Source organism: Pedobacter sp. D749 (assembly GCF_019317285.1).
GTDB lineage: Bacteria > Bacteroidota > Bacteroidia > Sphingobacteriales > Sphingobacteriaceae > Pedobacter.
Genome location: NZ_CP079218.1, coordinates 2,479,867 through 2,537,537 on the forward strand (window position 1 = coordinate 2,479,867; position 57,671 = coordinate 2,537,537).

General features: G+C 38.0%; 46 protein-coding genes and 1 riboswitch (1 of these 47 running past the window's edge). Of the genes, 22 read left to right on the forward strand and 24 right to left on the reverse strand.

Going from position 1 to position 57,671, the window contains the following annotated elements:
* Positions 1 to 173: 173 nt before the first annotated feature.
* Complete coding sequence (locus KYH19_RS09960; protein WP_219078579.1) at positions 174 to 3,347, forward strand: basic secretory protein-like protein; 3,174 nt, start codon at positions 174 to 176, stop codon at positions 3,345 to 3,347.
* A 30-nt stretch (positions 3,348 to 3,377) separates the two neighbouring features.
* Positions 3,378 to 4,235: a PEDO-2 family subclass B3 metallo-beta-lactamase gene (gene blaB3PEDO / locus KYH19_RS09965; protein ID WP_219078580.1), complete on the forward strand. Its 858-nt coding sequence runs from the start codon at positions 3,378 to 3,380 to the stop codon at positions 4,233 to 4,235.
* Positions 4,236 to 4,521: 286 nt separating this feature from the next.
* Here blaB3PEDO and KYH19_RS09970 read toward each other — a convergent pair whose 3' ends face one another.
* Positions 4,522 to 4,872: a GIY-YIG nuclease family protein gene (locus tag KYH19_RS09970; RefSeq protein WP_029275228.1), complete on the reverse strand. Its 351-nt coding sequence runs from the start codon at positions 4,870 to 4,872 to the stop codon at positions 4,522 to 4,524.
* Between the two features lie 133 nt (positions 4,873 to 5,005).
* Between KYH19_RS09970 and KYH19_RS09975 the strand changes: the two genes are divergently transcribed.
* From KYH19_RS09975 to bioD, 4 genes are all read left to right on the forward strand, one after another.
* Positions 5,006 to 5,782 carry a LexA family transcriptional regulator gene (locus KYH19_RS09975; protein WP_086546492.1) on the forward strand — a complete coding sequence of 259 codons (777 nt, stop codon included), beginning with the start codon at positions 5,006 to 5,008 and terminating at the stop codon, positions 5,780 to 5,782.
* Positions 5,783 to 5,862: 80 nt separating this feature from the next.
* Positions 5,863 to 6,315 carry a DUF4890 domain-containing protein gene (locus tag KYH19_RS09980; protein ID WP_219078581.1) on the forward strand — a complete coding sequence of 151 codons (453 nt, stop codon included), beginning with the start codon at positions 5,863 to 5,865 and terminating at the stop codon, positions 6,313 to 6,315.
* A gap of 73 nt (positions 6,316 to 6,388) precedes the next feature.
* Positions 6,389 to 7,510, forward strand: coding sequence for a pyridoxal phosphate-dependent aminotransferase family protein (locus tag KYH19_RS09985; RefSeq protein WP_219078582.1), 1,122 nt, complete (start codon positions 6,389 to 6,391; stop codon positions 7,508 to 7,510).
* Positions 7,511 to 8,119 (forward strand): dethiobiotin synthase, encoded by a 609-nt coding sequence (gene bioD, locus KYH19_RS09990; protein WP_219078583.1) that lies wholly within the window; start codon positions 7,511 to 7,513, stop codon positions 8,117 to 8,119.
* A gap of 227 nt (positions 8,120 to 8,346) precedes the next feature.
* Here bioD and KYH19_RS09995 read toward each other — a convergent pair whose 3' ends face one another.
* The 9 genes from KYH19_RS09995 to KYH19_RS10035 form a co-directional block, all read right to left on the reverse strand.
* Entirely contained in the window at positions 8,347 to 9,042 is a 696-nt protein-coding gene (locus KYH19_RS09995; RefSeq protein WP_219078584.1) for a GDSL-type esterase/lipase family protein, read from the reverse strand.
* 26 nt (positions 9,043 to 9,068) lie between these two features.
* Positions 9,069 to 9,968 (reverse strand): glycerophosphodiester phosphodiesterase family protein, encoded by a 900-nt coding sequence (locus tag KYH19_RS10000; RefSeq protein ID WP_219078585.1) that lies wholly within the window; start codon positions 9,966 to 9,968, stop codon positions 9,069 to 9,071.
* Positions 9,969 to 10,184: 216 nt separating this feature from the next.
* Positions 10,185 to 11,594 carry a calcineurin-like phosphoesterase family protein gene (locus KYH19_RS10005; protein WP_219078586.1) on the reverse strand — a complete coding sequence of 470 codons (1,410 nt, stop codon included), beginning with the start codon at positions 11,592 to 11,594 and terminating at the stop codon, positions 10,185 to 10,187.
* Positions 11,595 to 11,666: 72 nt separating this feature from the next.
* Positions 11,667 to 13,202, reverse strand: coding sequence for a DUF5689 domain-containing protein (locus tag KYH19_RS10010; protein ID WP_219078587.1), 1,536 nt, complete (start codon positions 13,200 to 13,202; stop codon positions 11,667 to 11,669).
* A 12-nt stretch (positions 13,203 to 13,214) separates the two neighbouring features.
* The gene (locus KYH19_RS10015; protein ID WP_219078588.1) at positions 13,215 to 14,795 is read right to left on the reverse strand and encodes a SusD/RagB family nutrient-binding outer membrane lipoprotein; all 1,581 of its coding nucleotides are present in this window, start codon (positions 14,793 to 14,795) and stop codon (positions 13,215 to 13,217) included.
* A 7-nt stretch (positions 14,796 to 14,802) separates the two neighbouring features.
* Positions 14,803 to 18,306 carry a SusC/RagA family TonB-linked outer membrane protein gene (locus KYH19_RS10020; protein WP_255562607.1) on the reverse strand — a complete coding sequence of 1,168 codons (3,504 nt, stop codon included), beginning with the start codon at positions 18,304 to 18,306 and terminating at the stop codon, positions 14,803 to 14,805.
* 121 nt (positions 18,307 to 18,427) lie between these two features.
* On the reverse strand, positions 18,428 to 19,429 hold the full coding sequence (locus KYH19_RS10025) for a FecR family protein (protein ID WP_219078589.1): 1,002 nt from the start codon (positions 19,427 to 19,429) through the stop codon (positions 18,428 to 18,430).
* 528 nt (positions 19,430 to 19,957) lie between these two features.
* The gene (locus KYH19_RS10030; protein WP_121284912.1) at positions 19,958 to 20,524 is read right to left on the reverse strand and encodes an RNA polymerase sigma factor; all 567 of its coding nucleotides are present in this window, start codon (positions 20,522 to 20,524) and stop codon (positions 19,958 to 19,960) included.
* Positions 20,525 to 20,588: 64 nt separating this feature from the next.
* Complete coding sequence (locus KYH19_RS10035; protein ID WP_219078590.1) at positions 20,589 to 21,824, reverse strand: sterol desaturase family protein; 1,236 nt, start codon at positions 21,822 to 21,824, stop codon at positions 20,589 to 20,591.
* A gap of 164 nt (positions 21,825 to 21,988) precedes the next feature.
* On the opposite strand from KYH19_RS10035, the gene KYH19_RS10040 reads away from it, so the two are divergent.
* The 4 genes from KYH19_RS10040 (at position 21,989) to pgl (ending at position 26,630) form a co-directional block, all read left to right on the forward strand.
* Positions 21,989 to 22,747 carry an ROK family protein gene (locus KYH19_RS10040; protein WP_121284914.1) on the forward strand — a complete coding sequence of 253 codons (759 nt, stop codon included), beginning with the start codon at positions 21,989 to 21,991 and terminating at the stop codon, positions 22,745 to 22,747.
* A gap of 87 nt (positions 22,748 to 22,834) precedes the next feature.
* A complete protein-coding gene (gene gndA, locus KYH19_RS10045; protein ID WP_219078591.1) occupies positions 22,835 to 24,250 on the forward strand; it encodes an NADP-dependent phosphogluconate dehydrogenase in 1,416 nt (471 codons plus the stop codon).
* 30 nt (positions 24,251 to 24,280) lie between these two features.
* On the forward strand, positions 24,281 to 25,795 hold the full coding sequence (zwf, locus tag KYH19_RS10050; protein WP_219078592.1) for a glucose-6-phosphate dehydrogenase: 1,515 nt from the start codon (positions 24,281 to 24,283) through the stop codon (positions 25,793 to 25,795).
* Between the two features lie 109 nt (positions 25,796 to 25,904).
* Positions 25,905 to 26,630, forward strand: a complete 726-nt coding sequence (gene pgl / locus KYH19_RS10055) for a 6-phosphogluconolactonase (protein WP_219078593.1) — start codon at positions 25,905 to 25,907, stop codon at positions 26,628 to 26,630.
* A 360-nt stretch (positions 26,631 to 26,990) separates the two neighbouring features.
* Here the strand turns inward: pgl and KYH19_RS10060 are convergent, their stop codons facing one another.
* The 4 genes from KYH19_RS10060 to KYH19_RS10075 form a co-directional block, all read right to left on the reverse strand.
* Positions 26,991 to 28,607 carry a Na+/H+ antiporter gene (locus tag KYH19_RS10060; RefSeq protein WP_219078594.1) on the reverse strand — a complete coding sequence of 539 codons (1,617 nt, stop codon included), beginning with the start codon at positions 28,605 to 28,607 and terminating at the stop codon, positions 26,991 to 26,993.
* 104 nt (positions 28,608 to 28,711) lie between these two features.
* Positions 28,712 to 29,584, reverse strand: coding sequence for a cysteine synthase CysM (gene cysM, locus KYH19_RS10065; protein ID WP_219078595.1), 873 nt, complete (start codon positions 29,582 to 29,584; stop codon positions 28,712 to 28,714).
* A gap of 11 nt (positions 29,585 to 29,595) precedes the next feature.
* Positions 29,596 to 30,408 (reverse strand): serine O-acetyltransferase EpsC, encoded by an 813-nt coding sequence (gene epsC / locus KYH19_RS10070; RefSeq protein WP_219078596.1) that lies wholly within the window; start codon positions 30,406 to 30,408, stop codon positions 29,596 to 29,598.
* Positions 30,409 to 31,198: 790 nt separating this feature from the next.
* Positions 31,199 to 33,805, reverse strand: coding sequence for a PQQ-dependent sugar dehydrogenase (locus tag KYH19_RS10075; RefSeq protein WP_219078597.1), 2,607 nt, complete (start codon positions 33,803 to 33,805; stop codon positions 31,199 to 31,201).
* Between the two features lie 350 nt (positions 33,806 to 34,155).
* On the opposite strand from KYH19_RS10075, the gene KYH19_RS10080 reads away from it, so the two are divergent.
* The 4 genes from KYH19_RS10080 to KYH19_RS10095 all read left to right on the forward strand — a co-directional run bounded on the left by KYH19_RS10080 (position 34,156) and on the right by KYH19_RS10095 (position 37,502).
* Positions 34,156 to 34,326, forward strand: coding sequence for a hypothetical protein (locus KYH19_RS10080; RefSeq protein ID WP_165902621.1), 171 nt, complete (start codon positions 34,156 to 34,158; stop codon positions 34,324 to 34,326).
* Between the two features lie 260 nt (positions 34,327 to 34,586).
* On the forward strand, positions 34,587 to 35,672 hold the full coding sequence (locus tag KYH19_RS10085; protein ID WP_219078598.1) for an acyl-CoA desaturase: 1,086 nt from the start codon (positions 34,587 to 34,589) through the stop codon (positions 35,670 to 35,672).
* A 448-nt stretch (positions 35,673 to 36,120) separates the two neighbouring features.
* A complete protein-coding gene (locus KYH19_RS10090; RefSeq protein WP_219078599.1) occupies positions 36,121 to 36,708 on the forward strand; it encodes a GDSL-type esterase/lipase family protein in 588 nt (195 codons plus the stop codon).
* A gap of 113 nt (positions 36,709 to 36,821) precedes the next feature.
* A complete protein-coding gene (locus KYH19_RS10095) occupies positions 36,822 to 37,502 on the forward strand; it encodes an esterase family protein (RefSeq protein ID WP_219078600.1) in 681 nt (226 codons plus the stop codon).
* Positions 37,503 to 37,523: 21 nt separating this feature from the next.
* Here KYH19_RS10095 and KYH19_RS10100 read toward each other — a convergent pair whose 3' ends face one another.
* Positions 37,524 to 38,063, reverse strand: coding sequence for a hypothetical protein (locus KYH19_RS10100; RefSeq protein WP_219078601.1), 540 nt, complete (start codon positions 38,061 to 38,063; stop codon positions 37,524 to 37,526).
* Here KYH19_RS10100 and KYH19_RS10105 point away from each other — a divergent pair.
* Positions 38,062 to 39,042 carry an HAD-IIA family hydrolase gene (locus tag KYH19_RS10105; RefSeq protein WP_255562608.1) on the forward strand — a complete coding sequence of 327 codons (981 nt, stop codon included), beginning with the start codon at positions 38,062 to 38,064 and terminating at the stop codon, positions 39,040 to 39,042. The two genes, KYH19_RS10100 and KYH19_RS10105, sit on opposite strands and share 2 nt — an antisense overlap.
* 192 nt (positions 39,043 to 39,234) lie before the next feature.
* Here the strand turns inward: KYH19_RS10105 and KYH19_RS10110 are convergent, their stop codons facing one another.
* Entirely contained in the window at positions 39,235 to 39,630 is a 396-nt protein-coding gene (locus KYH19_RS10110; protein WP_219078602.1) for a hypothetical protein, read from the reverse strand.
* Between the two features lie 476 nt (positions 39,631 to 40,106).
* On the opposite strand from KYH19_RS10110, the gene KYH19_RS10115 reads away from it, so the two are divergent.
* Complete coding sequence (locus tag KYH19_RS10115) at positions 40,107 to 40,307, forward strand: YtxH domain-containing protein (protein WP_219078603.1); 201 nt, start codon at positions 40,107 to 40,109, stop codon at positions 40,305 to 40,307.
* Between the two features lie 178 nt (positions 40,308 to 40,485).
* On the opposite strand, the gene KYH19_RS10120 is transcribed toward KYH19_RS10115, so the two are convergent.
* Both KYH19_RS10120 and KYH19_RS10125 read right to left on the reverse strand, forming a co-directional pair.
* Positions 40,486 to 41,922 carry a SusD/RagB family nutrient-binding outer membrane lipoprotein gene (locus tag KYH19_RS10120; protein ID WP_219078604.1) on the reverse strand — a complete coding sequence of 479 codons (1,437 nt, stop codon included), beginning with the start codon at positions 41,920 to 41,922 and terminating at the stop codon, positions 40,486 to 40,488.
* Between the two features lie 11 nt (positions 41,923 to 41,933).
* Entirely contained in the window at positions 41,934 to 45,080 is a 3,147-nt protein-coding gene (locus KYH19_RS10125) for a SusC/RagA family TonB-linked outer membrane protein (protein WP_255562609.1), read from the reverse strand.
* Between the two features lie 344 nt (positions 45,081 to 45,424).
* A riboswitch (SAM riboswitch) is annotated at positions 45,425 to 45,531 on the reverse strand.
* A 137-nt stretch (positions 45,532 to 45,668) separates the two neighbouring features.
* On the opposite strand from KYH19_RS10125, the gene KYH19_RS10130 reads away from it, so the two are divergent.
* On the forward strand, positions 45,669 to 46,937 hold the full coding sequence (locus tag KYH19_RS10130; RefSeq protein WP_219078606.1) for a TlpA disulfide reductase family protein: 1,269 nt from the start codon (positions 45,669 to 45,671) through the stop codon (positions 46,935 to 46,937).
* A gap of 218 nt (positions 46,938 to 47,155) precedes the next feature.
* Complete coding sequence (locus tag KYH19_RS10135; RefSeq protein WP_219078607.1) at positions 47,156 to 47,737, forward strand: DUF4142 domain-containing protein; 582 nt, start codon at positions 47,156 to 47,158, stop codon at positions 47,735 to 47,737.
* A gap of 117 nt (positions 47,738 to 47,854) precedes the next feature.
* On the opposite strand, the gene KYH19_RS10140 is transcribed toward KYH19_RS10135, so the two are convergent.
* The gene (locus tag KYH19_RS10140) at positions 47,855 to 48,517 is read right to left on the reverse strand and encodes a competence protein (protein WP_255562610.1); all 663 of its coding nucleotides are present in this window, start codon (positions 48,515 to 48,517) and stop codon (positions 47,855 to 47,857) included.
* A gap of 206 nt (positions 48,518 to 48,723) precedes the next feature.
* On the opposite strand from KYH19_RS10140, the gene KYH19_RS10145 reads away from it, so the two are divergent.
* The 3 genes from KYH19_RS10145 to KYH19_RS10155 all read left to right on the forward strand — a co-directional run bounded on the left by KYH19_RS10145 (position 48,724) and on the right by KYH19_RS10155 (position 52,427).
* Positions 48,724 to 48,942, forward strand: a complete 219-nt coding sequence (locus KYH19_RS10145; RefSeq protein WP_193420868.1) for a hypothetical protein — start codon at positions 48,724 to 48,726, stop codon at positions 48,940 to 48,942.
* Positions 48,943 to 49,141: 199 nt separating this feature from the next.
* Positions 49,142 to 51,229, forward strand: coding sequence for a phosphate acetyltransferase (pta, locus tag KYH19_RS10150; RefSeq protein WP_219078608.1), 2,088 nt, complete (start codon positions 49,142 to 49,144; stop codon positions 51,227 to 51,229).
* A 1-nt stretch (position 51,230) separates the two neighbouring features.
* Complete coding sequence (locus KYH19_RS10155; RefSeq protein ID WP_219078609.1) at positions 51,231 to 52,427, forward strand: acetate/propionate family kinase; 1,197 nt, start codon at positions 51,231 to 51,233, stop codon at positions 52,425 to 52,427.
* A gap of 91 nt (positions 52,428 to 52,518) precedes the next feature.
* On the opposite strand, the gene KYH19_RS10160 is transcribed toward KYH19_RS10155, so the two are convergent.
* The gene (locus KYH19_RS10160) at positions 52,519 to 52,902 is read right to left on the reverse strand and encodes a VOC family protein (protein WP_219078610.1); all 384 of its coding nucleotides are present in this window, start codon (positions 52,900 to 52,902) and stop codon (positions 52,519 to 52,521) included.
* 114 nt (positions 52,903 to 53,016) lie between these two features.
* Positions 53,017 to 53,493 carry a DinB family protein gene (locus KYH19_RS10165; protein ID WP_219078611.1) on the reverse strand — a complete coding sequence of 159 codons (477 nt, stop codon included), beginning with the start codon at positions 53,491 to 53,493 and terminating at the stop codon, positions 53,017 to 53,019.
* 114 nt (positions 53,494 to 53,607) lie between these two features.
* Here KYH19_RS10165 and KYH19_RS10170 point away from each other — a divergent pair, with 114 nt between their 5' ends.
* Positions 53,608 to 54,681 carry an aminotransferase class V-fold PLP-dependent enzyme gene (locus KYH19_RS10170; protein ID WP_219078612.1) on the forward strand — a complete coding sequence of 358 codons (1,074 nt, stop codon included), beginning with the start codon at positions 53,608 to 53,610 and terminating at the stop codon, positions 54,679 to 54,681.
* Here KYH19_RS10170 and KYH19_RS10175 read toward each other — a convergent pair.
* The 3 genes in view from KYH19_RS10175 to KYH19_RS10185 are tightly spaced (at most 7 nt apart) and all read right to left on the reverse strand, a layout consistent with a single transcriptional unit that may run on beyond the window.
* Complete coding sequence (locus tag KYH19_RS10175) at positions 54,678 to 55,652, reverse strand: L-histidine N(alpha)-methyltransferase (protein WP_219078613.1); 975 nt, start codon at positions 55,650 to 55,652, stop codon at positions 54,678 to 54,680. The genes KYH19_RS10170 and KYH19_RS10175 overlap by 4 nt on opposite strands.
* 7 nt (positions 55,653 to 55,659) lie before the next feature.
* The gene (gene egtB, locus KYH19_RS10180; RefSeq protein WP_219078614.1) at positions 55,660 to 56,811 is read right to left on the reverse strand and encodes an ergothioneine biosynthesis protein EgtB; all 1,152 of its coding nucleotides are present in this window, start codon (positions 56,809 to 56,811) and stop codon (positions 55,660 to 55,662) included.
* Positions 56,811 to 57,671 carry the 3' portion of an ABC transporter permease/substrate-binding protein gene (locus tag KYH19_RS10185; protein WP_219078615.1) on the reverse strand. 711 nt of this gene lie beyond the right edge of the window, so 861 of the gene's 1,572 nt are visible here — the last part of the coding sequence; its start codon lies beyond the right edge, outside the window; the stop codon is at positions 56,811 to 56,813. The genes egtB and KYH19_RS10185 overlap by 1 nt, the downstream gene beginning before the upstream one ends.

Consider the following 57,671-nt stretch of genomic DNA (forward strand, 5'->3'; position numbering starts at 1 on the left):
TTTTTTGGACCGAAATAAACCAAAATAGCTCACTGACTGTGTAAAATAGGCAGTGGAATTTTAAAAAGTGTTAAATTTTTAATACTCTTTTAAACAATTGCTACTTTTATTTCAAGATTTTTTACCATTTCATTTTCGTAAATTATTGAACAATCATTACTAAAACCAAACATATGAAAATAGGCTCTACTTTATTAAGGCGATATTCTTCTTTATTGCTCCTGCTTATTCTTTCTTTTTCTGTTAAGGCACAATATTTCGGACAAAACAAGGTAAGGTATAAAAAACTCGACTTTAAAGTTTTGCAGACGCCCCATTTTGAGATCTATTATTATATTAAAAATGAGAAACTTTTAAAACGTTTTTCGCAAGATGCTGAAACCTGGTACAAAATGCATCAGGAAGTTTTTAGAGATACCTTTTTAAAGAAAAATCCAATTATTCTATACAATAACCATCCTGATTTTCAGCAAACTACAGTGCTTAACGGAGAAATTGGAATTGGTACCGGCGGGGTTACAGAGGCACTAAAAAACAGGGTAATTATGCCTGTTATGGAACTCAATAGCCAAACAAGGCACGTTTTAGGTCACGAGCTTGTTCATGCTTTTCAGTATCACCTTCTACTGGAAAAAGATTCCATTAGTTTAGAAAATGTTGGACAGACACCACTATGGATGGTTGAAGGGATGGCCGAGTATTTATCAATTGGAAAAAAAGACGCATTTACTTCAATGTGGATGCGCGATGCTATGTTAAATCGTGATATTCCTTCGTTAAAAGATTTAACCAACTCTAACAAATATTTCCCCTACCGTTACGGGCAGGCTTTCTGGACTTATATCGGTTCGCAATATGGTGATACCACCATTGTTCCTTTATTTAAGAATACAGCAAAATATGGTTACGAAAATGCCATCCGATATACATTTGGTTACGACGATAAAACATTATCTGGTCTTTGGAAAAACTCCATCGATGCGCATTACAAGCCGATGTTAAAAGCGGATAGCTCTCAGATTAAAATTACGGGTACAAAAATCATCGACAATAAAAACGCAGGTAATATGAACGTCGCCCCTGCCCTTAGTCCTGATGGAAAATATTTAGCATTTATGTCTGAAAAAGATCTTTTTGGTATAGATTTATTTCTCGCAGATGCCAAAACCGGGAGAATTATCAGGAAGTTGAGCAGTCAGATCTCTAATGGCCATATTGATGATTTCAACTTTATAGAGTCAGCCGGAGCATGGTCGCCGGATAGTAAGCAATTTGCCTTTAGTATCTTCAGTCATGGTAAAAACCAGATGATGATTATTAATGTTTCAAACGGAACTACTGTATCTCAAACACCAATGGCACAGGTGCAGCAATTTGGTAATTTAACCTGGTCGCCAAATGGAAAAGATATCGCATTTTCAGGAATGGTTGAAGGACAAAGTGATATTTTCTCTTACAACCTCGATACCAAAGCAGTTACGCAGATTACCGATGATGTATATTCTGATTATGCACCAAGTTATTCGCCTGATGGTAAAAAACTGGTGTTTTCATCAGATAGAGCCGCAATTCAGGCCAATGTAATTAACGCAGTGCTGCCTATAAACCTTGCTGTTTACGATATTGCGGCTAAAACCGTAAATAATTTGGATGTTTTTCCTGGAGCGAATAACTTAAACGCACAATTTTCGGCTAACAGTCAGAACATCTATTTCCTGTCTAACAGAGATGGTTTTAGGAATTTATACAAATACAATTTCGCAGATAATACGGTTGATCAGTTGACCGATTATTTTACCGGGATTAGTGGAATTACCGAATTTTCGCCAGCCATTTCGGTGTCAACAACAGATGATATTGTATATAGCTATTACCGTTACCAGCGTTATACCCTATATAATGCTAAGTTAAGCAGCTTTAAAGCGAAAAGAATTGGTAACCAGGAAGAAAATTTCGATGCAGCCATACTCCCTCCAATGGAAAACATTGGTGTAAACATCATCAACTCTAATTTAAATAATTTTGACCGTTTCGAGAAAATAGTGGCCGATTCGATGAAAACGGTACCTTACAAACCAAAATTCAGATTAGATTATTTAGCAAATAGTGGCGTAGGTGTTTCAACCAGCCGTTTCGGAACCGGCGTTTCTGGTGGTATAGTAGGAATGTTTAGCGATATATTAGGCACCAACCAGATCATAGCAAACCTATCCGTAAATGGAGAAATTTATGACTTTGGTGGTTTAGTGGGTTATATCAATCAGAAAAGCAGAATAAACTGGGGTGCAGCCGTTTCGCATATTCCTTATGTATCTGGTTTTAGGTCTTACGGCTATGAAAATCTCCCTACAGGAGATAATACAACTCTTAAAGCCTTGGCAGACAGAACAGACATTATCAGAACCTTTGAAGATCAGTTTCAGGTTTTTGGTGCTTATCCATTTAGTAAAATACACCGTTTTGAGTTGGGCGGTTCATTTTCGCATTATAGTTACAGAGTTGATAGATATAGCAATTATTATAATTCGGTTGGCAACTACATAGGTTCAAATAAAAGCAGGATTTCCAACGATGTTGCTTCTCAGGATTATGGCATTCCTTTTAATTCTTTTACATTATATCAATTAAACGCTGGTTTTGTAGGCGATAACTCAATCTTTGGCCTTACTGGTCCACTTGACGGTTTCAGATATCGTGTAAGTGGCGAGAAATATCTTGGTACTTATAATTTTGCTGGCGTAACGGCAGACCTTCGTAAATATTGGAGAGCTAAGCCAGTAACATTTGCTGTAAGAAGTTATAACACTTTAAGGATCGGTAAAGATGCAGACAGGCTTTATCCAATGTATCTTGGTTATCCATACCTGATTAGGGGTTATGAATCAAACTCAATTTACAAAAGTACTTCCGCACAATCATCAGAATCTTTCGATATTAACCAATTAACTGGAAGTAAAATTGCTGTATTTAATTTCGAAGTCCGCTTGCCATTTACAGGGCCTAAAAAATTAGCTGCTATACCTTCTAAGTTTTTATTCTCTGACCTGAATTTATTCTTCGATGCAGGATTGGCATGGACGAACGATACCAAAGTGAAATTTAAAAGTGAACCAACTTATACTACTGAACCTGTTTTAGATGATAATAAACAACCCGTTTTTGATGAAAAGGGTAAACCGGTTACCTTTCAGTCTACAACAGAACGTGTACCAGCAATTAGTGTTGGTATATCGGTAAGGGTAAACGTTTTTGGCTATTTTGTTTTAGAACCTTACTATGCTATTCCTTTTCAAAGAAAGGATGTTAAAACCGGAGTATTCGGTTTAACGTTTGCACCGGGATGGTAAAAAGAAAATAATTAAATTTCGAAATTGTATATGAAAAAAATATTTTTACTGCTTTTATTTTCTTGCAGCATGCTGTGTTATGCTCAAACAGTAACAGAGCCAGCTAATAATCCAAAAGAATGGTCTCAGGCTACAGAGCCATTTAGAATTGCAGGTAATCTATATTATGTTGGCACGTATGATTTAGCTTCTTATTTAATTGTAACAGAAAAAGGAAATATATTAATAAATACGGGTTTAGCTAATTCGCTTTCGATAATAAAAGAAAATATAAAAGCTTTGGGATTCGATTATAAATCAATCAAAATTTTGCTCTTAACCCAGGCCCATTTTGATCATTTGGGCGCTATGGCTGAAATTAAAAAAGAAACAGGCGCAAAACTATATGTAGATGAGAAAGACGCGGATGTTCTTGAAACCGGAGGAAAATCGGATTATGAGCTTGGGAAATATGGTGTAAGTTTCAAACCCGTAAAACCTGATTTCCTATTGAAGAATGACGATAAAATTAAATTAGGCAGTACTATTTTAACAATGCTTCATCATCCCGGGCATACTAAAGGATCGTGTAGTTTTATATTTGATACTAAAGATAAAAATTCTAGCTACAAAATTTTGATTGCCAATATGCCATCCATAATTGTTGACAGAAAATTCTCAGAAATAGCATCATATAAAGATATTCAAAAAGATTATACTGAAACTTTTAAAGCAATGAAAAAGCTTGATTTTGATCTTTGGGTTGCCTCTCACGCAAGTCAATTTGATCTCCATGAAAAACGTAAATCAGGAGATGCTTATAATCCGAAAGTTTTTATGGATAAAAGTGTTTTTTTTGAAAATCTTCGGGATTTGGAAAATGATTTCCTCGAAAAAATAAAAAATTAGACTTTTCCTAACTTGTTAAAGCGATTAAAATATCAATAATCGCTTTTTTATAGGCTGTGAGGAATCGTCATTCCCAACTTGATTGGGAACCACGGAGTGCTCATGAATACCTTTAAAACAAGGGAAACTTATGAATAATCGTAATGCAAGCGCTTTAAGATTCCCGCCTGCGCGAGAATAACGGCCGTAATAATAGATTCTGTCATGGTTTGCTTTTATTAATGTGCTGAAATGGTCTTGACTACGCTCAGACTGACATAACAAATAATTCTATTTTTAAACAGGCCTAAGATAAACTCGTAAATGATAGTTTAACCTGATTGCTTATATTCCGATGTAAAAGAATATTTTCGAAATCGAGGCCTATAGTTAAATCAATCCAATCTGGATTACAAGATCTTACCAAACGCTCTTTTTGCATGCGTGTAAACCGGCTAATTGATTTAAAACGCAGCAGAGCTTGTGCTTCTGTTTTAAACTCTTCAAAATAAACAAGGCGGGTTAATTGTTGTCCATTATCAAAAAACAAGTTTGGCATCTGTTTGTAGAAATCCAGTGTCTTCATTAAATCAGAGCTCATGCCCACGTGCATACTTGTACGATTTCTGTCGGTAACGATATAAACAAACTTTTTCATCATCTTATGTTTAAAACTTAAAACTAAACTATTTAGTATACCCTCTTGCAAATCAAAATAATATTACTAACTTTATGAGCATAAAATTACTAACTATTTTAGTAATTCCAAATTTATTTTAAAATTTATTTTTATGTCAAATATTTCAAATAATTTAAAGTACCTCAGGAAGAAAAAAGGCCATACACAGCAGAATTTCGCTGATATTATGGAAATCAAGAGGTCGCTCATCGGAGCTTACGAGGAAGACCGGGCGGAACCTAAATATGATTTGCTAAAAAAAATAGCCGAATACTTTGATCTTACCATCGATGAATTCATCAATGAAAAAATATCTGACAGCTGGAAACCGAAGCCAAAAAGCCAGGGATCTAACCTTAGGGTGCTAAGTATTTCTGTCGATCAGAACGATCGCGAAAATATCGAACTGGTTCCCGTTAAAGCGAGTGCTGGTTATTTGAATGGTTTTTCAGATCCTCAATATATCAGCGACCTGCCTAAATTTCAACTTCCATTGGCTGCATTAAGACAAGGTACCTTCAGGGCTTTTGAAATTATGGGCGATAGTATGTTGCCTGTTCAACCAGGAAGTGTAATTATTGGTGAGTATCTCGATAATTGGAATGAAGTAAAAACTGGCGAAACCTATATCGTAATTAGCAAAAATGAAGGCGTAGTATATAAAAGAGCGGGTAACCGTTTCAGAGAGAATAAAGATTTGAAATTGATATCAGATAATAAGGTGTACGATGCTTATACAATTGCTGCTGATGATATTCTGGAAATATGGAAAGCTAAAGCATATATCTCTACCTCCTTACCTGAACCTGCACCCGACCCAACAATGGAAACGCTTACCCAAATGATGGCACAAATGCAGAAATCAATCTCTCAGTTAAATAAAAATTAACATTTTTTTAACAAATGCCGATTAAACTGTTTGTGTTTTTATGTATCTATTGATTTAACAAACACATAAATAAACATAACATGAAAAAGGCAATTTTAACAATAGCAATTGCAGTAATGGGATTAACCACTGCATTTGCTCAAGACACAACGAAACGAGCAAGAAGGGCAATGCCTAAGATGACTGCCGAGCAAAGAGCAGAAAAGGTAACTTCCAGATTAGAGAAACAGCTCAGCCTAACCGCTGATCAAAAAACTAAAATCTACGCTATTGAGTTAGAAAACGCAAAGAAAATGGAAGCCTGGAGATCTGCCGATCACAGCGACATGAAAGGCAAAATGAAAGAACGCAAAGCTGCAATAGATGAACAAAAAGCTAAAGTTGATGCGGTTTTAACTTCAGATCAGAAAACTAAAATGGATGCTTTCCGTGCTGAGGCCAGAGAAAAAGGTGAGAAAATGAGAAAAGGAATGGGTGGTAGAGGTAAAAAAGACAAAGCACCTGTAGTTTCTAATCCTCCCGCACAAGGATAAATAGTACAATAGTAATTAATTATATTTTTGAAAGCGTTTCGATTATTCGGGACGCTTTTTTTACTTTTGACCAATGAGCAAAATTGAACAGTTTCTTAACGGTAAACTTCAGGAACGAAAAGACAATCTTTCGATCAGGAACTTATCGACCAACATCCCTCCTGTTGACTTTTGTTCTAACGACTACCTGGGTTTTGCCAGGTCTAAAGAATTAAAAAAAATAATCGACAATACCCTGGCAATACTGCCCAATTACCTGAATGGTGCTGGTGGTTCGAGACTGTTAAGTGGAAATACTAAATTTACTGAAGAAACCGAACAGTTTATTGCCGATTTTCATCTGGCTGAAAGTGGGTTAATCTTTAACTCTGGTTACGATGCCAATGTAGGATTATTATCAAGTATCCCGCAACGCGGCGACACCATTATTACTGACGAATTGATTCATGCGAGTATTATAGACGGCTGTAGATTAAGCCACGCTACACGTTATAAATTTATTCATAACGATACAAATGACCTTGAAAATAAACTGAAACTGGCGAAAGGAAATATATTTGTGGTGATAGAAAGCGTATATTCTATGGATGGGGATATTGCCCCCTTAATAGAAGTAGCAGATCTTTGCGAGCGTTATCAGGCCAATCTGATTGTAGACGAAGCTCATGCTACAGGCGTTTTTGGCGCAAACGGTCGGGGATTAATCAACCAGTTTAACTTAACAAATAAAGTATTTGCACGCATTGTAACTTTTGGAAAAGCCTTAGGCGTACACGGAGCCATTGTTTTAGGAAGTAAAAACTTACGCCACTACCTGATTAATTTTGCGAGATCGTTCATTTACACCACAGCTGCTCCCATTCATAATGTGGTTGCAGTTAAATCGGCATACCAACACCTAAATAAAACTGATCCTCAGTTGATTCATCAAAAAATTGCACTGTTCAGAAACACCTTAAAAGAACAAAACATCAATGCCCTTGATAGCGAAAGTACTATTCAGGGTATTTTATTTTCATCAAATGAAGCTACTAAACTAGCTGCTACAACGCTGCAGAGCAAAGGTTTCGATGTCCGGGCAATATTAAGCCCAACAGTGGCCTTAGGCAAAGAAAGGCTTAGAATCTGCCTGCATGCCTTTAATACCGATGAAGAAATTATTTCATTGGTTAATCATCTTAAAGAATTAAATTAAATGAATAAATATTTTGTCACAGGCATCGGAACAGGCATCGGAAAAACATTAGTAAGCGCTATTTTAACTGAAAAACTGAAAGCCGATTATTGGAAACCGATCCAATCGGGTGATTTAGATACGAGCGATAGCATAACAATAGATGGTTTAATTAGTAACCCACAAACCATCATCCACCCCGAAAGCTACAGATTAACACAACCATTATCACCGCATTTATCAGCGAGATTAGATGATGTTGACATCGATCTCGATAAAATCAATACTCCTTTAACTGATAATGACTTAATTATTGAAGGCGCTGGTGGTTTGATGGTACCCTTAAATGAAGGTGAGCTGATTATCGACCTGATTAAAAAACTGGAAGTAGAAGTGATATTGGTTTCGCAAAATTATTTAGGCAGCATTAATCATACACTTTTATCGGTCAATCTGCTTAAACAATATGAAATTACAATTAAAGGCATCATTTTTAATGGTGAGGAGAATACGGAAACCGAAAGATACATCCTCCAATATGCCAAAATAAAAAAGCTAGGTAGTATACCCAGCTTTAGTAATATTGATAAAGAAAAAGTGAAAGCAGCTGGCCAAAACCTTTTTATTTAACAAAGCCCATAAGCCAGTTATAGTTTGTTATTTTGGAAAGCAGTTGTCGTACTTCTTTTAAAGTTTCGTCCTGTTTTTTGCTTGTAGTCCCGATTTGAAGAAAATCGGAAGCTACCGCGTCAACCAGGTTTAGGACTGTAAGGTTTCTGCAAATATTAATGGTTAAATACAGAGCAATAAGTCCTAAGAAGTCAAGTTTTTGAAACTTGACTTCTTTCCAAATCATATTATCTCTCAGTTAAATAACCAGACCTTTTAAGAAAATCGGCCCAAACCTGGTATCCGGCAGGAATAAGATGTAAACCGTCTTTGGTAAGTTCTGCCCTTAAATGTTTGTCCTGATCGGTGAAATTTGGATACAAGTCAATAACTGTTACATTTTTAGCAGCAAATTTTCTGATCTCATCATTCAGCCACAAAATATGTTCCTCCTTACCATAGTGGTTTTTAAACTTTTCGAAAGCAGCATTCACAGGCAAAAGTGTATTGAAATAAATTTTTGTTTTCTTCGACCCCTTTCTGATTCTGGCGATCATTGTTTTATAATTCCTTAAGATCACACTATCTGGAATATTCCTGGAAATATCATTTATACCAATCAGGATAAACACTTTTGCAGGCTTGCCATCAATCACATCTTGCAAACGCTCCAAAACGCCAAAAGTAATATCACCAGAAATCCCTCTGTTTTTTGCTTGTGGAAGACCTAAAAGTTTAGCCCAATCTGTTCCTGCAGTTATGCTGTTACCTAAAAAAATAATATCCTTTTTTGATTTTGGATCGGCTTTAAACTTAGCCACCAGCTCAACATATTTCCCCGGACGGTAGGTACTGTCCCATTTAACCACCTGGGCAAAAGCTGCTGTGAAACTGAAGGTAAACACAACAGCAGTGATTAATAACTTATTTAAAAGTGCTTTCATGTCCTGTTTTTATAAAGTCGAAAATACTATTTTGCCTGAACTAAAATATCAGGATAATCAGAAATAATTCCATCTACATTTAGAGCTTTTAGTTTTTGAATATCGGCTAAGGTATTGGCTGTCCATGGAATGATTTTTACACCATCGGCATGTGCCTTTTTTATCAGTTCTTCGTTTACCATTTGCCAAACCGGACTTAAAATAAATGGTTTAAAACCCAAATCGGCAATATTCTCTTCGTATGTTTTTTTATTGGCAACCAAAAAAGAGGTTTTCATTTTTGGGTACTTTTCATGGATGATCTGAATTGTCCTTTTATCGAAAGACTGGATTACGACAAAGTCAGCGATTTTCTTCTTTAAAATTACATCCATCAAAAGTTTAACAAATTCATCTGGTTTAGGATTGGTAATCCCATCACCACTCTCGGTGCATTTAGTTTCAATGTTATAGAAAAACTGCTTGCGTTTGTTGACCTTAATATCATGCTGAACAGCATCAATCAGATCGGAAAGTAAAGGAAGATGTGTTTTTTCTTTCTTCTGTTGAGGAAACAGCTCATAATATTTGGTACCTAAATCGAACTGTTTAATGTCAGCGTAATTCATTCCAAAAATTGGATATTTCTTGGCATCTGTTACCGGAATATCTTTTCCATCTGGCGTAAGCATAAAAGCCGGACTCAGGTAATCATCATGCGTTACCACTACTTTACCGTCTTTAGAAATGTGGGTATCCATTTCTAAAGTGGTAATTCCTTCTATTTTCATGGCGTTTAACATAGCTGGAATGGTGTTTTCAGGCATAAGGCCTCTCCCACCACGATGTGCCTCTGCGCTGAATGCAGGAAACTTAACTTCTTGACCTTGAGATTTTACTGCTAATGATGCCAAAAGAATAATTACTGCTGTTTTTTTTAGTTTCATGTTTGGAATGGTTTTGCAATGATGTTAGATGATAACATCTGGTGTGATCAATTAGTGTAATAGTTTATCGATTTAACGATTGCGCAATTATAGCGTTATCAGTTGTGATCATCTTACGCTGTTAATTAAATCTATATTAATTTTTTACCAAGTGGATGTATGAAATATTGAATGGTCATCCTGAATCTGTCGAACAACCATCCTATAACACTTGGTTTACGCATTAATTTCTGCCTCAAATTTTTCTCCGAAGCGGTCGGTAGCAACAACCCTTACCTTTTTAACTGATGGTTCAAAATGCGCCATAAACAAATGATCAGTTGAGCAAGGCTCTACAAACGGCCTTGGATTTGGCAGCTTATCGCCTTTATATATCTTAACAGCTAAAGGATCATATCCATCCTGCTGCACCAATGCACCCATTGCTTTTCCATCCAGAAAATATTCTACTTTCCATTCAGGATCATAATTCCAAACATTGGCGATTAATCTTTTTTGATTGGTTAAGGTATCTACATAAATATCAAGCTGCTCTTTCCTATCCCTTCCGGTAGATTTGTAGTACCATTTTAAATTGGTTCCATCTACTTCGTAAACACCGTAGCCACGTGGTGTGCCATCCTCGCAGATCGGGCCTGTCCACCAGCCACCACAAACGGTACCATGGTTATGCTCGTAAATGCCGTTCTTGATTACATTTTTATTAAAATGCGTGTGACCGGACATGATATGCACGTTTTTAAAATCTTTTAGTACAGCATAAAAATCATCATTATTTTTAACTGAATTATGTACCGGAATATGGAGGCAAACGATCAATAACGCATCTTTAGGCACCAGTTGAAGATCCTTAGCCAACCATTCTAATTGCGTTGGGGTGATATAACCATCATAAGTTCTTTCTACCCCCAGGTAACGTACATCATCTAAAATCACATAGTGTGCCTTTCCCCTATTGAAAGAATAGTAAGTTGGCCCATAATGTGCCTGAAAGGTGCGATCGGAAGTATCATCGCCGCCCTGTCTGTAATCCTGATCATGATTTCCTAAAGCCTGAAAAAATGGGATTCCTATTTTAGCTATGGCTTCATCGTATGCAGGGAAAAGATCGAAATTATCCCAAACTAAATCACCTACGCCGATGCCATGAACTGGTGTTTTTCCCATACTCTTCACCACGTCTCTTGTATCTGGCACGGAAGTTTCCATCATCTGCGCCACATCTTTTTTATTCTTCACCTGAGGGTCTGCCCAAATGATAAAGTTGTGTTTATTATCGTTCTGTTTTAGCGGCTTAAGATCGAAGTTTAATTTACCAGCGGTATCTGGTTTGTAATAATGACGTGCGATGCTGCTTTCAGTTTTAAACTCATAACCCGAAGGTGTACTGATCCAAACAAAACGGGCCAGCTCATGAAGTTTAATTTCATAATTGCCATTTTTATCGGTTTGTATCACACTGTAACCATCAGAAATGACTACACCGGCCACGGCTTTGCCTTTACTGGTCACCATTCCGCTTACCAATCCATCAACCGAAAATAAAGATGATGGAAAGGATTTTAAGCTGATGAAAACTGTTGAAGTTAATAAGGTTGATTTTTGTATAAAAGATCTTCTGTTCATGATTTTGAATAATACGGCTTAAGTTTTGATAATATATAAGAAGGCCAATTTTACTGGCCTTCTTTTTGTTTCTTACTTATCAATTAAGGTTGTTACACCTCCTGTCTCAATTTCACTGAGCACTGAGGTATTGGTTAAGGTAACACTTATCATTGTTCTGACCGATTCCCACCCGCCTTTGGTAGCCTTGTAAACGCCTCCTAACCTGGCAAAACTTGTAGCTGCTGGAAAACCTGCGAAACGTTTTGAAACATCATTGGTACCTTTTCCATAATATTCCTGTGGAACTTTTCCTGCATAGGTAGCAAATTTGTCTGTGATCGTAATTCTTAATCCATATTCAGGCGGACCTGCAGTATAAAAACTACCGTTTGCGCCACCATAGAAAATTACATCCAATGGAGTAGAATTTGGTGTAACATTAATACCCTCAAATATTGCAATACCAGCAACGTTTCCGCTATTTGCTAACAGGTTACCTGTTACATTTCCTACACCATCTGCGCCTGGTACTGTAGTGTAATTCACGCTAGAAATCCATTTTGAAGCTGGTATAACTGTTGAGGCAGACCCATTGATGCGCTGACCAGCACCACCAACATAGAAAAATTCACCTTTTTTAACTGACCCTGAAGTAAGATTAAACTTGTAAGTTCTAAGTGCGCCTGTGTTCCATCCAAGCGTAGGAAAAGTAGTTGCCCCAGCATTGTTACTGGTATAAACTGAAAATGGTGTAAGCGCAAAATCAATATCTTTCGTTGCTAAAAACTGAACATATTCATAATTTCCATCGGTTGAATTCGGATCTACAAGAAATCCCGAAATAATTGCAGGAGAAAGCTTAGGCATCGGAACATAAAAAAAGTCTTCGGCAGTTCGCATCCGGTATTCGATCTTTTTTGAAGTTCCCGTGCCGGTTACGTATACTACTCCAGTAAAATTACCTGAAGGTTGAACAGCCGCATTCGCAAAAGTAGCATTGGCACTTGTACGTAATGTTGCAAGACCAAAACCATCATTTAGTATTTTATCTCCTGAATAGATTACATCACTCGCTGGCTCCGGGTCGTAAACTGCATTGTTAATCGCAACTAAAGTGCTTTCATAACGATCTGGATTGGCTAGAATAGCGCTCGTATTTGCCGCCTGTAATTTAATTTTTCTTCCTGATGCTATTTTGGTTATTGCAGAATTTGTTATACCAGTAATCTGTAAAATTCCATCAACCCTTTTTAATATTCCTCCATCCAGTTTGATATGCAACGAATCTCCTGGAATGTAATCAGAAGCTGCTGTTCCAATATTGAATGAAATTCCTCTTAGCGAATCTGCTGTGCCATTAATACGACTATTTTGTAAAGCAATTAATCCTGCTACAGAATTCCCGGATCTAAAATCAGAAACGACTACACCTCTTATACTTGTAGCACCTCCTATAACGTCAGGATTGAGCGAAAGATCTGATCCTTTATAGTATCTTCTTAAATCAAAGTTAGAAATGAAACCACTTTCTGAAAATTTATAGCGATAGTCGTTTTCCTTTTTGCAGCTTGTGTAAGTAATAACCACAGCTGCCAGCAAAAGAAAATATTTTAATTTATTTTTCATCATCAATAGTATTTAAGGTTTTTGCCACCACATCAATGTATTCACATCATCAGGTCCCTGTGCGGTTAATACATTTTTATAATTAGTTGGATTGGTTGATTGGGCAAGTATCGGATAGAATAAACGAACTGGCATTTTCCCTCCATTTAATAAGCTTGATCCTTTTGGAAGCAATGGGTGACCGACTCTTCTGTACTCGAACCATTGCTGAAAGTCTACTAAAAACAAGGCATAATATTTTTGCAAGTGAATTTGTTCCAACTTGCTATCTGAGCCTACTGTTTTATTGTCTAATGGCAAGGTATTATTCCAATTGAAGTCACCTCTTAAAGCATAAGCTCTCACTGATGCATCATTACCGTTAGCGTACAAAGCTGGCATCCAATAATTAATTCCATCAGCTATTCCTTTATAATAATAATCTTCACCAGTACCGTTAATCCAGCCTCGTGCAGCTGCTTCTGCTAAAATAAAATCAACTTCTGCAACATTCATCATCACACCTGTTGAAGCATCTGTTTGCAAACTTGTTGGATTTCCCGATTGAGCATCAGAGTAAAAATAAGCTTGTTTAGCTGGCGCTCCACTACCTATCGGATAAGCACTTGGTATACCAACATAGCCCGCAGGCCCTGCGGCTATACTCCACCTGTTTACCCCATTCTTGCCTAATGTTGGATCTATTCTTGGATCACCCCAGGTAGTCAGGTTATTGATAAAAAAGTCTACAATGGCAGATCCCCGAAAATCTGCCGGTCTAACATTAACCATAAATGGCGATGAATATACAGCAGTACTACTGTTTGAACCATTCCATAGAATTTTAGCCGTATGGGTATTATCAGTCATAATCGGGTATTTGGCTGGATTGGTATCAACGATTTCTTTAATTTTCGCTATCGCCTGTGCACTTGCTTCTGCCTTGCCTGAAATCCGAAGCAATAGCCTTAAATACAATGAATTTCCAAATCTTCGCCATTTACTAATATCTCCATTGTAAACCGGGTCGCTGCTGGCTTCAATTTTCTGACCTGCTGTTAAAAGGGTATTGGCTTCTTCCAGTTTATTCAATAATGAAGTGTAAATATCTTTTTGTTTGTCGAACGCTGGCTCTAATACACCAGCCCTACCTTGATTCGCTTCCGTGTAAGGTACATCTCCGTAGGTATCTGTTAGCAGCTGCATTGTCCACGCTTCGGCAATTCTGGAAATCGCCTGATAGGAAGTGTTAATTGCACCTGGCTTGCTGGCGATGGTATTGATATCCTTTATATTTGTCAATTCAGAATACCAGGAATTCCACATCGCATCAGACAGTTGCCTTCTGATATCATATCTGTAAATTCTACCCTCCAGTACCTCATCCAAAGTAGAAACTGTAACCTGCATGAGTTCATTGTTAATGGTTCGGTTACGGATTAAATTTGCCCCCAACACGTTTGTTAACGCAGGTGCCAGCAATTTATCTGCGGTAACCTCTGGTACACCTATCGGATCAGTATTAATTTTATCGAAATCTTTCTTGCAGGAGAAAAATGAAGTCCCCAACACCAGTAAGAAAGCATAACCTGTACTATATTTAATCTTTTTCATTTTCTTATTAGTTTATACCCACTACTAAACGTGCACCAAAAGTTCTGGTTGATGGCAGTTGCCCTACTTCAAAACCTGTTACGATATCGCTACCCGATAATGTACCAAACTCAGGATCGAATGCAGGCCACGGCGACCAGGTATACAGGTTACGCCCATACACGCCTATGGTTATCCGGCTCAGGCCCAAACTTGAAACCAGTCTTTTTGAGAATGTATAATTAATATTTGCTTCTCTGAATTTTAGATAATCGGTTCTGAAAGTACTTCCTTCTGCATTAGTAGAACCATACATAGCCTCATAAAATGCACCGATATCAGTTGCAACTGTGGTATTGGGGCTATAAGTAACACCATCAGGATTTAACATTACTCCATCTCCAATCAAACCGCCGTACCTGCCTGGTAAGGTCAGTTTTAATTTGCCCAAACCTGCCATTCTTGCAAACGTTAACGAGTGTGCAACAGCACCTAATTGTGCGTCAAATAAAACGTTAGCAGCAAAGCCCTTATAAGTTACACCTGTACCAAAACTAAATCTAAATTTAGGCATGGTATTTCCCAGATATTTTAACTGGGTTTGATCTGGAATGGCTTTACCGGTATTATCGAATATTACCTGTCCATCAGGCGAACGCTTCAATCCGAAACCATACATATCTCCGAGGCTTCCACCAACATTAGCTATGATTTGTGTACCTCCAATTGGGCCTGTACGTAATATTACAGCGCTATCGGCCAATTCTTTAATGGTATTTCTGTTCGCAGAAAACGTTCCGTTAACCGTCCATGTAAATGATCTGCTCTGCAAAGGCGTTGCATTTACCGACATTTCCAAGCCTTTGTTATCTACCCTTCCGGCATTAAATACAGCGATTGAATATCCTGTAGCACGATCAATCGAACGGCTTAATATCTGATTTTTTGTACTTCCGGCGTATGCGGCAAAATCGAAATTTAATCTGCTTTTAAATAATTTTAATTCGGCACCAACCTCAACTGTTGTAGTAGATAGTGGCTTTAAGTTATTATTTGGAAGTATACTTGGGTTTGTCATTGCCCCGCCCGGATAAATTCCGTTCACAGCAAGCGTATAGTTGTACGCGGTACGATATGGCGTCGTTCCACCACTACCCACTTGGGCAATTGAACCCCGAAGCTTGAAATAGCTGATTTGCGAAGGCAACTGCCAATAATCTGACGCAATGAAAGATAAACTTGCAGATGGATAGAAGAAACCAACATTGTCCGTTCGAAGTGGAGACGCCAAAGTACTGTTCCAATCCTGTCTTCCGGTTAAATCTAAAAATAAATAGTTTTTTAACGATAAAGACATTGTACCGTACAAACTATTGATGTTATACCGTGCAGTATCCGGTACCGAAATCAATGGATTTTGATTGTTTTCCAAGCTATAATCACCCGGAACAACTAATCCATCAGCGCGAAGCTCTGATTTGTAGTATCTGTTTCTCAATTGGCTACCACCTACTGATGCAGAAAGTTTTAAATCCCTTGTTAAATCTTTGTTATACCTTAATAAAAAGTCGGCGTTCACTTCATAAGAGTTGATGTCCTGGACACGATAAGAGCCCTGGGCAAATTTTGCACCTGCAGCATCCCATGGACGCTTGGTTTCGCGGATATCATGATTAAAATCGATAGACGAACGTACCAGTAAACTTAAATCATCAGTAAACTTATAAGTGGCCTGAACATTTCCCAAAATGCCATTTCTTCGCTGTCCATTTATATATTGTTCAGAAATTGCATAAGGTCCTTCCGGAAAACTTGAAGTTAAGTCTAAAAACTTCTGTTGCTCCTGTCCGGCCACCCAATAGTTTTTAAACCAATCCAAATTCATATTTGGATGTGCAAACATGAACCAATACATTAATGACTGATTACCATAGCCGGTTGTCGGTAAATTATCACTGTGCCTGTTATTATAACTGGTCTTAAAAACAATGTTCAGTTTTTTGGTTACATTACTATTTCCTGAAAAAGCAAGAGAAGTACGTTCCAAATTTGTATTAGGAACTATCCAATCGTTATTACCATGGCTTGCCGTAAAGCGTAAACCTACTTTTCCTGCGTTTCCATCTAAGCTCACAGAGTTTGTTGTTTCTACCCCCGTTTTAAAAAATGCATCTAATGCATTTGGATATGCTACCCATGGTGTACGCGTTGTTCCACCTTTTTGTGTAGTTGGATCATATTGAAAAAACATGCTGGTACCGTCAAACCTAGGTCCGTAAGTCGAACTGGTTGCATGGGTATCTGCACCATCCGCATTTGTTCCAAAACTGTAATAACTCGCACCGCTTACACCTGCACCATATTCTTGTTGAATATCTGGTCCTCTGTTAATTTGCTCGAAGGCAGTATTAGAAGTGAAGGTAATATTAAACTTTTTCTTACTGCTACCAGCAGATTTGGTCGTAATTACAATGGCACCATTTGCTCCCCTCTGGCCATAAAGCGCTGAAGCTGCAGGGCCCTTTAATACTGTAACATTTTCAATATCGTCAGAATTCAGATCGTTAAGTGCGCTTCCAAAATCCGTTGGCAAAATATCTCCGGATGTTCCATAAACACCTCCGCCGGTTCCGGCAGTACGTTTTGCACTACTACTGGCCACAACTCCATCAATAACAATCAGTGCTTCATTATCTCCTGTTAAATTATTTTCTCCACGGAGAATGATTTTATTAGATCCTGCCAAACCACTGTTGCGGACCAGATTTAATCCTGCTACTTTTCCAGACAATGCATCTGTCCAGTTCGTAGCTACCGCATTTGTAAATGCAGAACTGTCTAAAGTTGTAATGGCATATCCCAATGCCCTTTCCGAACGCTTGATTCCCAAAGCCGTAACAACCACATCATCCAATGAATTATCAGATGATTTAAGTTTTATTGTTCCTATTTTAGTCAAATTATTATTAACTACAATTACATTCTGTACTTTACCGGTTTGATAGCTAATAAAACTTGCCTCAACCGTGTAGGTGCCTGGTAATACGGGAATCGTAAAATTACCTTCATTATCAGTTTGTGTAACCTTACTTAACTCAACAATTTTAATCGTGGCAGCCGGAATAGGCTCGTTATTCTCATCAGCAACCCTACCGCTAATCCTACCTGTATTTGTGTTTTTAGCTGTAATCAGGATGTTGCCGGCACCGCCTGCTTTATAAGTAAACGGCGTTCCTTTTAAAAGCAGATCAAGCACTTCATATACAGATCTCGTTCCTCTGGAAACATAAACCCTTTTCTGATCATCGAGCTGGTTGTTGTTATAGGCAATATGATTGCCGCTGAGCTTTTCTATAGTTTCAAAAGCCTTTTTTAAGGTTATACCATCCGCTTCGAATAAAATTTTCTTATCGATTTGTGCATAGGTATATAGTGAGAAAGAGAGCAGATTCAACATCATTATGGCAGTAATCACCATAACTTTTGAGGGATACTGATGGAAATTTTTAATCCATCGGGTATTAATTTTCATATCTTTACTAAGTTTTACTTTGTCAAATGAGTATACAGTTTTCAGGGCTTGAAATGTGTCCAGCATTTCGAGCCATTTTTCGGTTTAGTAATTTTATATCATATCTATCTTTAGTTTATCGTTAATAAATGATTACTTTATTTTCATAGATTGTATATTTTGAGTCCGATAGCTTAGCAATTACATCCATAATCTGCTTTACCGAACATTTATCAAATTTTGCGGTAAGCTTCACCCCTTTTAAAGCTTCGGTTTTAATTTCAATATCAAGATCATACTCGCGGGCAATTACATCGGCGATCTCGCTCAGGGATTTATCATAAAAAAAGATTTTGTATTCTCTCCAGCTATCAAAATCAATTGCATTTACCTGCTTTTTTGTTGTCTGTCCATTATATTTATTGATGGTAAGCTGTTCATTTGGTAAGAGGAACTGAACAGGGGCTGTTTTGCCCTTATTCTTAAACAGCACGCCAACTTTACCCGTTTGCACGGTGATGGTGATATCTTTTAAAGATGCATAGGCATTAATATTAAATGAAGTACCCAGAACGGTAGTACTTACTTTCCCGGTATGAACTATAAAAGGTTGTTTGGTGCGGTGCTGCACGTCAAAAAAAGCTTCGCCATCTAAATAAACGATCCGCTTGCTGGTGGTATTAAAATTGAGTGCGTAACGGATTTTACTATCGCCATTTAAATAGATATTAGAACCATCGGGCATGGTCACCAGCCTTTTCTGTCCACGCGGATTGTAAATTTCGTTGTAAGCAATAACTTCGGTCTTTTTTGGATGAAAATTATTAAAATAAAGCACTGGCAACAAAGCGATCACCATGATTGCGGCAGCTATTGTAAAATACTTTCTATAATTGATTCTTTTTATAATTGGCGATTGCTCAGTACTATTTTCAATATGTTGTTGAATGGCCAACCAGCTTTTTTGCTGATTAACAGGTTTTTTCAGGGAATAATCTGCTGCTTCAAAGGCCTGTAAGCTTTCCCTGAAAATCTGCTGATTCTGCTGGCTGCTTTCAACCCAAATCAGTAAATCAGTTAAATCTTCACTGCCAATGGTTTTCTTGCTGTAATCTTCTATTAATTTGTAATAACGTTCGTCCATTTAGTCATGCGGTTCTGGATGTAAGACAGATTAATGGGTGCCGATACGTAGCGAAAAAGATCAAGTTATTGTTAACAAATTGTTAAGCACAAAGAGCATCCTAAATAAACTAATAATGCTGAAGGATTGTTCAGCAAGGAAAAATATTGATGTTTTTGATTTGGAAATGAAAGATCAGTGTTTCATAGATCCTTTTAGCCCCGCCATCTGCTCCATCCCGATTGAAAAAATCGGGATCCGCTCCTGTCGGGTTTAGGTACAATGGCCTGTTATAAAATTAAATCATCCTGATTTCCCGGTGCAAATGAATTTAGGTTTCTGAGCACCTGCCTGGGTTAAATAAACCCGATTGCCGGGAAGAGCTTCCGATTTTTCATCGGAACTCGTACCAAAAGCGGGACTGAAAACTGCCATGAAAAACTGAACCTGCCTTTCCAAAAACTAATGCAAGTAATATTTCGATAAATGATCTTCTCAAGGAAAATGAGAGTTAATTAAATATACTTTCAGGCAAAGAAGGAAATTGAATTAGATCTCCAATCGGTCAGTTGTGAGCGATCTAAAGTTTTTCACGGCCTGATAGAGTAAGGTTTCTACGGTTCTTACAGAAATTCCCAATAAATCGGCAATAATGTTTTTCTCTAACATATCGATGCGGCTCATTAAAAGCACTTCCCGTTGCCGATCGGGTAACAGATTAATAAGACTTATAATTTCGGAATAGGATTCCCTGCTGGTAAGCTGTTCGTGGGGATTTAAATAAGTATCCGGGTAATCGAGTGTATCTTCGCGATCGTTGATACTTAAAATATGGAATTTTACACGCTGAATTTCATTAAAGGCTAAATTTTTAGCTGCAGTAAACAGGTATTTTTTGATCGATTTGATCTGAAGCTCGTTTCTTTTGTCCCAAAGCTTCATAAAAAGATCGGCAATAAGCTCTTCTGCTTTGTTGTAATCTTTAATATAAATAGAGGTAAATTTGCATAAAGCAGGGTAATACCTGTTAAAAAGGGTTTCCAGTGCAAGGCTGTCTTGGTTTACCAATAATGACATTAAGTCTTCATCACTTTTGCTCAAATATGCATCCTTCATCTTGCCAGCAAAAGTAGCTCAGCAACATTACGGTAATGTTAAGCAAACTTCGCCTTTAAGTTACCTATGTATTAATTGTGTTGGATTTATAGCTAAAAAGGTGCTTTTTATACAAGCTATTCAATGAAAAATTACGCTCAAGAATAATCAATCCTACAACCGGGAATATTAAAAGTTCGATGATATTAAAGCTATAGAAGAAATAACCGAATACCAGTATCAACCTGAAACATTCGAGGTAATAAATCCACTTGCGCTGCTCTAACAGGGCGCCTATATTGATCAGGGTAACGAGGATAAAAATCAATATGGCAACTTTAGGGACTACAGTTAACGATTCGTAAAACATGGTTGTACCTGTAAGCATTGCTACCACCATAATCAGCTGGATATTCAGATAAATTTTAAACCTGGGTTTAGGTTTCGCCTCATGTTGTAATTTATTTTGATAATAACGTTCTTCTAAAATCGGCCTGATATTCTGGTCCATTAAAGCCGGACTCCCGAAAACAGCATCCCATCTGGCCTTGAATCCATTTGCACGTCTGTAAGCCTCCCCTATTTCTAAATAATAATGAAAATGTTGCCAAAGGAAACTATAACTTTTAATTGGATGTGTTAAGCCGTATTGAGGTGCTTCTTCTTCCGCCTGGAACGTGCCGAATAATTTGTCCCAGAAAACAAAAACGTCACCATAGTTTTTATCAAGGTATTTCTCGTCAGAAGCATGATGAACGCCATGTAGCGAAGGCGTAATCAAAATATTTTCGAGCCAGCCTAATTTGCCAATCAATTGCGTATGTGTAAAAAACGAATACGCACCGTGGGCCAAAAGAATGGTAATGATCATGTTGGGGTGAAAACCTACCAATGGTAAAGCACACCAGAAAACATTACGAAAAATGGCCTGAATAGTGGTAATCCGCGCTGCTGCAGATAAATTAAACTCTTCGCTTTGGTGGTGCACAATGTGTGCTGCCCATAAAAAATTAATCTCATGTCCAAGCCTGTGGTACCAGTACCAAACAAAATCGGTAGCAAGCAACAGCAAAATCCACACATACCACTTCGTAGAAATATCGAAAATGGCATAGTGGGCATACAGCCAATCGTAAACCTGATAAAAACTGGCCGCAATAAATAAATTCAATAACCGCTCGGCAATACCTACACTAAAATTTGCAACTGTACTCTCGTATTTAAAAATTTTCGCCTTCTTTTGGTGCTGGGCAATTTTAAATTCAATAAATACAAAAATAAAAAATGCCGGAATAGCAAATGCAAGGTAGTTTACCGTCATAACAATTTAGATCTTTTTTAAGTTTAACGAAACAAACTTAATTATATTCTATTAAATACATAGATTTTATAGAATATATTATTACACCTAAATTACTTCCATATTCATTTAATGTTTGTTGTTTTAATTTATTTGTAGAACTTCGGAATTATAAATACATAATTATGGCTACAGAGAAAAAAGCTGAAAACAACAATATATTATCTATCGATATTGGCGGCACCAGTATAAAAACCGTTCTTTTAGATGAAAGCGGAAACATGATTACCGAATATTTAAAAAGCAAAACCCCGCCAGAAGCTACGCCAAAAGATATTGTAACAGGTATTGTAGAATTGATTAAGCCTTTCCCTGATAGTTATAACCGTGTATCAATCGGATTTCCGGGTTACGTTAAAAATGGGATTGTAAAAACTGCTCCCAATCTGGCTAAAAACAAATGGGCTGATGTAGATCTTGCACAACGCGTGGCCAACGAGCTTGGTAAGCCTGTGCGTTTGGTTAATGATGCAGACCAGCAAGGCTTAGGCGTGGTTGAAGGTAAAGGCTTTGAAATTGTTTTTACTGTTGGTACAGGCTTCGGAACAGCGCTATTGTTTGATGGAGAACTGCTTCCTCACCTGGAACTGGCGCATTTCCCAATCAATAAGGAGGAAGATTACGACGATTATATTGGAAACAAGGCATTCGAAAAAATTGGTAGCGAACGCTGGAACAAAAGATTAAAAAAGGTAATCGAAATTTATAAAACAGTTTTCAATTACGATACCCTATATATAGGTGGCGGAAATTCGAAGCAGATTAATTTTAAGCTGGAAGACAATATTAAAATCGTGACCAACAGAGACGGGATTAAAGGTGGGGCAAAGCTTTGGAAACTGGCTGATAAGTACAATATTTTTACTGTTGAGCCTAAAAAATAATTGATCTTTTATTACAATCTTTTAACAACAATAGCTGCAATATTAATTTGTAAACCCTAATTTTGGGTGTATTCTAAAAAACAAAAAATGGCAAATAACGATTCTGAAAAATATAAATTGGGAATGATTGGTTTAGGTACTATGGGCCGGAACTTATTATTAAACATGGCTGATAAGGGCTTCTCTGTAACAGGTTACGATAAAGACCAAAAGATGATCTCGAAGCTTGAAGAAGAAGGCAAAGCACATAACTTAGAAGGATTTAATGATATTGAAAGCTTTATTTCCAGCTTACAAACACCACGTACATTAATTTTACTAGTACCAGCCGGACCAATTGTAGATAGCGTTATTGCAGAACTAAAACCACTTTTAAGCAAAGGTGATATCATCATCGATAGTGGAAATTCGCATTTTACCGATACCAACCGCCGTGTTGACGAGTTAGAGAAAGATGGCTTACATTTTTTCGGAATGGGTATTTCTGGTGGTGAAGAAGGTGCTCGGTTTGGTCCGAGTATGATGCCTGGTGGTGATAAACAAGCATACAACGTTGTAAAAGATGTTTTTGATGCGGTAGCTGCAAAAGTGGGTACCGATCCTTGTGTAACCTACATTGGCCCTGGAGCTTCTGGTCACTTTGTTAAAATGGTGCATAATGGTATAGAATATGCCATTATGGAGCTTATTGCCGAGGTATATGGCATCCTTAAAAATGGTTTAGGTTACTCAAATGAAGAAATTTACAAAGTATTCAAAAAATGGAACGAAGGCAGGTTGCAATCATTTTTATTGGAAATTACTGCTGAAATTTTCTTATTTAAAGATACCGAAACACAAAATGATCTTTTAGATCAGATTAAAGATGAAGCCCGTTCAAAAGGTACTGGAAAATGGACATCAGAGGTTTCAATGGAACTTCAATTGCCAATCCCTACTATTAACGAAGCTGTTTCTAACCGCGATTTATCTAAATTTAAAAAACTAAGGGTTTCTCTAGAGGAAGCTTTTGGTAAAAAAGATACTAAAATTGAGGTAACAGTTGAAGAACTGGAAGATGCATTTTACTTCTCTATGATCAGTGCTTATGCACAAGGGATGCATTTACTGGTTCAGGCATCAAAAGAATATCAATACGACCTACAGTTACAGGAAATTGCCAAAATCTGGCGCGGAGGCTGTATCATCAGGGCTAAATTTTTAGAAGATATTTATCAGGCTTATGATAAAGACAATTCTCTTGAACATTTATTCGGTGATACGGGTATTCAGAACATCATTAAAGGCACTTTAGCAGGTACGCGCAAAACAATCAGTGCATGTATCAATTCTGGTTTAGGTATTCCTGCATTTGCATCTACCCTAACCTATTTCGATACGATTACTACAGGCCGCATGCCTTCAAATTTAATTCAGGCACAAAGAGATTTCTTTGGCGCACACACCTTTGAACGCATTGATAAAGATGGCGTTTTTCATGCCGACTGGAATAAATTATCATAAACTCATTAGACTCACGAACAAGAACATACAATGAAAACCAAAACCGCATTAAACCCTACCATTTTTGTAATATTTGGTGGAACAGGTGATTTAAATAAAAGAAAATTAGCACCTGCCCTATATAATTTATTTATAGAGGGTTACATGCCTGATAAGTTTGCTATTATTGGTACAGGAAGAACCGAATTTACTGATGATAGTTACAAAATTGCTTTAGAAGAGGCTGTTAACGAGTTTTCGCGAAGCGGAAAAGTAAAAAAAGATAAATGGGAAGATTTCGCAAAGACGATGAACTACTGTCCTACCGATTTTGCCCAGCCAAAAACTTTCGAAAACCTAAAAGGAGCTGTAGAAAAATATCAAAAAGAATTTGGAGCCGGAACACAGGTGATTTTCTACCTCGCAGTTGCGCCTAATTTCTTCCCGATTATTGCTGAATGTTTGCAGAAATATAAACTAACGCAAGATGAGGACAATAGCCGTATTGTTATCGAAAAACCTTTTGGCCATGATTTAGAATCGGCAAAAGAGCTTAATGCATTATTGAGCACTATTTTTACGGAAAAGCAGATCTACCGTATTGATCATTATCTCGGTAAAGAAACCGTACAAAACATGATGGCATTCCGTTTTGCCAATGCATTGTTCGAGCCGTTGTGGAACAGGTCTTATATCGATCACGTTCAGATTTCAGTAACAGAACAGTTAGGCGTGGGCGATCGGGGTGGGTATTATGAAGGCTCTGGTGCTTTGAGAGATATGATTCAGAATCACCTCCTGCAATTGCTTTGTTTGGTTGGAATGGAAGCGCCTATTAATTTTGATGCAGATGAAATCAGAAATCGTAAGGTTGAGGTTTTAAGAGCAATGCGTCCTTTTTCTGCAGAGGATATCCGTTTTCACACCGTTCGTGGTCAGTACAGCAAAGGCTGGGTTGAAGGCAAGGAAGTGCCAGGATACCGCCAGGAAAAAGGTGTTGATCCTCAATCAAATACCGAAACTTTTGCAGCAGTTAAATTCCATATTGATAACTGGAGATGGCAAGGTATTCCTTTCTATTTAAGAACAGGAAAACGCTTAAACCAAACTTCATCATTAATTACCATTCAGTTTAGAGATGTGCCACATCAGATTTTCTCTTCAGCGGTAACCGAAAACTGGCAACAAAACAGGTTGGTGATTAGCATACAGCCAGAAATGAGTATCCGCATGCAGGTTCAGGCCAAAAGACCTGGATTAGACATGGTTCTAAACCCGGTTGATATGGTATTTGATTATAAAGGAACTTACGAGGGTGATACCCCAGAAGCTTACGAAACCCTATTATTGGATACCATGATGGGCGATCAAACCTTGTTTATGCGTGGCGATCAGGTAGAAGCGGCATGGGAACTGGTGATGCCAATTTTAAATACATGGGAAAGCAAAAAATCGATCAACTTTCCTAACTATCCTGCCGATAGCTGGGGACCAGAAGAAGCTGAAGCACTTATTGCGAGAGATGGTTTCCACTGGTTTAACCTGCCATTGAAGAATAAAGAATAAAAACTCATTCCGTCATTGCGAGGCACGAAGCAATCTTAAAGCTATGGGTTTAGAATAGCAAACGTTGTAGGATTGCTTCGTGCCTCGCAATGACGATTAATCAATAAAAATGAATCTACTCATATACAAAACATTAGAAGAACTAAACCAGGATCTGGCAGATTATGTAATCAAGATTGCAGAAATGTCAATCGAAGAAAATGACCGTTTCAATTTCGTACTTACTGGCGGTAGTTCTCCTAAAGCACTTTACCATTTTCTTGCTACTGAAGGGCAACACAGAATTGATTGGGAAAAAGTCTACTTCTTTTTTGGCGATGAGCGTAATGTTCCTGCCAACGATGATAATTATAACGGATTAATGGCCAAGAAAACCATTTTAGATCCGCTAGGTATTAAAGAAGATCATATCTTTTACGTGAATACTACTTTAGCGCCAGAAAAAGCAGCTATCGAATATAAAAAAGCAATCGACAAACATTTTAATGGTGAAGACATTGTTTTCGATTTAATCCTTTTAGGCATGGGCGATGATGCACACACCGCTTCAATTTTTCCACATACTACTTTGGTTAAAGATGAGGAAGTAAACGTAGCAGCTGTATACGTAGAAAAATTAGATACCTATCGCATCAGCTTTACCGCACCATTAATTAATAAAGCAGATAATGTTGCTTTCCTGGTATTTGGAGAGAATAAAGCCGAAGCACTGAAACATGTTATTGGCGATACGGAAAAAAATGTTGATTTATATCCTTCGCAATTAATCGATCCTATTGATGGGAAGTTAACCTGGTTTACCGACGAGGCTGCAACAAAATTATTAGAAGATTAAATAATATGGATGTCTGAAGAAAAACATTTATCAGACTTTTTAAACAGAAAACGGAATATGCCTCAGGGTTATTCCGTTTTTTTATTGAACAATTGGCCAAATTGGGAGAGATTAATTTTCGTGTAACCAAGGCAATGATCGTTATAGAATGAACAACCGGCTTGTATATATTACGCAATTAGAACTTTATCCATGCGGTTATTCCTGTTTGATAAATCCTTTGAAAATAATATCTAAAAATTTATTTCAAGGATATTAATGTGAAAGCGAAATATTTTTTTTTTAAAATGACGATGGCTGGGCCAGACGTGTTGTTGAATGTTTTCAGCAGACAGTTTAAGTATAAAAGAAGTTTGGTGGTTATATATCCCGCTGACTAAAATGCCTGCGAAGTTTTTCTTCTTCGAGATCGAGCAGCTCTAATTGTTCTCTGATCAATTCATCATTAATCTGCTCTTTTTTATTTAGCCCTTTTAACAAAATACGCTGTTCAGCCATAATATCTTCCAATGCAATGCGGTAGTCATGATAAAAGTCTTCGGATCTTGAAATGTTCTCTTCTTTTTCCCAATCCCTCAATAATTCCATCTCTGCCTCGATACGGATTTTGATTGATCTGATCATATCGTTATTTTCTAAAGCATCATGATATTTTTCGTCAAGAATTTTTAGTGATAACATGGATAATTTTTTCCTCACCATCTGCTTCTGCTGTTCAAAAGGTATGGTATAATCCGGATCAGGCATATCTACCCATTTAATGAGTGCTGGCAATGTTAAACCCTGTAAAACCAAGGTCACCAATATTACACTAAAGGTAATGAACAAAATCAGGTTGCGCTGAGGGAAAGCTTCACCAGATTTCAAGGCAACAGGGATAGAAAGTGCAGCAGCCAGAGAAACTACACCGCGCATACCTGCCCAACCAAAAAGTAAGGGTGCCTTCCAGCTTGGATTAGGATCGGCCGTTGTAATGTACCGGCTAATGAAACGTGTAAAATACAAGGCGCCATAGGTGCTGGCCAATCGCACCAGAATGAGTACCAAACAAATAATGGCGCTATAACGGATAGCAGGCAAAAGGCCGTTTTCTCCTAAACCATTGATAATAACGGGAAATTCTAAACCAATGAGTAAGAAAACAAAACCATTCAATACAAAAGCTACGGCTTCCCAAACGTTAATGCTTTGCAAGCGGCTTCGATGAGTAAGGATTTGATCCCGACGGGCTGAAAGAAATAAACCTCCACTTACAACAGCCAATACGCCAGAAAAATGGAATTCCTCTGCAGTCATGTACATTGCGTAAGGCGTTAAAAAAGTAAGGATAATATCGATATTGGTGGTGGTTGGCAACCATCGGTGCAAAGCGTAAAAAACCAGGGCTACCGCAATTCCAATCAAGCTCCCCATTACAATAACCACTACAAAATTGCCGGCAGCTTTGCTAAAGACAAAACTTCCCGTCGTTACTGCCGCCAATGCAAACCTAAATACAACCAAACTGGAAGCATCATTCAATAAACTTTCGCCCTCTAAAATAGTAGTGAGCCTCTTAGGTACCTTAACATTTTTGAGTATGGCCGATGCAGATACTGCATCTGGCGGAGAAATGATTCCACCTAACAAAAAGCCCAGGGCCAAGGTAAAGCCCGGAATTAAACTACGTGAAATTAAGGCTACAACTGTTGAGGTAAAAATAACAATGGGAAAAGCAAAACTACTGATTACCCTACGCCACTTCCAAAAATCTTTCCATGAGGTATTCCAGGCCGCTTCGTACAATAAAGGTGGTAAAAAGATTACAAAAATGAGTTCTGGTTCTATTTCTATATCTTGAAGGATCGGCAAAAAACTCAGGGCTAAACCTGCGATGACCAATAAAATGGGATAAGCGATGCGGATTTTTTGAGCGAGCATCACCACAAAAAGAATTACTGCAAGTAAAAAAGCGTATTGTATAATGAGTTGGTGCATAAATTTCTGGCTTGGTCTAAAATACAAATTTGAAGCGAATGCCAAACCATTAAGATTACATAGAAAAACCCTTTGAGAAGCCCAGCAACATTAATGATTTATCCTCAACCAAAAAGATCGCTGCTCAGGTAGCGGTCTCCCCGATCGCAGGCAATAAAAACGATGGTTCCCTGATCTAGTTCGCCAGCAAGCTTCAAAGCTGCTGCACAGGCACCGCCCGAACTCATGCCCGCAAATAAACCTTCTTCTTTAGCCATCCTCCTCGACATCATTGTAGCTTCTTCTTGTGCAATGTCCATCACACGGTCAACACGTTCCGGTTCAAATATTTTTGGAAGGTATTCTTTTGGCCATCTTCTAATCCCTGGAATGGAAGATCCTTCAGTAGGTTGGCAGCCTACAATCTGAATATCATTATTTTTTTCCTTAAAAAATCTTGAACAGCCCATAATGGTCCCTGTTGTTCCCATAGAACTTACAAAATGCGTGATCTGCCCTTCGGTATCTCTCCATATTTCTGGTCCGGTTGTTTTATAATGCGCCAGGTAATTATCTGGATTTGCAAATTGATTTAATAAAAAATACCCTTTTGAAACGCCTTTTTCTTCCGCATAATCCCTGCATGCTTCTATACTTTCTAACAACGTTACCTTTGCACCAAAAGCTTCCATAGTTACCTTACGTTCGCGTGTAGAATTTGCCGGCATCACCAGTTCAATTTCTAAGTTATATAAACTTGCAATCATGGCCAATGCAATACCGGTGTTACCACTTGTGGCCTCCACCAGTTTAGTTCCAGGGGCTACATCACCACGTTCTATTGCACTTCTGATCATATTGAGCGACGCCCTGTCTTTAACACTACCGCCTGGATTATTTCCTTCTAATTTGGCAAATACCCGTACAGCCGGGTTAATATTCAACTTTTGAAGTTCGGCCATTGGAGTATTTCCGATCAGATCGATGATTCCTGCCATATTTTAATATATTAATTGGTTTCTTTATGGTTTCTAATGGTAATTATTGGAGAATGATAAGCGGTAGAAAAAGCAGGGATACTTTCGGTAAGCCATACGTTCCCCCCGATAATACTATCATGCCCGATAACGGTTTCACCACCAAGTATGGTCGCACCTGAATAGATAACTACCCTATCTTCTACTGTAGGATGGCGTTTGCTGCCCGCCAATGTTTTTTTAACACTCAAAGCACCAAGTGTTACCCCTTGATAAAGCTTGACATAACGGCCTATTGTACTGGTTTCTCCGATAACAATCCCCGTTCCATGGTCAATATGGAAGTACTCGCCAATACTGGCTGCCGGATGGATATCAATGCCTGTTTTAGAATGGGCGTATTCAGTCAGTATCCTCGGAACAAGTGGTATACCGAAATTATAAAGCATATGGGCAATTCTGTAGAAACAGATGGCATAAAACCCCGGATAAGTTCTGATTACCTCAAACCTGCTTTGTGCCGCCGGATCGCCTTCATAAATGGCCAGGATATCGGTATTCAATACACGGTAAAGCGATGACAGTTCTGCAAAAAACTGACCCGCTGCATTTTTACACTCGCTGTTCCTTAATTTACAACTTGCCGAAATAATATCATAAAGTTCGAGTTCTAAAGTAGAAACCTGCTCTTTCACTTCCTCAACCGTTGAAAAGGCTTTAGCCGCATTTTCTGGAAAAAGTAGCTGGATCAATTTTTCGGCCCATTTCGATATTACTTCATTCGGCGGTATATTGTGCTGCTCAAGTGGTTTTTTAAAAATTTGTTCAAAAAAATGGTTATCCATAGCTGGTGGTCAAATCTGGCCGATCTGCTCATCGACTAGATATATAGATTTAATCGCTAATGTAGGTTTTGTTTTTTTAAACCAAAACAACTCATCGAGTTTTATTATAAAAATTGCCGGGAAATAACAAAAAAATCCGGAGTCAGCAGTCCATAGTCGGAAGTCGATTAGCCTGGAGTGGGGAGAAGATTAAACCTTCTTCGGTTTGTCACCCTGAGCGGAGTCGAAGGGTTAGTAGATAATTTGGAATAAATTAATCTATTTGAACGATAAATATGAGTGACAGCAATTAATTTATGATTAAAAATCACTAGAGTTATCTTCATTTTGAGCGGGGTACAACGGAAGATTCTGCGAAGCAAAATCTGTCTGAATAGATCTTTCCATTCTGCTGCGCTATATCCAATAGCTATCGGATCAAGATGACTACCCTTCTACAATGAACCATTGAACCAATGACCAGTGAGTTAAAAATACTCCTTTAAGGAATAAGAATAAACCAGTTTCTCAAAACCAGACCGATTTGGCAATGTTACCAATAGATGTTGATAACTGTAGAAACGACTGTAAAAGAATTAGACAAGATTTATATCGGTGAGGAGATCACTTTTGATAAAAAATCTGGCCTAGTATATCGCATTGCGATTTTTAAGTCGGTGAGTATTTCCAGTTATATCTTTCAGTTGGTTCACGGGGAAATTATTATTATCCGCAGGAATTGTTATTAGCAGCAACCTCAAATTAAAATAGCATTTCCGATCGATATACTACCGGAAATGCTATTACTTTATTATTTTTTCTGTTCTGATAAAAAGGTAACTAAAGAAGCCAGTTCTTCATATGATAATGAATTAGCCAAACCTTCCGGCATCATCGAAGTTTCCATTTCTTTTCTCGACAGGATATCGCCTGCTTTAATGGTGAAAACTTCCCCTGCAATGTTACGAAGCACCACTTTAGCAGCGGTTTCTTCAGTAATAAACCCTATATACGTACGGTCGCCTTTGGCGGTAATCATTACCGAAGCAAATCCCTGAGAAATTGAAGCATTAGGTTTTAATATCGATTCTGCAATCTGCTCACGGTTCATGATTGAGCCGATCTGTCCCATAAAAGGACCTTTCATTTTCTCGCTTTTGCTCAAGCTATGGCAGGCAATACAGCCTTGACTATTGAAAATATTTTTTCCTTTTAAAGGGTCGCCCTGTAATTTATTGATAGCTAATAATACATCTTCTATAGATGATTTACCTACCTGACCTTTTTTGTTTTTGATTTTATCCAGATCAATTTTTGGTTCTTCGGTTGTCGCTACTTTTTCTTCTTCGGCAAATTCAGGGATATCCATCCTTTGGCGTGCATTTAAATCAACATAAAATTGTTTTCCTTTTGCTCCGGCTTTTGTAGCTTCTTCTTTGAGGAATTTCTCGATAATAGGAGAACCTTCCCATGAAACGGCTTTAAAGTATGGCCCATGTGAATCCGGACGTGTACCCCACCACCAGGAAGCATCATAGGCAATTTCTTTTTTATACAAACGGCCTAAGGTAACCAGAATCTGCTGTTTTAATTTTTCATCTGTCGATTGTTTGTAGTTTTCAATTAGTCCGTTAACCACTTTTTCGGTATGCATGTAGCGTAATGCCCAAAGTGCAAGTGTTGAGTTTTCCGTTTTAACCGTAGCGAGCAGCGCATCAACGGCATTGAGCTCAACTAAAGCACGTACCGCAAGATGTGGCAATATAATGGCTGCATTTGGCGTAGCATGCGGACCTTCAGTGCCTTTTGCTGGTGCTATAAATGAAGCAGGAACCTTGGTTTGTAAAAGCACATTGGCAACCTCTGCCCTGCCCAAACGGTTTAAACCAATAATCGAAGCTGCCTGAACGCGAAGAGAAGAATCTTTTAAACCTTCTAAAAATGGTTCAACAGGTACTTTGTCTATATAAGCTTTGCGATCAGCAAGTGCTTTTAAAGCAAATTCCTTAAGTGTTTTGTCTTTGGTAAATTCAACTAAAGTTGTGATACCACTTTCTTTGGTGAGCTGTGCGTAGGTATACATACCGGCTATACGCACATCAAGCGCTAAACTTTGATCGGAAGCAACATTTAAAGCCGTTGCGATAGCTTGTTTATTATTGCGCAAAACCAATTCCTGCGAAGCAGTTAAACGGGCTACTGCACTATTCGATTTAAGTAACTCTGTTAGTTTTTTAATTGAAGCTTTTTTAACATCCGGAAAAGCTTTGTATGTCCAGTTATTGGGTACTGCCCTAACAACGTAGCCTTTATTCGGACTACCAGAATAACCTGCACCATCCCAGGCTGATAAATATAGTCTTCCTGAACCGTCTACATCAAGGTCGGTAATTTGAGGTAGCTTAATAAACTCCTCGTCTTTCTGTGTAAAGGTTGGTCCATCAGCAGTTACTCTGTGAATATAAAGCATGCTTCTGCCCCAATCGGCCATCATTGGCACATGGTTATATTGTTCAGGCCAGTTCGGTTCATCCATAAACAGTGCTCCGGTACCCGATCCTCCACCCAAATCAGCAAGTGCAGGTATAATTTCGTCGGTAAAATTCTGAAATAAAACCGGGTAACCGTATTCACCAGATTGTATGTGGTGCGAGAAACGAACATTCCATCCGCCACCATCATTGGTATTTTCCCTCGTAAAAACGTTCATGTAAGGATCAATGGCAACATCATAAACATTACGTGTACCGTGTGTATAGACTTCCATTTCATTTCCGTCAGGACGAACGCGCATAATTCCGCCACCTAACATGGTTAGTTTTTTACCTGAACGGTCTACCGCGTCGTGGAATCCAAAATCTCCTACAGAAATATAAATCCATCCGTCAATTCCCATTCTTATGCCATTGGTGGCATGATCGGTACCACGTTCGCGAATGTATTTGGCATTACTGATATGCTCAATTAGTGGTTTTTCAGGTCCATCGGCCTTTCCATCACCATCTTTATCTTCAAAAACAACTAAATTCATACCTGTAGCTTGTTTTGTTTCTTTCGAAAAAATGGTATGTAATACATACACCTGGCTACCTTGAACAATAATACCCCGGGGATTATCCACTTCGGCAAAATCTACATGTTCATCCATTTTACCATCGTTATCCTTATCTATTAATTTAAGGATATGCCCTTTACCAGGATCTTTACCTAAAGAGCCGATCATATCAACACCAACATATACCTCTCCGGTTGGCGCTACAGCTAAACAAGCTGGGCTAGGTGTAACATCAGGTCCGGCAAAATTGATGATTGTTAGTTCAGGTGGCGATACGCGTTGTATCTCTGATTCACTAAAAAAGTTTTTTAATCCAAAAAAAACTAGCGTAAAAGAAATTAAGCTTAAAGAAAATTTAATCATTGGTGTATTATTGTTCTGGTTAGTTTGTGTGAGGTAAACTTACAAAAAATATAAATTCCTTATTGCCACAATTTTGTGTCGTTTTAATTCATTAGTAAACAATACCCATAATCTCTGCAAACTATCGCAGCAAAAGTCGAATTAAGTGTTTCACCAAATAAATATCAGTAAAACAGCCACAATTGCGACATAAATCAGTGAAAAACCATTAAATAACACAAGCAAAAGTATCTTAAAAGTAAAAAAGGATTCAAATCATCACATTCAGGCAAATATTTTCAAATAAATTTGAATTTCAGCATACATTTCATTATATTTACTACATACAGTATTCACCAAATCAGTACGTTATGAAAAATATTCATTATTTCTTCCTGACTGCCCTGATCTCCTCCATTGCGCTGTTGATTACCAGGGATTCATTTGAACCCGAATTGGTTTATAGCACGGTGGTATTAATATGGATTCTTTACATCTGGTACCATATTTATGCTGCTACTAAGAGGAACTACAGCGAGTAGTCTTTGTTTCCATTTATTTTAATTTCCAAACAACTATTGTTGGGCTAAGTTTGCATGCCTTTTGTTTTCAGGATGCAAGACTCGAACTGTTTAATTTAACAGTTAACGGATGTATCGCCGTTAATTTACTATCTTCGCCAAAACTAAAACACAATAGTTTACGTTTATAACTAAGCTTGGCCAATTGGCCAGGTTATACATTAAGCTTAATGAACTTGGAGCATCGACCTCGTACATGGGGTAGATTATCGCACAAGATCATGAAATCAAAAGCAAAATTCCCATGTTTACCAGGGAATACATTTTACTCGGAAGTTCGCCGCAGAGTAAATAATGACTTTAAAGAAAACAACAGAAGTATTAATGCCAATGCATTGATGTGGTTTAAAGCCTTTCTTTTCCTTACCATATTTCTGATACTTTACTTTTCAATACTCCTTTTAAACCTGCATAGCGCTATAATTTTAGGGCTCACCATTTTACTTGGCGCAACTTGTGCATTTATTGGTTTTAATATCTGCCACGACGCTATCCACGGTTCGTTTTCGAGTGCTAAACGCACCAATTCATTTTTTAGTTTTCTTTTTAATATGGTTGGGGCTAGTCCGTATGTATGGAACATTACGCACAATGTAGTGCACCATACTTATACCAATATCCCCGGTCATGATGAAGATATTGAAGTGGCACCGGGTTTAATCCGAATCTGCGCAGAGGATGAATTAAAACCCCATCAACGATTCCAGCAGTGGTATGCCTTTCCCCTTTATAGTCTGGCTTCGCTTTCCTGGGTGTTTCGTAAAGATTATAAAAAGTTTTTCCAGAAAAGCGTAGGTGCCTGCCAGAACAAGCATCCCAAGATTGAATACTTTAACCTCTTTTTCTACAAATTTCTTTATTATTTTATTTTTATTGGTTTGCCGATATTGGTGATGTCGATCTCATGGTGGCAGGTTGCAATCGGTTTCATCGTGTTGCACATGGCACAAGGATTAACCATGGGACTTGTTTTTCAACTGGCTCATGTGGTGGAAGGAACAACTTTTCCAACAACCAATGCAGAAGGCAATATGGAAGAGGTCTGGGCCGAACACCAAATGCGTACTACAGCTAATTTTGCAACCCAGTCCCCAATCTCAGCATTTTTTCTTGGAGGGTTGAACCGACAGATAGAACATCACCTTTTCCCTAAAATATGCCATGTACATTATGGCCGGATCTCCATAATTGTAAAACAAACTGCATTAGAATTTGGATTGCCTTATCACGAAAACTCCACTTTCCTTTCGGCACTCCGCTCCCATTACCGTATTTTAAAAAAAATGGGACGACCTGAAACAATTTAGCTTATATTCTTAATTTCTTTACTATTCAGTTAAGAGCGATCATTGAAACTTAATGTTCTTATTCCCTTAATGGTAAAATACTTAACAGCAACTAACCATTAAGAAGTTTAGGGCATTAAGGTAGATTATTGAAACTTAATTTTCTTATTCCCTTAATGGTAAAACCTATACACCAATTAATTGACCATTAAGAAGTTTAGGACATTAAGGTAGATCACTCAAACTTAATTTCTTATCCCCTTAATAGTAAAATACTTAACATCAACTAACCATTAAGAAGTTTAGGACATTAAGGTAAATCATCCAAACTTAATGTTCTTATCCTTGGGCAATATGCATTCAAGACCAATGAACCAATGACTAATGAACTAGTGAACCCACTGCTGATAACATAAACTTAATATACAATCCATTTCTTCAAGAGGCAGATCTTTTTATCTTTAACGATATGTACTGGTACGAAGAAGAAGTAAAACAATTAGAAAGGGCACATCGTTTAGACCGGGAGCATCCGGGGGTTGTTTTTTATGGCAGCTCATCTATCCGGTTATGGAAAAGTCTAGAAGATGATTTTGATTACATGAAAGTAACTAATTTAGGCTTCGGAGGCTCTACATTAGCAGCATGCGTATGGTTTTTTGAGCGGATTATGATAGACTACAGGCCGAAGGCACTTGTGGTATATGCAGGCGATAATGACCTTGGTGATGGCAGAAACCCAGAGGAGATCTTTATCTTTTTCCAGCAGTTAATGGTTAAAGTGAATCAGCGGTTTGGCATATTGCCCTGTTATTTTATTTCCTTAAAACCCAGCATTAGCCGTTGGCAAATGGCCGATCAGTTTAGATACACCAATAACCTCATCGAAAGCGAAATTATTAAACTTAATAGCCATTGGAAATTTATCGACATTTTTAAGAAAATGCTCAACAAAGATGGCCTGCCAAACCCTGTACTTTACGATCATGACGGACTTCACCTGAATGAAGAAGGTTATCGTTTATGGGCCGACACTGTTAAAGAGAAATTAGGTTAATCATTACGCTTAATTAATATTCTGATAACATTGATGCCTTAATTTTCCACTAAAGAATTAACGCGATGAACAGGGAATATCATAAATGGTTCAGCCAGAATCTTAAGCGGGACATGGAGCTCCTTGTTTTTGGTCATGCCGGCAGGGCGGTTATCTTTTTTCCCACCCGTATGGCCAGGTTTTACGATTACGAAAACTGGGGAATCATAGCTTCTTTAAGTGCGCAGCTAGAAAATGGTGAACTTCAAATTTTCTGTGTGGACAGTATAGATGGAGAAAGCTTTTATAACGATAAAGTATTTCCATCGGTACGGATAGACAGGCATCTACAATATGAAAAATATATTCTCGAAGAAGTTTTATCGCTTATCTATCAGAAAAATGATGGCAATTACGTAGCAACTGCTGGCTGTAGCATGGGCGCTTACCATGCTATAAACCTGGCGATGAAATACCCCTGGTTATTTAAAAAAGCAGTTGGCATAAGTGGAAGATATGACCTTACAGACAATATCGGCGATTTCAAAGACCTACTGAACGGGTTTCATGACGACAAGGTTTATTTTAATATGCCAGCGCAGTATATTGCTAATCTTAACGATGATAAATTACTATCTGCAGTTAGAGAGATGGAAATAATTCTCGCTGTAGGTGAAACTGATCCTTTTTTAAGCGGAAACCAGCATCTTAGCAGTTTGTTGTGGGAAAAAGGTATACCCAACCAATTTCATACCTGGGAAAGTAATGCACACCGACCCCACTATTGGCGAAAAATGGTGCCTATTTACATTTAATTATTACATAAGCGCCGCATCTTATTTCACTGCTAAATTAAAATATTGTTTAATGTGGATGGTATCTACAGGTTTTTTAGATTTCTCGACAGCCAGAATAATATGAGCATCAAGCAGCCATTTTTCTGCTGATGTATTAATGTTAGCTACTTTAATTCCTTTAACAGTACCTGCAATTGGAGTTAAGTTAATATGATCACATGAAGCACAAGAAAACAGATGTTTTACTTTTCCGGCCAGGATATCAGCATCAGTTAATAAAAATTTATCATCCTGCATAGGTGCTTGAATATATACCCTCGTGGTGCTGAAGTTATTACTCTTCGTAGCCAGAAAAATCCGGTATTGACCAGTTGTAAGTTCCGCCTGCTGATCGGCCATTGCTGCATAGTTAACATACTCATACAAGCAGTTTCCTTCGGTACAAGTGGTTAAATTTTGTGCATCAATGGTAAAATCCATTGGATTATCGTTTTTCTTTTTGCAAGCGCTCAAAGTGCTTAATGCAATTAAAAAGGTGAAAGTTACTTTAAAGGCGTTCCTCATAATTTGATTTTTCATGAATACGGTACAAATTGAGGATACGCTACAGCCCGGGAATTATTTTTTATTAAATAAAATGCACAAGAAAGAATACTATTTAAATACACCTGATAATTTTGGCCAAAAAACTGACTATTCAAAAGACTTTATTTTAACATTGGTTGAACAAGAAAATATTAAGTTTGCACATAAACAGATTAAATCTACAAAACATATGAAACAAGGATTATTAATAGATATGGATGGGGTGATTTATAGCGGGGAAGAATTAATATTTGGCGCTGATAAATTCATTAAAAACTTAATTGATGAAGATATTCCTTTCGCATTTATGACCAACAACAGCCAACGAACTGCTTTAGAGGTTGTGCGAAAACTAAAAGGACTTGGTATAAAAGTAGAAGAAAGCCATGTGTATACCAGTGCGATGGCTACTGGAAAATTCCTTTCAGATCAAAGTCCGAACGGTACCGCTTATGTATTGGGAGAAGGTGGTTTATTAAGCAGTTTGCACGATCATGGCATTACTTTGGTCAATACCGATCCAGAGTTTGTGGTATTGGGAGAAGGTAGAAACTTCACGCTAGAAATGGTTCAGCGCGCAGTTGATATGATTCTTGCGGGGGCTAAATTTATCACCACGAACAGAGATCCATCACCCAAAAAACCAGGATGGAATAATTTGGGAATCGCTGCAACTACGGCCATGATTGAAGAAGCAACAGGCAGAAAAGCATTTGTTACAGGAAAACCAAGTCCGGTGATGATGCGTTCGGCACGTAAATTCCTGGGATTAGAAACCAGTGAAACTACCGTTATTGGCGATACCATGGAAACTGATATACAGGGAGGTGTACAGATGGGTTATAAAACCATTTTAGTGCTCTCGGGCATATCAAGTAAGGATACCTTAGGACATTATGCTTTTAAACCAGATATGATTGCAAGCTCTGTTGATGAAATAAAGTTTCCATTGATCTGGTGGGATAATAAGTAGTTGGAAGTTTGAAGTAGCCTCGGGGTATCGTCATTGACGAGCCTTTCTATTATGTAAATGGCGGTAGTCGAAAGACCTTCTAAATACCCTGAGGCGTTTCGACAAGCTCAACATGACAGCGTCTATATTAAATGAACAAAAGCACTTTCAGGAACCATTTTCTATTTATTCTCTTAAAGCAACAGAGCTACTTTATTTTACGAATTGTAAATAACCGCCCTTAGTTGAACTATGCGGCTTAAAAACGCTCAATCGATAATCAGTTGAATATACAATAGGTTTATGATCAAAGTTAGAAGGTGCACCATCACGATTAATCAACTTAAATGAAGCTGAGTCATTTACAACCTGTTCTTGTACTGGCACATCAGGCTTTTTTTTGTCAGTAAATTTATTCGCTTTGGTTAAAAGCCCAATTGCTGGAATAACCATTAATAGCGCTACGCAAGAAATCAGTCTCATATCATTGTGCTTAAATCTTCTTATTATTTGGTTCGCCTTGTTAAACAAATATGAACCGATCTTATTAGTAAGATGATTAGCCAGTATTATGAAATTGTTAAAGTTACCGTGCAGTTTTAATTCCATATTAAATGTAAGCGACATAGAAACAAATTAGTTGTACCGCATCAGATAATCAACTAAATTATCTCCATTACACTGCGCTAAATCCGATAGCTATACAAACAACATTCGCAAGTGGTGTTTGGGTACACTAACCATAGAATCCAGTTAAGCGCCTAACTCAATGCCCTCTGTGGATCTTTTCTCTGTGTACTCAGTGGTTAAAAAGACCATGGATTTCCGGAAAACACGGAATATTTAATTGTGGCCCGCCCTCTCTTTATTCACCCTAGGGAATATCGTCATTATAAGAAGGAACGACAAAGCAATCTTAAAGCGTTCGCTAACATATTCGGATAAATACCATACTTCCGGACTGATACCGGTACGTAAAGTAAGTCTTAAAATCTCCTTAAAAAAGTGGATTTGTAACAACAGTTATTTAGAATCGTCTAAAACTTTTAACGAACTCAAAATGTTTAACTAAAAAAGAAAAGAACATGGGAATTTTAAAAACAGCAATTATTGGCGCTGCAGTATATGCAGGCGTAAAATATATCACGAAGAAAGATCCAATTACCGGACAATCTATCGTTGACGAATTATTGGATCGTGCACCACAATGGGCAGATACAGCAAAAGGTTATACAGAAGACCTGAAAACAAGGGTAAGTAATGCCGCAGAAGATTTATCCAGATGAATAGCTTGTAGAAATAAGGAGCCTGAAGAGGCTAAATATCTATTTCTCTGACTCAAAAAAAACGTCCCGATTTAAACCGGGACGTTTTTTTATTACAGGGCGATCGTCATTCCCGCGCAGGCGGGAATCTTAAAGCCTATTGCATTTAAAGACACTTCCTCTTTTTTACGAATTAAAACTAAAAAGCATCAAACCAAAGTTTGGTGGTTAATAAATCAGCACCCTGACTGCTTACCGCATTTTTATAATTCTGTCCGTTTAAAGATTGTTCTGTACCAGGATAAATAAAACGCACCGGAATTTTACCACTCAAAACGGTATTAACAGATGCAGTTAATTGCGGATAATCTAATCTTCTTTGCTCGGCCCAGGCTTCCAATCCTTGACCAAACAAAGCAATCCATTTTTGCTCACCAATAGATTTTTTATAATTACCAGCATCATATTGTACTGAAGCCTGATTAATATAATCATCAACAGCACTTCCACCTATACTGTATTGATCAAATGATGCCCTGATGGCCTGTTGATACAGATCAGCTGCATTTTCTGTAGTAAAGCCTCTCGCAGCAGCTTCAGCCCTATCAAAAAGCAGCTCGGCATAGCTAAAAATCACAGCAGGTGCTTTAGGTGCTAAAAAATAAGTTCCTGGTCTTGATGAATTTGCCAAACCTATCGCACTCGCTTCTGAATTTGTTGAGCCGTTCGGAATACCTACGTACGTTTGAGGTGTTGCATTATCAGTTTTGCTTGCATAAACTGGTAGTCTTGGATCATTTAGCGCAAAAAGTTTATCTACGATGGTTTTACTGATCCGGTAATCATTCCTGGTTTCGAATGATGCTGCTACCGGATTTTGCTGTGGCGAATCACTGTAGAAAAGTTGTGCATTCTCCGATTTGCTATTAATATAAGTGCCACCTTCTGCAAGTATTTCATCAATTACCTGTTTAGCTTTAGCTGGCTCTTTATCCGCAATACGCAAAGCGATGCGAAGGCGTAATGAATTGGCAAACTTTTTCCATAAAGCAATATTACCACTATAAATCACATCTCCGCTTACAACTTTTCCTGAAGCTGGATCTAAAGCTGTCTGGGCAGTCTTTAAATCATTAAGAATACCATAATAAATATCCTTTTGTTTATCGTAAACTGGCGTAACAAACTGTTTAATTTTTCCAGCCTGTGAATATGGTATATCCCCATAAGTGTCGGTAAGTAATAAAAATACCCACGACCTTAATACAAGTGCAACTCCTTTATAGTTTGGATTGCTTTGTGCATCGCCCAATTCGATAATTTTATTAAAGCCAGCAATACTTTGTGCATAGCCAGTAGACCATAAAGAGGTAAAGCTACTGTTCGAAAATATAAAACGATCTTCTTCGGTATACTGAACCTTAGCCCAATGTTGTACAAAAAGCAAGCTCGAGTTCATATTATTGGTTACCCCCCAGTACGTATCGGCTGTAGTTTTAGTAGTGCCAGTAAGTAAATAATCGGGTTGTGGAATTTCTGGAGCATTCGGATTAATATTCACCTCATCCAGCTCTTTATTACAAGATGAAAATGCAATTGCCAGAATGGCCAGTATATATAGTTTTTTATTTTTCATAATGGGAATGCTTAAAATTTAACATTTAGGTTGATACCATAGCTGCGTGTGCTTGGATTAGATAAACTTTCCAACCCTTGTCCGTTGCCAGTATTGAAGGCTACTTCCGGATCAATATCCACTGTATTGCGGTGAATTATCCAAAGGTTGCGACCCACAAGTGATAGTGAAACGCCTTGCAAACTTAGCGGACGGAGCCATTTTGCAGGTAAATTATAGCTTAATTTTACTTCACGGAGTTTAACATAAGAAGCATCGAAAATATTTGCTTCGTCTATATTTCTGAAGGTTTTGTAATACTGTTGAGCAGGCAATATTTTCTCATTGCGTTTACCATCGGCAGTTACGCCATCAAAAACAATTCCGTCATCATAAACCGTTACACCTGTCGGAGCGGTTCCGTTTACCCTTACGGTGCCGTTGGCTTTATCGTTACCAGGATAATAATAGGAGATTCCGCCATATTCTGCTGCCCTTCCCGGAAGCGTAGAGGCTAAGACTCCGGTATAAGTGCCTGTTGCATAGGTACCGTTGTAAATAGAACCACCAATACTTGCATCAACCAGTACGCCTAAACTTATACCTTTATACGTAAAAGTATTGTACACCCCACCAATCCAATCTGGTGTATATTTTCCCAATACCTGTTTGGTCGGGTTTGTAGCTGGTGCGCCTGTGGCATTTACAATAATATTTCCATTACCATCTCTTAAAAAGGCTGTTCCGAAAAGCGATCCATAAGGTTGTCCAACGGTAGCAATCACCTGTGCTGAGTTGGTAGCGACAATGTAATTCGTTAATAATTTCTCTGCATCGAGTTCAATTACCCTACTTCTGTTTGCTGCGAAATTGAAATCAATATCCCATGTAAAAGTTTTTTTGATTGGGGTGATGCCCAATTGTGCTTCTATACCCTTGTTGTTTATTTTTCCGGCATTAAGCAGTTTTGAGCTAAATCCGGTACTATGACTTACATCGGCAGCCAAAATCTGATTGTAACTATTGGTATTGTATGCACTTAAATCTAAACGTAACCTTTTGTTAAAGAAAACAGCCTCAACGCCGAGTTCTGTTGAAGTGGTAGTTTCTGGTTTAAGGTTAGGATTAAGGTCGATATTACTTGTGGTAAGCTGAGGGTTTGCGTTAAAAGGCGCACTAAATGCATAAGTATTGATCAAACGATAAGGATCTGCATCTTTACCTACTTTAGACCAGCCCCCACGTATTTTCAAATAATTAAGGGCTTCACTTTTAATGTCAAATGCTTCGGTGGCTACAAAACTTCCGTTAAATGACGGGTAAAAATAAGATCTGTTCTGTGCTGGCAAAGTAGACGACCAATCGTTACGTGCGGTGATGTTGGCAAAAAGGTAATTTCTGAAACCGATCTGACCTGATGCATAAACACTATATGATTTTAAACGCGATAAATTATTAGATGAAATAAGAGGATCACGAGAGTTTTTAAGGGTATAAAGTCCTGCGATGGCTAGTTTAGGTGCACTTTGATCATTCTGCTCAATATATTGCCTGCGGATGTTACCACCACCCAATAATTCTAAGCTAAAATCATCATTTAACTGCTTGTTAAAGTTTAAGGTTGCATCGGTATTATTCTCGCTTACGGTAAAGGCACTTTCAGTGTAAGAGCCAAAAGGTGTTCCGTTCGTACCATAAGCGATTCTAACTTTACGCCTGTCGTTGTAATAATCCGTACCCGATCTGAAATTGAAATCAAGTCCGTCAATAATTTTATAATTAAGGGCTAAACTACCGATAATGCGACTGCGGTTCTGCGAAACTGTATTTTCGTAAGCTACCCAATATGGGTTGCTATAATAGCTGTTATTCCAGTTAAACGTTTTTCCATTTTCATCCAAATAGTTTTTTAACTGGTTAATATCAACCTGACGGCCAAACCACGTAAACTGTAACATGGTACTTGTTGAACGTGAACCTCCTGTGCCAGGCAAATTATCTGAATTAAGTTTGCTATAATTCGCATTAGCCGTTAAGGTTAGTTTTGGTGTTATCTTCAGTGACGTATTTAATACAAATGAGTTTTTGCCCTGTCCAGAATTCGGCACAATGCCTACTTGTTTCAGGTTATTGTAGGAGATGCGGTAATCGTACTTTTCGCCAGCATCTGCGACCGATACCCCATTATTTAATGAATATCCGGTTTGAAAGAAATCGCGTACGTTATCTGGATGGGCTATAAATGGAACCGCAACTCCTTTTGAAAAAAACTGCGGAATTAATCTTCCATCCAGTTTTGGCCCCCAGCTCTCATCTACCCCATCATTAATACCTTTACCTGCGCCATCCACATAACTGAACTTCCCTTCTGATCCCTGACCAAAAGCATTTTGATAAACCGGCAGGGTGAGCAATGTTTCTAAAACGGCATTGGAGTTAATATCAATACCCAATCCTTTTTTCGATTTACCTGTTTTGGTTTTAATCAAGATCACCCCACCGGCAGCCCTCGAGCCATATAATGCCGCAGCATTTGGTCCTTTTAGCACACTAATTGATTCTATATCCTCTGGATTGATATCTGAAATGGCATTCGCATAATCTCTTGCGCCTGCAGAATTTAACTGAGAGTTATCTACCGGAATCCCATCAACCACAAATAATGGCTGGTTATTTCCGGCGATAGATGTTTCTCCTCTGATGACTACGCGGGATGATCCCATGCTGCCCTGACTGTTCGTTACCCTAACTCCGGCTATTTTTCCAGCCAGTGCATTTACCAGGTTAGATTCTTTAGCTTCGGCCAGATCTTGTCCTTTTAATTCCTGAACAGCATAACCGAGCGATTTTTTCTGCCTCGAAATTCCCAATGCGGTAACCACTACCTCATCCAGCGCATTATCGCTTGATTGAAGAATGACTGAAATCGGCCCGGCATTTTTATTGATTTGTATTTCCTGGGTTTTAAAACCGATATAAGAAAATACTAAAGTACCTTGATCAGGCGCACTGATAGAAAAAACACCTTTCCCATCAGAAATGGTAGTTTGCCTGGTTTCTTTGATAAATATAGAAACGCCGGGCAGTGTCTCGCCATCTGCCGACTTTACCGTCCCGGTAACGGTGACATTTTGAGCAAATACCTGCTGCGTAATAAAGAGCAGTAAGATGAATGCCATTGATTTTAAAAATTTGATCATGTGTGTGTTTTAAAAATTGGTTAAAAGATAAATTTTGGACAAAACGAATCCCTAACGGTTAATAACCGTGTTTTATAAAAAAATAAAATGGGATGGTTAGATCAAAAGTGCCTGTTAAAACGGAGCAATTTTAACAGGACTAGCGCATTCGGGAGTCTACACAAGGATTTACATAAGGCGATTTTAGCTTGTCTGTTTTTCTCATTTGAATGATTTTATTTAATGCATAATTTAATTTCAAGAAGGCATTCAGGGCTAAAAAAAAAGCACCTCTTAAATCAGAAGTGCTCCATATATTTTATATTAGGATAGCGCAAACAACTGACTTAACTACCCCAGATTCATCTGGGATGGAATTAGCACCATTTCTAAAAATTAGATGGTTGCTAAGGTTTCACAGGGCCATTCCCTCCGCCTTTCTTGATAAGTATTTTAAAATAACTTGGGCAAAGGTATAATTAATTCCATTTATCCTATAGTTTTTATAGTTTTTTTATCGAAATATTTTTTATTTGACAATTACATCCATATCTTTGTCTAGTAATTTAGTCGACAAACACCGTCCCAATGAAACTTAAATCCCTTTTAACAGCCGTACTGGCCATATCAATAACCTTCACTTACGCTCAGGAACAAACGGCCCTGGTAAAAAAACAGGCAGCAAAACTTCAGAAGAAAAACCAAAAAACATTTGTTGCCCTCGGTAACTGGCGCGGAATAGCTAAAGTAAAGGAAGGATTAGAAATCCCCTTTAACTTCGAGATCAGCGAAAAAAACGGCCACCAAAAATTATCTTTCCGCAATGCTGAAGAGCGTTTCGAAGGTGGTCCTGTAAAACAAACTGCCGACTCGCTTTTTGTCAAACTGGATCAGTTTGATAACGAACTTGCGTTTGCGATAGTTGGTGATCAGTTAACTGGTGCGTTAAGAAAACAGGATAAAGCTGGTAAACCTTTAGTCATTATTGCCGAGCACAAAAATTACCGTTTTAAAACTGATAAACCTGCTACAGCAGACTATTCTGGTAGTTACGATGTGGTTTTTACATCGCCAAATGGTAAAGAAGAAAAAACAGTAGGTTTATTTAAACAAACAGGAAACAAACTTACGGGTACTTTTCTCCGCGTAACCGGCGATTCTCGTTATCTGGAAGGTGTTGTAGAAGGAAATGAATTTCAACTTTCTAGTTTTATTGGCTCCTCTCCTGCTTATTACAAAGGAACTTTCCAGGCAGATGGAGTTGTTAAGGGTGAAATTTTAGGAGCAAGGGGTAGTCAGCCTTTTACCGGAACCAAAAATAAAGATGCAGCCCTCCCCGATCCTTACAAGCTTACTTATCTTAAATCAGGATACAAAACACTTGATTTTAGCTTTCCTGATCTAAATGAAAAAAAGATTTCGCTAAAAGATGAAAAGTATAAAAACAAAGTGGTGATTTTAACCATAACTGGAAGCTGGTGCCCTAATTGTGTTGACGAAGCTACTTTTATGGCGCCATGGTACAAAAAGAACAAAAATCGCGGTGTAGAAATTATTGCTTTGCATTACGAACGTTCAACCGAACCTGAATATGCAAAGAAAGTGATGACCCGTTTCAGAGAACGTTTTGGAATCGAATATGATCAGGTATTGGCAGGTACAGCAGACAAACAGGTGGTATCTGAATCGTTGCCCGCGCTTGATTCATTTTTATCTTTCCCAACTACCATTATCATCGATAAACAGGGAAATGTAGCCCAGATCCATACAGGTTTTAATGGCCCGGCAACCGGTAAATTTTATGATGAATTTGTGAAAGAATTTAATGTGGAGATTGATACGCTGTTGAAGAAATAGCTAGTCTAACAGTAATGACGATCCCTCGCAGCGTGCTACAATGTAAAAGAGCCTAACGAAGACAGTTCAGTTCAGGAACTTTTGGCATAATGTTAATTTCACTATTAACTCATTTAGTTTTCAGAGCAACTGGCTGTTGTATGAATCCATGAATATTCAAAAGCTTAAAACCCTTTTGCATTACAACATGTTATCCATATACAACAAAAACAATGAATATGAAAAAGTTAATGTATGTAATGGCTATTTCGGCCCTGGCCTTTCAGGCCTGTAATGGTGGAAATAAAGATGCAAAAGAAAGTGCCGACAGTTTAAACATGGCAAAAGATACCACCACGAATACTACAGCTACAGGAGGAATTGCCGTTGAAGAAGCCGATGCCAAATTCACTACTCAGGCAGCTGTTGGCGGTATGGCAGAAGTAGAATTGGGAAAACTGGCCCTCGAAAAAAGCAGTAATCCCCAGGTTAAAGAATTTGCAACCATGATGGTTAAAGACCATGGTATGGCAAATACCGAATTAATGGCCATAGCAAAACAAAAAAACATTACGCTTCCGAGTACAGTAGATGATGAGCACAAGAAAAAAATGGACGACCTAAGCAAAAAAACAGGTGCAGATTTTGATAAAGCTTATGTAAGTGCCATGGTTGACGGACATAAATCTACCTTAAAATTAATGGAAGATGAATCAAGAGATGGAAAAGACGCAGATCTTAAATCTTTTGCAACTAAAACTGCACCAATTGTTCAAAGCCATTTAGTCATGATTAATAAAATAAACGACAGTATGAAATAAGACTGCTGAACGTATTAAAAACGCCTGCCATGTATGGCGTTTAATACGTTTTTTTAGTGAGATTTCCTTTCCATCTATCTATATCGCAATCTCAAATGCGTTTTTACTTATATTATCTTAAACTTCTGGCGGGGTATGCCAATCGATAAAGGTTTTTCTCTTTAACATTTCCAGGTACGGGTAATTTCCGTTTAATTGTTTACGCTGTTTTAGTTCATATAAAAAATGCCCGCCTAAGTCAACAATAATTTTAGCGGTAGCTAAATACCATACACTATGCGGTTGTTTCCAGCAAAAAGAATATAGGTTTGAGGTGAATTTAACCCCTTGTAATTCCGGATGGTAAAAATTAAGTATTTTTGGATTGGGTATTCCCTGCATCACCTCAGCTTTTCTAACCATTGAAAGGTGATCGGAATGACAAAACTCATAATCCTTTAGTTTCGCATCATCCACATCTGGCAGATGTTTCAATATTTTAAAACCTTTAAATTTTTTACCATTCAGTACCCATATCAAGTTTGGATAAAAGGCTTCCCTACTATGGAGCTCGGCAGGTGTTATGGGAGAGTTTTGGAACTCAATGGTATAACCCGACGGTGTAAAAATATCTGCCCGGTGAGTATCGGAATTTGCAGCATCATAAAAGGCAACCTCTCTAAATGAAGGTGGAAAAGCCAACTTCCAATCCCGGTGCCATACGGTTTCTTTTCGGTAATGTTCCTTTCTAAATGAAGAAAAATCCGGAACGATTTCAACATGATGTAGATCTTTTCTCATTTCACTATTATCCATTCTCTGGCCGCACGATTAGAAAAACAATTATTTTAGGGAAGCACAAATTTAAACTAAAATTTTTAGTACAAAAATAAACTACAGCGCTAATCAGAATAATATTTAAATCATTATGATTGAGCACTAGGCAGATACCAACTATCAAATAAATTTAATTCGATCTGCTCAAAATAGAATGATAACTTTGTAGGATGACCATCCAAGAAATACAGCAGCTAGAAGATTTTTTTACCCAAGCCGGCAAGCAACAGGTTCCAATTTATCTGAATCAGGCTACCGTAATCACCGATTATGCCCATTTTCTGGAGAGCCATTTTACGCCGCTAAAACTCAATCCTGATGCTAAAGTAAATGTGCCAATTCTACACAGGCTAAAAATGTTAAAGTTATTAATTGAATCAAATGCGTAAAAAACGGTTTAAAAATGGCTTAATCCAACGTTAAAAACCATATTGATCCAGTTTTTTCTGGCCGTTAAACCTTATTTTGAGCCCCATTTAATAACGGGTTTGTGTAACCTTTTAAAACTTAACCTACTTTAGTTTTTAAAATAAATATTTCCAACTATATTGGGCGTAATTGGTTATTCCTATACATTGCTCCTTATTTATGACTAAAAATATATTCATTGCTTCAGCCGAACCCTATACCGGAAAATCAGTAATTGCTTTCGGGATGATCAATATGTTACTGGCAAAAACCCAAAAGGTAGGTTATTTTAAACCGATTATTGCACAAGACGATCCGAATAAAAAAGATGAACATGTAGAAGCCATGTTAGATTACTTTTCGCTTCCTGTTAAATATGAAGATGCTTTTGCCTTTACCCGGCAAGAAATGCTCCATCAATCAGAAGATAGCGGAGCGATTATCAATACCATCATCAGTAAATATAAAAAACTAGAAGATAACTACGATTTCACCGTAATTGAGGGCAGCGATTTTTTAGGCGAAGGCATGGCCTTTGAATTCGAATCAAACGCCTTAATGGCCAAAAACTTAGGTGCACCTGTTTTAATAGTGGTATCAGGTAAAAACAAAACGGCAAGTCAGCTTTTTAAATCAGCCATCAATATCTATCGGAACTTCCTGTTGCGTGATGTACAGGTATTAGGTGTAGTGGCCAATATGGTGAATCCGGAGGAAGCGGAGCGTATTAAACAAGCTTTAATCAATCAGTTGCCGACGGAACTGCTTATCGCCGTTATTCCAACTGAAAACGGTCTGCAAAGTCCAACCATGAACGAAATTACTTTAGCCTTAGGTGGCGAAGTGCTTTTTGGCTCTGAATTATTGGGTAATCAGGTTGATAATTTTGTAACAGGAGCCATGATGTTACCCAATTTTTTAAGGCACATTAAAGATAACCTGCTTATTGTTACTCCAGGCGATCGTGGCGATATTATTATTGGCGCGCTTCAGGCCAACCTATCAGCCAATTATCCAAAAATTGCTGGTATTGTTTTAACCGCTGGCAGCTTACCTGATGAGCCGATTATTAAATTGATTGAAGGTTTACAAACCATTATCCCAATTATAGCGGTACAAAAAGGAACTTTTGAAACCACTACAACCATTGGTGGCATTCATTCTAAAATTACGATCGAGAATAAGAAAAAAATTGCTTTGGCAATAGAGCTTTTCGAAAAGTATGTGGATATAAAAGCACTGGATGATAAAATTATCACCTTTAGCTATCAGGGCATTACCCCACACATGTTCCAGTACCAATTGGTTAAATGGGCCAAACGTGATAAAAAACATATTGTTTTACCTGAAGGAAACGATGAACGCATTTTAAAAGCGGTCGAAAAACTCATCACCCAAGAAATTGTAGACATTACACTCTTAGGTGATCCTGTTGAAATTACCAATAGTATTAAGAGACTTGGATTAAATTTAGATACCAATGTTTTAAAAATCCACAACCCAGGACATTCTGCACATTACAATGATTATGTAAATACCTTGCATGAATTGCGCAAAGCCAAAAATGTAAACCTGGAAATGGCCAGAGATATGATGACTGATGTTTCTTATTTCGGTACGATGATGGTTTACAAAGGTGATGCTGATGGAATGGTTTCGGGGGCCGTTCATACCACACAGCATACCATCAGGCCGGCTTTACAGTTTGTTAAAACAAAGCCAGGTGTATCGGTGGTTTCCTCTATTTTCTTTATGTGCCTGCCAGAGCGTGTGGCCATATTTGGCGATTGTGCGGTTAACCCTAATCCTACTGCCCAGCAATTAGCCGAAATCGCAATTTCGTCGGCAGAGAGCAGTGCCAAATTCGGCATTGAACCCCGTATTGCCATGCTTTCTTATTCTTCCGGAACATCTGGTGAAGGTGAAGATGTAGAACGCGTAAGAGAAGCGACAGCAATAGTGAAAGCAAAACATCCGGAATTAAAAATTGAAGGACCAATACAATACGATGCTGCTGTAGATCCACTTGTGGGTAAACAAAAACTACCGGGATCTGAAGTAGCTGGGAGAGCAAGTGTGCTCATCTTCCCCGATTTAAACACCGGTAACAACACCTATAAAGCGGTACAGCGCGAAACCGGGGCATTGGCCATTGGCCCAATGTTACAAGGTTTGAATAAACCAATAAACGATTTGAGCCGTGGCTGCACGGTAGATGATATTTTTAACACCGTTGTAATTACAGCGATTCAATGCCAGGATATTTAATATGAACATTTTAGTAATCAATTCGGGAAGTAGTTCCTTAAAGTACCAACTTTTTAAAATGCCCGAAAAAGCGCCTGTTTGCAGCGGGTTGGTAGAAAGGATTGGCATTGAGGGCTCGTTTATAAAACATACGGTTTATACCAATAACAAAAAACACAGTATAGAACAATCAGGTTTAATATCCAACCATGGTGAAGCTTTAAAACAGGTTTTGGCATTATTAACACAGGGAGAATACGCGGTAATTACAAGTCCTGATGATATTGCAGCTGTTGGTCATCGTGTAGTACATGGTGGTGAACATTTTTCTGGGCCGACTATTATTACTGATGATGTAAAACATCAGATCAAAAAACTGTTTTCCCTTGCTCCGCTCCATAATCCGGTTAATTATAAATGTATTGAAGTAGCCGAACAGACTTTTGTAAATGCGAAACAAATTGCAGTATTTGATACGGCATTTCATCAAACTATACCAGAACAGGCTTATCGTTACGCCATTCCAGAATCGTACTATAAAGAGCATGGCATCAGGGTATATGGATTTCATGGTACCAGCCATAAATATGTAAGCGAACAGGCTATTAATTGGTTAAACAAAAAAGACAGTAAAATAATCAGTATCCACTTAGGAAATGGCTGCAGTATAACGGCCATTAAAAATGGTAAATCAATAGATACCAGTATGGGTTTTGGCCCACTAAGTGGCTTAATGATGGGCACACGTTCGGGAGATATCGATCCATCGGTTATTTTTCATCTGATGGAGCATTCCGGATATACCTTAGAGCAGCTGAGCAGCCTGGTTAATAAACAATCCGGGCTTTTGGGTGTAGGTGGCTCGAGCGATATGCGCGACATCAGAAAAATGGTAAATGAAGGAAATGCAGCAGCAGTTTTAGCCCTTAAGTTATATGCTTACAGGATTAAGAAATTTATAGGGGCTTATGCAGCTATAATGAACGGCATTGATTCTATTATATTTACAGCAGGGGTTGGTGAAAATGACTGCAACATGCGCGAGGCTGTATGTTCAGAGCTGAATTATCTGGGTATTGAATTGGATCCGGCTCAAAATACAGGCTATAATGGCGAACTAAAAGAGATTAACACAGCTGATTCAAAGGTTAAGATATTGGTTATTCCAACTAATGAAGAATACGAAATTGCACATCAATGTTTTGGGCTTATAGGCTAATTGTAAAACTTTTGAATTTTGGCATGGAAAAGACTTCCGAAGTTTGCGCTATGGCCTTTGCGCTTTGCCAACTTCGGAAGTCTAGCCAAGTTTAGGACGTTTCCAAAATAGACAAAATATTACCAGCAGGATCTCTAAACCAGGCAATATTTGGTCCTCCGTTTCCACGTGAGATGCCTTTACTGTCTGTTTTTAAATACTCTTCATTGTAAATCTCAAACTTTACTCCTCTGGCAATCAATTCGTCGGCTGCTTGATCTATATTTTCTACAGGAAAGTTAAGCACTGTAAAAGTTGCAGGTACATGATTTGGCTTTGGATATAGTAAAACATTTGCTGATCCGGGAATAACCAATTCAATTAGGCCCATTGGATTATCTTTAACTTCGATACCCAATACTCCTTGATAAAAATCTTTCGCTTGCTGTACATCGTCTACAGAAAATGAGCTGAATGCCTTTGAGTTTTGTAACATAAATCTTTTTTTAAATCAGTTTTCATGAGAACGGACAGTTAAATTCAGCAGATTAAAACAATAATAACGGGCTGTATAAGCGGCAAAGTACAGGTCCAAACAAGACAATTTCCTTTAGCTTTTCCAGTCACCCAATAAACGTCTGATCACAACGATTTCAGCAATATGGTAGGCATTATGATCTGCAATTTGCAGGGCTTCGCGTAATACACTTTGTCCATCGCCATGCGGAATTGGCACATATAAATCTGAAGAATCTAGCAAAGCAATAAATTCTTTCAAATCAGTATCAATCTGCTTTAAGGTGTTGCTCCAGGCCTGTTCATCTTCAGGTGCCAGTTCTTTAGGCCAATATTCGTCTGGCCATTTAGGCGATTGATGCAATCCATCCTTACTAAATTGGAGCATATCCCACTGAGCGATTCTAATGTGTTCGGCCAATTGCCAAATACTATAAGGCAAGTTGTTAGGCTTTTCGCCCAAAAGATTAAAAGGTAGATTAGCAACAGCATCTTTAAAGCCTACATGTGCTCCACCCCCATTTAATAATTTTTTAAGTTCCGTAACCAGTATCGATGTTTGATTTTCCATAATAACTTTAGCAGATTGTATTAACCTAACAAACGTGATTCTCATAGGTTTGTATAAAAATCAATTTTGGGGGCAGCATTTATTTTTTAATGCATAATTCTTTTAATTTTGGGCATGAACCTATCTTTTCCGATTCTCAAAGAATACACGTACCTCAATACTGCCAATTCAGGCATTTTATCGACCAATTTGGCTGAATGGCGAACCCAACATGACCAGGCATTTATAGCAGGTGGGAGCATTTTCAAGATGGAAAATATACCCATTATTACTGACCTCAGAAATAACATTGCTAAACTTTTCAGTTCAAAACCTGAGAACACCTATCTGGTTCAGAATTTCTCAGTCGGTTTTAATACTTTATTAAGTGGATTGGACAAAAACCATCGTTTTCTATTACTGGAAGAAGAATATCCATCTGTAAGCTACCCTATAATCAGCATGGGTTTTGATTATCACAGTATTCCAATCGACGAAAAACTAGAAGAAAATATCATTAATGTCATCGAAAAATTTAAACCTACCATTCTGGCTTTTAGTATGGTACAATACATTAGTGGTTTTAGAATGGATGAGGATTTTATCCGGAAACTAAAAAAAAGCTACCCTGACTTGTTATTAGTTGGAGATGGCACCCAGTTTTTGGGTACTACTGCCTTTAATTTTGAAAAATCGGGCTTAGATGCATTGATTGGTAGTGGTTACAAGTGGCTTTTAGCCGGATATGGAAACGGTTATGCCTTGCTTTCCGATCAGATGAAAAATGCCATTTATAATAAAAACAAACTGGCCGAATTACCTACAGCGCCTTTCTTAAAAGGCAAAGATCATTTATCTATGTGTTTCGAACCCGGGCATCTGGATACCTTAAACTTCGGCACGTTAAACGAAAGTTTAAATTATCTTGGTTCATTTGGTTTCGATTGGATTGAAAAAACCACGCAAACGCTCAGTAATCAAGCAAGATTGGAGCTAAATTCAAGAGGATTAGTTCCCGACTGGATGCTCGACAGAAAGTATCAATCGACAATTATGAGTATGCCTCTGGATCAAAAAACAGTAGATAAACTTGATGCCGCCAAAATACTCTGCTCACCAAGAGGGGCAGGTACAAGGATTTCCTTCCATTTTTATAATAAGGAAGAGGATTTAAACCGGTTGTTACAAGTTTTAGATGGCAAGAGCTAATCTACTTTCCAAATGGCATCTACAAAATATTGGTTGTGATCAAAAAAACGTTGAAGAGGTTTAAAGCCTGTTTTCGCGGCCAATTGATCAATATCACTTAAGGAATATTTTTGTGAGATTTCCATAAAAATATATTCATTTTCGATAAAATGAATGGCATGGCGGCCAATATTTACAATCTGGTTTTTTAAACTGATGAGGTAACTTTTACAGGCACCTGATGCCGGATCGTAACTGGCATAATGTTCAAATTGATCAATATTAAAATCACCATCGAGTTCTTTATTGATGCGTTGAAGTAGATTGAGATTGAAAGATCTGGTAATTCCGCCTTTATCGTTATAGGCAGCTAAAATTTGTTGCGGATTTTTTTTGAGGTCGAAGCCGATAATGAGCAGGTCGTTTGGAGAAAGTAATTGCTTTAAAGACAAACAGAAACTTTCAGCATCGGCAATTGTCATGTTACCAATATTTGCGCCCATAAACAGCACCACTTTTCTACGTTCCGACAGTTCAGTGGCTTTTTTCAGCATGTCGAAATAATCGCCATTTAGCCCTTTAATATCCAACGAAGGAATTTTTTTAGGCAGATTTTCTTCCAGATCAGAAATTACATGCGCTGAAATATCAATCGGAAAATAACTAAATTCCATCTGATCGTCCAGCAGTGATTTTAACAGATGAATGGACTTGGTGGCATCACCAGCACCCAACTCGATCAGGTCGAAGGCAGTACCATCTGCAGATATGGCTTGCGAAAGTTGCGCAGACTGATACTGGAGGATTTCCATTTCTGCATTGGTTAGATAATATTCTTCCATTTCCATAATCTGCTGAAATATGCGGTCTCCGGTAGCATCATAAAAATACTTGGAAAGCATAAATTTTGGCTCAGATCGTAGTCCTGTTAAGGTTTCCTGAAGAAATTGCGTTTTGTTGTCGGTTGTTATTTCAATGGTAGTGGTGCTCATGTTTATTTTATTTTACCAGGCGTATGCCCGTATATTGCCATCTTAAATGCGGATGAAAGAAATTTCGATAAGTAATGCGTGAATGATTTTGCGGAGTAGCTATGGATGCTCCGCGAAGCACTTTCTGATTGACCATAAATTTGCCGTTATATTCGCCAATGGCCCCGGCTGCTTTACTAAAGCCAGGATAAGGGAGGTATGCGCTTTCAGTCCACTCCCACCTTTCGCCCCAATTAAAGCTTTTTGCGGCCACTTCCCATTCAAATTCGGTTGGCAAACGCATGCCGCTCCAACTGGCATAGGCATAAGCTTCGTAATAACTGACATGACTTACCGGCGCATTCGGATCAATTGGTAAAAGTCCGCCCAAAGTGTAATTAAACCATTCTCCATTAATCGAATGCCAATACATGGGTGATGTGATGCAGTTGCTTTTTACCCAATCCCATCCTTCGGAGTGCCAATAATTAAAATTTTCATATCCGCCTGCTTTGATAAATTCTAAAAATTCGGCATTGCTTACTAATGTTTTACTGATGGCAAAATCGTGCAGGTAAACTTTATGTTTGTTCAGTTCATTGTCAAAGCTAAAACCCGTTCCTTCATAACCAATCTCATAAACACCTTCGGAAATATTGATAAAGCCGGGTTCTGGGTTGTTCATTGCTAAAACTTCTTTTCTGTCTTTCGAATAGACGGGAAAAAGCGGATTGTTACCCAAAATAAATTTAATATCAGTAAGTAACAATTCCTGATGCTGCTGCTCGTGGTTAAAACCTAAAACCAATAATTCCTTAACTTCATCCTTTAGTGGTGTCTTTAAAAAATTTGTCATGGCTTCATCTACATAAGCCCGGTATTGGTAAATTTCATTCACGCTTGGCCGACTTAAATTACCCCGGTCGGTACGGATTACCCGATTGCCAACGGTTTCGTAATAACTATTAAATACAAAATTATAATCGTCGTTATACACCTGATAGTTAGCCGAAAACGGCTTCAATATAAAGGTTTCGAAGAACCAGGTGGTATGCCCCAAATGCCATTTAGGTGGACTTACATCTACAACAGGCTGCACCACATAATCTTCAGTTTGTAAAGGTTCACAAATCTGCTCGGAATATTTCCGAATCTGTAAGTATTCTTCTAGCAATGTCATTAATTTTTATCCAGATAATTTTTAAGGTCTGTGATGCTATTAACATTCAGTTCTTTTGATTGTTTTTGCCGCATCATTAAAGCATAAGAATTATTAAAACCGATTGGTTTTAGCCATTTGATTTTAAACTTTTTCTCAAATTCGGTAGAGACATAATCGTAAGTTTTGTTTCTATCGTGCGCCATTTCCTTTGCAATTTTTGGATCAGGCTGTAATAAAACCAGTAAACCTGTTCCGGTATACTCAGGGTAAAAGTCAATCTGATCATTCATCAGCGCATCAAAACAGATTTTTGTTCCGCCCAATCCGGTTTTAGTAGCTACATCGTAATCTGTATTACCTTTAATCAACATACTGTACATTTCGGCCAGGATATATTGTTCACCAAAAATCTTTGATCCTATGCGCACGGTACCTTTATGTCCATTTTTAGGAGCTTTATACAAGCCATTGCTAATCAGGAAATCCTTTGCTACCCGCTCCGGCTGTTGATGAAGGTAATCTGTTCTGTAATTCAGATCAGTCATGATCGAATCTGTAATTTTCCCGGAGAGTAGATTGAGGGCTTTTTCCAATTCGGGGAATTGTTTTAAAGCTTCATCACGAACAATCGGTGCAGCATAATAGGGCGGAAAAATATTCTTATCGTCTTTTAAAATTTTCAGGTCAAAAGCTTTTAAGCGGCCATCGGTAGAATAACCGCTGATTACATCCAGTTCTTTTGCAAAAGCAGCTTTGTACATCACTGCATCGCTGATCACTATGGTATGTATTTTTAAACCATAAGTTGATTTTAATCCGAGGTCACCATCCTGCCTGCCCATAAATTCGGGAGTAAATCCCGCTGTTAAAGTAGAGCA

Coding starts and splice junctions, on each gene's coding strand:
- KYH19_RS09960 (WP_219078579.1), top strand. CDS start 174: ATGAAAATAGGCTCTACTTTATTAAGGCGATATTCTTCTTTATTGCTC.
- blaB3PEDO (WP_219078580.1), top strand. CDS start 3,378: ATGAAAAAAATATTTTTACTGCTTTTATTTTCTTGCAGCATGCTGTGT.
- KYH19_RS09970 (WP_029275228.1), bottom strand. CDS start 4,872: ATGAAAAAGTTTGTTTATATCGTTACCGACAGAAATCGTACAAGTATG.
- KYH19_RS09975 (WP_086546492.1), top strand. CDS start 5,006: ATGTCAAATATTTCAAATAATTTAAAGTACCTCAGGAAGAAAAAAGGC.
- KYH19_RS09980 (WP_219078581.1), top strand. CDS start 5,863: ATGAAAAAGGCAATTTTAACAATAGCAATTGCAGTAATGGGATTAACC.
- KYH19_RS09985 (WP_219078582.1), top strand. CDS start 6,389: ATGAGCAAAATTGAACAGTTTCTTAACGGTAAACTTCAGGAACGAAAA.
- bioD (WP_219078583.1), top strand. CDS start 7,511: ATGAATAAATATTTTGTCACAGGCATCGGAACAGGCATCGGAAAAACA.
- KYH19_RS09995 (WP_219078584.1), bottom strand. CDS start 9,042: ATGAAAGCACTTTTAAATAAGTTATTAATCACTGCTGTTGTGTTTACC.
- KYH19_RS10000 (WP_219078585.1), bottom strand. CDS start 9,968: ATGAAACTAAAAAAAACAGCAGTAATTATTCTTTTGGCATCATTAGCA.
- KYH19_RS10005 (WP_219078586.1), bottom strand. CDS start 11,594: ATGAACAGAAGATCTTTTATACAAAAATCAACCTTATTAACTTCAACA.
- KYH19_RS10010 (WP_219078587.1), bottom strand. CDS start 13,202: ATGAAAAATAAATTAAAATATTTTCTTTTGCTGGCAGCTGTGGTTATT.
- KYH19_RS10015 (WP_219078588.1), bottom strand. CDS start 14,795: ATGAAAAAGATTAAATATAGTACAGGTTATGCTTTCTTACTGGTGTTG.
- KYH19_RS10020 (WP_255562607.1), bottom strand. CDS start 18,306: ATGAAAATTAATACCCGATGGATTAAAAATTTCCATCAGTATCCCTCA.
- KYH19_RS10025 (WP_219078589.1), bottom strand. CDS start 19,429: ATGGACGAACGTTATTACAAATTAATAGAAGATTACAGCAAGAAAACC.
- KYH19_RS10030 (WP_121284912.1), bottom strand. CDS start 20,524: ATGAAGGATGCATATTTGAGCAAAAGTGATGAAGACTTAATGTCATTA.
- KYH19_RS10035 (WP_219078590.1), bottom strand. CDS start 21,824: ATGACGGTAAACTACCTTGCATTTGCTATTCCGGCATTTTTTATTTTT.
- KYH19_RS10040 (WP_121284914.1), top strand. CDS start 21,989: ATGGCTACAGAGAAAAAAGCTGAAAACAACAATATATTATCTATCGAT.
- gndA (WP_219078591.1), top strand. CDS start 22,835: ATGGCAAATAACGATTCTGAAAAATATAAATTGGGAATGATTGGTTTA.
- zwf (WP_219078592.1), top strand. CDS start 24,281: ATGAAAACCAAAACCGCATTAAACCCTACCATTTTTGTAATATTTGGT.
- pgl (WP_219078593.1), top strand. CDS start 25,905: ATGAATCTACTCATATACAAAACATTAGAAGAACTAAACCAGGATCTG.
- KYH19_RS10060 (WP_219078594.1), bottom strand. CDS start 28,607: ATGCACCAACTCATTATACAATACGCTTTTTTACTTGCAGTAATTCTT.
- cysM (WP_219078595.1), bottom strand. CDS start 29,584: ATGGCAGGAATCATCGATCTGATCGGAAATACTCCAATGGCCGAACTT.
- epsC (WP_219078596.1), bottom strand. CDS start 30,408: ATGGATAACCATTTTTTTGAACAAATTTTTAAAAAACCACTTGAGCAG.
- KYH19_RS10075 (WP_219078597.1), bottom strand. CDS start 33,805: ATGATTAAATTTTCTTTAAGCTTAATTTCTTTTACGCTAGTTTTTTTT.
- KYH19_RS10080 (WP_165902621.1), top strand. CDS start 34,156: ATGAAAAATATTCATTATTTCTTCCTGACTGCCCTGATCTCCTCCATT.
- KYH19_RS10085 (WP_219078598.1), top strand. CDS start 34,587: ATGAAATCAAAAGCAAAATTCCCATGTTTACCAGGGAATACATTTTAC.
- KYH19_RS10090 (WP_219078599.1), top strand. CDS start 36,121: ATGTACTGGTACGAAGAAGAAGTAAAACAATTAGAAAGGGCACATCGT.
- KYH19_RS10095 (WP_219078600.1), top strand. CDS start 36,822: ATGGAGCTCCTTGTTTTTGGTCATGCCGGCAGGGCGGTTATCTTTTTT.
- KYH19_RS10105 (WP_255562608.1), top strand. CDS start 38,062: ATGAATACGGTACAAATTGAGGATACGCTACAGCCCGGGAATTATTTT.
- KYH19_RS10100 (WP_219078601.1), bottom strand. CDS start 38,063: ATGAAAAATCAAATTATGAGGAACGCCTTTAAAGTAACTTTCACCTTT.
- KYH19_RS10110 (WP_219078602.1), bottom strand. CDS start 39,630: ATGGAATTAAAACTGCACGGTAACTTTAACAATTTCATAATACTGGCT.
- KYH19_RS10115 (WP_219078603.1), top strand. CDS start 40,107: ATGGGAATTTTAAAAACAGCAATTATTGGCGCTGCAGTATATGCAGGC.
- KYH19_RS10120 (WP_219078604.1), bottom strand. CDS start 41,922: ATGAAAAATAAAAAACTATATATACTGGCCATTCTGGCAATTGCATTT.
- KYH19_RS10125 (WP_255562609.1), bottom strand. CDS start 45,080: ATGGCATTCATCTTACTGCTCTTTATTACGCAGCAGGTATTTGCTCAA.
- KYH19_RS10130 (WP_219078606.1), top strand. CDS start 45,669: ATGAAACTTAAATCCCTTTTAACAGCCGTACTGGCCATATCAATAACC.
- KYH19_RS10135 (WP_219078607.1), top strand. CDS start 47,156: ATGAAAAAGTTAATGTATGTAATGGCTATTTCGGCCCTGGCCTTTCAG.
- KYH19_RS10140 (WP_255562610.1), bottom strand. CDS start 48,517: ATGAGAAAAGATCTACATCATGTTGAAATCGTTCCGGATTTTTCTTCA.
- KYH19_RS10145 (WP_193420868.1), top strand. CDS start 48,724: ATGACCATCCAAGAAATACAGCAGCTAGAAGATTTTTTTACCCAAGCC.
- pta (WP_219078608.1), top strand. CDS start 49,142: ATGACTAAAAATATATTCATTGCTTCAGCCGAACCCTATACCGGAAAA.
- KYH19_RS10155 (WP_219078609.1), top strand. CDS start 51,231: ATGAACATTTTAGTAATCAATTCGGGAAGTAGTTCCTTAAAGTACCAA.
- KYH19_RS10160 (WP_219078610.1), bottom strand. CDS start 52,902: ATGTTACAAAACTCAAAGGCATTCAGCTCATTTTCTGTAGACGATGTA.
- KYH19_RS10165 (WP_219078611.1), bottom strand. CDS start 53,493: ATGGAAAATCAAACATCGATACTGGTTACGGAACTTAAAAAATTATTA.
- KYH19_RS10170 (WP_219078612.1), top strand. CDS start 53,608: ATGAACCTATCTTTTCCGATTCTCAAAGAATACACGTACCTCAATACT.
- KYH19_RS10175 (WP_219078613.1), bottom strand. CDS start 55,652: ATGAGCACCACTACCATTGAAATAACAACCGACAACAAAACGCAATTT.
- egtB (WP_219078614.1), bottom strand. CDS start 56,811: ATGACATTGCTAGAAGAATACTTACAGATTCGGAAATATTCCGAGCAG.